Origin of the sequence: Komarekiella delphini-convector SJRDD-AB1 (assembly GCF_014831675.1) — a bacterium.
Lineage (GTDB): Bacteria > Cyanobacteriota > Cyanobacteriia > Cyanobacteriales > Nostocaceae > Komarekiella.
This window is the reverse complement of record NZ_VJXY01000008.1, coordinates 115,344-173,014: the sequence shown is the minus strand read 5'-3', so window position 1 is coordinate 173,014 and position 57,671 is coordinate 115,344. Positions and strand designations below refer to the sequence as shown.

The window sequence follows — 57,671 nt, the reverse complement described above, 5'->3', positions numbered from 1 at the left end:
CAAATCCACCATGTTGGCGGCTTCTTTTGCGGCTTGAGTCCCCGTATTCATTGCTACGCCGACATTAGCTTGGGCTAACGCTGGAGCATCGTTAGTCCCGTCTCCTGTCATGGCAACTAATTTACCTGCTGTTTGTTCTCTTTGAATGACGCTGATTTTGTCTTCTGGTGTTGCTTCGGCAATGAAGTCATCTACCCCAGCTTCTTTGGCAATGACAGAAGCAGTAATCCAGTTGTCCCCAGTCAGCATGATGGTATGTACTCCCATCCGTCGCAGTTGTTCAAAGCGATCGCGGATACCAGGTTTAACAATATCTTTAAGATAGATCACCCCGTAGATTTCGTTATTTAGGCACACTGCTAGAGGTGTACCTCCCAGTTGTGAAACTCGTTCATAAGTGGCATCCAGTTCTGGGGTGTCGTGTCCATTGTGGGAACGTACAAATCCTTTAATGGCTCCGACTGCTCCTTTACGTGCCTCATGTCCACCTGGTAAGTTAGTGCCACTCATGCGGGTTTTGGCAGAAAAATTAACTCCTTCTGCTTGATTGGGGTCGAAATCAAACTTAGCACCTAACTTTTCTGCCAATCGAACAATTGATTTCCCTTCTGGTGTATCGTCAAACACACTAGCGGCCCAAGCTACATTAGCAATTTCTTCCATTGAGTGACCGTTGATCGGGATAAATTCCTCAGCCAAACGGTTGCCAAGAGTAATCGTACCTGTCTTGTCGAGAACTAGAGTATTAACATCGCCACAGGCTTCAACTGCTCGTCCAGAAGTGGCAATGACGTTAAATTGGGCAACTCTATCCATACCAGCAATCCCAATAGAACTTAGTAATCCGCCAATAGTTGTCGGAATCAGCGCCACCAACAAGGCAATTAAAATTGGTACACTGACTGGACTGTTGACGTAATAAGCAAGTGCGGGCAAGGTTACTATAACAAACAGAAACACTAAACTGAGAACTGCCAATAACACCGTTAGAGCGATTTCATTGGGTGTTTTGCTACGTTCTGCTCCCTCCACCAAGGCAATCATTCGGTCGATAAATCCTTTGCCTGGGTCAGCTGTAACACGGATAATCAATTCATCAGAAATAATTCGCGTACCACCGGTCACTGAACTTGCCACATCTGAGCCTGATTCCTTGAGAACTGGTGCAGATTCCCCGGTAACTGCCGATTCATCCACTGAGGCGACGCCCATAATTACCTCTCCATCGGCGGGAATGATATCACCAGCAACGATGTAAATGGTATCACCCTGTTTGAGGCTGGTGGATGCGACTTCACTAATTAAGCCATCGGGGGCGAGTTTTTTGGCGATGCTTTCTAACTGAGTTGAGCGCAAAGTATCAGCTTGGGCTTTACCTCGCCCTTCAGCCACGGCTTCCGCAAAATTGGCAAACCAAACGGTAAAGAATAAAATCCCCGTTAACAAGCCGTTGAAAAGTTGTGGGTTCTTCTGCGAATCTGGGCCAAAGAGGTTGGGCTCAATGGTTACTGCTAGGGTGATGATTGTCCCAACCCAAACCAAAAACATCACTGGATTTTTGATTGCATACTTGGGATTCAGCTTGATAAAAGCATCCCTAATTGCTCTGAGATAAAGTCCTTTAGTATTTATCTTCGCCTTTTTGCGTGCTTGGCGGCGATCGCCAGGCCGAGAACTAGGGCGTCTAGCTTTGGAGGTAGTTGCCACCGTATTTATATAGTGAGTGGGGGAGATGGAGAGCAGGGGGAGCAGAGGAGCAGAGGGGCAGGGGGGCAGGGGAGGCAGTGCGTTGCGGGGGTTCCCAAGGCAGCTTTTGGGGGGAAGCTTCCCCCCAAAACGTGCCGCCCCGTTGTAGCAACTGCCGTGGAGCAGGGGGAGAAAATTCTACCTTGTCACCTTTGTCCCCCTTGTATGCTTCATTCCTCCTCTTCTAATTGCCAGATGCTAATTTAAAACCCTCGGCTATGGGGCCTAAAGCCAGAACTGGAAAGAAAGTTAGCACTCCCAAAATCAGGGTTACTCCAGCTGTGACACCAGTAAATACCAGAGAATCGGTTTTTAGAGTACCAGGGGTTTCGGGTACTGCTTGTTTACGAGACATGCTGTCAGCTAACAGCAGAATGGCAATAATCGGAATGTAGCGCCCTCCTAACAAGCCAACTAGAGTACTTAAGTTCCACCATAGAGTGTTATCTCTTAATCCTTCTAAGCCAGAGCCATTATTTGCTCCCGCCGAGGCATACTCATAAACTACTTGGGAAATGCCATGATAACCAGCGTTGCTAATTCCAGATAGGGAAATCGGATAAGCTAAGGCGATCGCACTGGGAATTAAAACTACAATTGGGTGAATTAGCAACACTACACTAGCAAGAACAATTTCCCGTTTTTCTATTTTCCGCCCTAAAAACTCTGGGGTACGTCCCACCATTAGCCCAGTTAAAAACACGGTAAGAATTAGATAAATAAATAGGTAAGCTGTCCCAGTCCCCTGACCACCCCAAATAACCTGGATAAACAGGTTGAATAAAGTTGAGAATAGTCCTTGTGGCATCAAGGAATCATGCATTCCGTTGACAGCACCACACATGGTGGCGGTTGTCATAACCGCCCACAATGCTGTTTGTGCCCAGCCAAATCGGACTTCTTTGCCCTCTAAATTAGGCTGATCTGATCCGAAGGTGGCATTAATGAGGGGATTACCTTGTAGTTCTCCGACAGCTGTCACTCCAATCAAAATTACAAAAATCACAAACACCATCCAGAACAGCAACCAAGCTTGTTTGATGTTGTTAGCAAACAAACCGTAGGTGTAAATCAAAGCGGCTGGAATCGAAATCATGGCAATGGTTTCTATTAAATTAGAAGCGCCATTCGGATTTTCAAAGGGGTGTGCAGAGTTAACATCAAAAAAACCACCGCCATTCTCGCCCAACATTTTGATCATCTCAAATGATGCCACTGGGCCTCTGGCAAGATACTGTGTTCCGCCATCCAAGGTTCTCACAACCAGAGTTCCAGCTAATGTTTGCGGTACACCTACTATAAGTAAGGCGATCGCCCCGATAATTGAAATTGGCAGCAATATCCGCGTGATTGCACGGGTGATATCTACGTAGAAGTTTCCTAGCCCTCTACCTGTCAACCCACGAATAAAGGCAATTCCTACCGCTAACCCGGTAGCTGCTGAAGTAAACATCAAAAAACCCAAAGCCGCTACCTGGCTAAAATAGCTTAAGGTTGTCTCCCCAGAGTAATGTTGCTGGTCGGTGTTCGTCAGAAATGAAATAGTGGTGTGTAACAAAATATTCCAGGTGGGCGCACCGAAACTATTGTGATTCCAGGGTAGGATTCTCTGAAAATATATCAGTAAATAGACTGATATACCCATAATTAGGTTAGTGTATAATACTGCCCGGATATACTGCCAACCCGTCATATCATCTTTCCTGCGTACACCCGCTACTACGTAGAGGCTGCGCTCTATCGGGTTCATTAACAGATCAAGCAGTGTTCTTTCTCCTAAGAAGACACGCGCCATGTATCTTCCCAATATTGGAGTGATTGCTATAACGATACACAACGTTAAGCCAATTTGTAAAAAACCTTGTCCCATGTATTTCGTTCTCAATTAAACTTAAGTGTTAGCAAGTCAATTCTTAGAAATAACAGAATATCAAGATATTTTTTTAAATTTCTGTGAAGAATATTTAAATTTTACTCTTATTCATTTATTTGACCAGTTATCATTATTTGTTTATACAATATATTCTTAATGTTTGCTACTTTCAAAGATAGAAATATTAGAAAAAATTTTAATGCGTCTGATAATTATTTTTGTATAAAGTTACACTATTTTTTATACTTGCTTATAACTGAAACTCAGATTGGCAAAGAATTCTATTTATTTAATATTTTGTTTAAAAAGAATTTGGCAAATTTGGATTTTTTAGAAAAAATCTAAATACTTTTATACTAAATTTTTAGAAAAATTAATTACACATAAGAGATAGTTTAACGAAAAAAATATATATTACAATGACGATATTTTAAGTCTTAAAAAAAATATATAAAGACATAATTAGATATCAGAATTATGTCTGAATTAAATATAAATAGTTTTGTCTATTGCCTGATTTTAGTTTTTTAGAAAAAATAATGATATTAAATCGATTGTTGACTATTAAAGAGGCTCTAGATGGGCGTGAGAAAATATATTGGCTGATAGCGATCGCCTTTACTATAGTGATAGTGCTGAAATACTTGACACCGCCTGGGTATGTATTCGGCTACCTTTATACGGGGACAATTTTGTTAGCAGACTCCCGATTGAATCGCAGAGCAGTTTTGGGAGTAACTTTCGCAGCCACGGGACTAACATTGTTGAATTTGTTTGTCTCTGGAGCAGAAGTGATTGATCCGCCAACAGTGGCAAATAGATTGATTGCAGTGCTGGCGCTGTTAGTAACTGGTTGGTTAAGCAATGCCTGCGGCGGGCTTCGCCAACGTAACCGCCGCAATGAAGAAGCGATCGCTTACACGCAAGCACAATTACGCTCCCAAGAACAACTAGCGATGATGCGTGAAGATTTTGTTTCCACATTGCTCATGGTACAGTGCGGGTTCATGTCCATGCTATTTTGCAGAAGTTAGAGGTACGCGATGTCTACGACGGGCTACGCCTACGCACCCAAGCCGCAGTTTTAGCGATCCAAAAAGGATTAGTAGCACCAGAATTGTTAATCAGTTAGTAAAGACGCGAAACTTCCTTTTTCAGTATAAATACTATTATAAGTCCAAAAAACACTGTATAAAATTTTATAAAAATTGGGTATTAAAAATATTGCCGTTTTCTCTCGATAAAGAAACAATTTAGTTGCCAGTTTGACTTATGGATGGAAGTGAATGTTGAGTCATTCGCTTCCTATTTATTGCTGTGTGATAAAGGCTACTGAAACTAATAATTAGAATCAACAAGTATTTTTTTAATCAAGAGTTTTATTCAAGGGACAAGAATTATGACGCAACAATCAGAAAATAATCACTCTAAAAACAATAATAATTCTGCCGTAAACGTACTAGAAGCAAGCACAAATATTGTTTTTATAGATACAGCAGTTAGCGATTACCAAAGCTTGGTAGCTGGTATCATGCTAGGTAGTGAAGTTGTTATCCTTGACCATACTCAAGATGCTTTAGCACAAATCACCGAGTTTTTAGCGGCACGTAAATCGAAATCGGTTCAATCAGTTCACATAGTCTCTCACGGCAGTGAGGGAAGTTTGCAACTAGGCTCAACCAACGTCAACCTCACTAATCTGGATACTTACACAAATCAGTTACAAAAGTGGAGAGGTGCTTTAACTGATGATGCTGATATCCTATTTTATGGCTGTGATGTGGCAAGTGGGGAAGGCACGAAATTTGTGCAGCAGATTAGCCAAATCACTGGGGCTGATGTCACCGCTTCTACTAACAAAACAGGAAGTACAACTTTAGGTGGCGATTGGGATTTAGAGGCGAAGACAGGGCAAATTGAGACTAATTTGGTATTTGAGCCTCAAGTTATACAGGCTTATAAATCCGTTTTAGCTAACGCTGGTGACGTAATTATCAATGAATTTTCTCAAGGTAGTGGTGGCGCGAAAGAATGGGTTGAACTTCTTGTTGTTACCGATAACCTCGATTTGCAAAATCACAGATTAGTTGATGGGAATAGCTCCCTGGATATCACTTTATCTGGCTCCGGCTTTAGTTCTTTGAAAGCTGGGACTTTAATAGTGCTGTATAACGGTGGTGATGTGGATGGCACTATTACTCCAGATACAACTTACGATCCCTTAACTGGAGACTATGTACTACAGATATCATCTTTGAATAGTACTGGAGCATTTGCCGTTACTCGTACTAATGGCTGGAACAACACAACTGGTGCTTTTGGAAATACCAGTAATACAGATGCACCCAAGTTACTGAATACAAGTGGTACTTCAATACATGATTTTCCTAGAACTCCAACTCCAGCTAGTCAGAGATTTAGTGCCTACACTAGTAGCTCTGCGATAGATGCCACAAATTCTAGTAACTGGTCAGCTGATGATGTATCTACAAACGCTACTCCTGGTGTAGGTAATAATCTAAGCAACACAACCTGGATTAACAGCTTGCGTAGTGCAGTAGACTACACTTCATTTCTAGTCACCAATATAAATGACAGTGGTTTTGGTTCATTAAGACAAGCCATTCTCAATGCCAATAATGATCCAGGAATTGAAACCATCCTCTTTGATACGAGTGCTACTGGGGTTTTTGGCGATACTACCCCTGACACTATTATCCTCACTTCTGGGCAATTGAATATTACTCAAGGAGTCACTATTCAAGGAACTGGGGCTAATCTACTAACCATTAGTGGCAACAATGCTTCCCGAATCTTTAGAGCCACAGCACCCCTAACAATTAATGATTTGAAGATCACTGGGGGAAATGCAAACAGAGGCGGTGCGATCTACAGCAGTAGCAGTGTCACTGTGAATAATAGTACTATTGCCAATAACACAGCAAACAGTGGTAGAGGCGGCGGTATCAACAGCGATGATACTGTCACTGTAAACAATAGCACCATTTCCGGCAACACGTCGAATTCTGGCGGTGGTGGTATCTACAGCGACAACAGTGTCATCCTAACTAATAGCACCATTTCCGGCAATACAGCGAACGATAATAGAGGCGGTGGCATTAACAGTAGTGGTACTGTCACTGTGAGCAATAGCACTATTTACAATAACACGGCAAACAATGGCAGAGGTGGCGGTATCTACAGTGATAACGGCGGCACTGTTAGCAATAGCATCATTGCTGGCAACACTAGTAGTATTCAAGGCCCTGATGTCTTTGGTGATAACTTTAATGGTAATGCTTACAACTTAATTGGCAATACCAATGGTGTATCGTTTAGTACACTAGGCACTGGCACAGATATTGTCAACCCCAACCCTAGACTCAAACCACTGGGAAATTATGGTGGTTCCACCCAAACTCACGCCTTAAACTTTAACAGTCCTGCCTTTAATGCTGGTGAACCCAATTACAATGGTGGCTTAACTACTGACCAACGTGGCACTGGTTATAGTCGTATTCAAGATGGCAGAATTGATATTGGGGCATTTGAAAACGATTCAATTTATTACGTAATTTCTACTAATACGCCAACTCTATCTGAAGGTAATAGAAGCATTCAATCTGTTACATTTACCGTCACCCGCAGCGGTAAAACTGGCGTGGCGAGTATGGTAGATTATGCCTTTAGTGACACAGCAACTTTTGAAAGTGATTATAATAACATTCTAATTAAGAGTGGAGAAGTTAGTCCCATTGGTGAGTTTATAAATGGCGATACATCTGGGACTTTAAAGTTCGCAGTTGGAGAAAAAACAAAGACAATTACAGTTGATGTTTTAGGTGATAAAGCATTTGAATTTAATGAAAATATTACTGTCACCTTGAGTAACCCCAACCTCACAACTGCGCCGGAAAATTCTACAATTATTACCAGTTTAGCTACAGTAAATATTATCAACGATGATAATCAACCAAATATTAGTATTTCAAATGCCTTCGTAACTGAAGGTAATATCAGCGCAACAACTAACGCTGAATTCGTTATAAGTCTCTCCAATCCTAGCGATCAGCAAATTACTATAAATTACAACACTACTGATGGTACTGCTCAAGTTTCTGACTCTGATTACAACTCTGGGATAGGAACAATTATTTTCAATCCTGGTGAAACTCTTAAAAATATTAGTGTAGGCGTCAAAGGCGATAACATAGTTGAAACTAACGAGACATTTTCTGTTAACCTTTATGGTGCAACAAACGCCGCAATTACTGATAGTTTGGGAGTTGCTACTATCATTAATGATGACACTAGTCAAATTCCTACTATCAGCATTTCAGATATCTGGCTTTTTGAAGGCAACGTAGGTCTAACTAATTTTTCCTTTGACGTTACTCTCTCCAATGCTAGTTCTCAGCAGATTATTGTGAATTACAGCAAGAATGATGACACTACCGATTCTAATGACTTCTATTATTACTCACCTGGGATAGGCACAGTCATTTTCGAGCCTGGTGAAACTAGCAAATCTATTAGCTTCGGAGTTAAAGGTGATAATAAAGTTGAATCCAATGAGAAATTTTTTGTTGATCTTTTTGGTTCTACAAATGCCGCGATCGCTAAAAGTAAAGGTGTCGCCACCATAATGAATGATGACAATCAAGGCTTCGGCTTTTTCTTTGGCTTTTAATTAACATTGAATGAATGCCAAAGTGACAGTAAATACTCTGCACTTGATATTTTTTTTGCGAAGTTTCTTACATGATATTTAATGGGTCTACATCTATTGTCAAGCTAACAGACGGAGGACAGAGATCTCGCACTTCTTCCCAATCTGGCAATTGTGGCAATGCATCGGGGGCAAATTTAATCAATATTTGCCAACGATAACGATTTGCTACCCGTAAAATACTCGCTGGTGCTGGGCCTAATATCTCGAATCCATCTTCTGCACTCAAGGCAGTAGCGATGATTTGGGCTGCATTCTGCACTTGAATGGGATCAAGACTGCTCAAGCGCAATAAAATTAACCTTCCATAGGGCGGATAATTTAACGCTTGGCGTTGTTCTAATTCAACTTGAGAGAAAGACTGATAATCGTGCGATCGCACCGCCTCAATTACTTGATGCTCTGGCGTATAAGTTTGCACAATTACTCTCCCGGGATCTTCACCTCTACCAGCCCGTCCAGCTACCTGAGTCAGGGTTTGAAATGCCCGTTCGCTGGCACGATAGTCTGATAAATGCAACAATCCATCAGCGGCGACAACGCCCACAAGTGTCACTTGCGGCAGATCTAAACCTTTGGTGAGCATTTGCGTACCTACTAATAAATCTGCTTCACCGTTGGCAAACTGGGTGAGTAGGGTACGGTGTGCGCCTTTGTTGCGGGTGGTATCGCTATCAAAACGAATCAAACGCAACTGCGGGAACTGTCGCGCTAATTCCTGGGCTACTCGTTGAGTACCGCTACCAAAGAACTTCAGGTATGGAGAACTACAATCGGGGCAGAATTTGGGATGCGATCGCGTATAGTTACAGTAATGACACCGCAACAATTGCGGCGCTCCCTCTTCAGTGTGGTGATACGACAGTGAAACATCACAGTGCGGACATTCCAGCACATACCCACAACTGCGGCAAGATACAAAGGTACTGTGTCCCCGGCGATGAATAAATAAAATTCCTTGTTGCTGTCTCTCTTGTAGCTGCTCTAAAGCTTCTTGCAGCGCCCTACTAAATATAGAACGATTTCCCTGCTGCAACTCTAGCCGCATATCTACTATTTCTATCGGCGGTAGAGGACGGGAGTATATTCTCTCAGGTAATGACAGGTAATAAAGAGAATTTTGCTTCCCCTGCTCCCCTGCTCCTCTGCTCCCCTGCCCCTCTGCCCCCCCGTCCCGCGTTGGGGGTTCCTGCCGTAGACCTCTGCCCCCCTGCTCCTCCTGCCTCCTCACGCTTACCCAACTTTCCAAAGAAGGGGTGGCGGAACCCAATACCAAGGGACAATTTTCTAACTCGGCTCGCCACTGGGCGACGGTGCGGGCGTGGTAGGTAGGGATGGGGGAATCTTGCTTAAAGCTACTGTCGTGTTCTTCATCTAAAATAATTAAACCTAAGTTGGGCAAAGGGGCGAAAACGGCGCTGCGAGTCCCAATCACAACTTGGGGTTCTCCTGTGAGCATTTGTCGCCAAGTGTCGTAACGTTCACCATCTGAGAGGGCGCTGTGATAAACGCTAACTTTGTAGAGGCTGCGCCGTGCGCGGGTTCCCCCCGTTGAGGCGACTGCCATGCCAAATCGGGCGCGGAACCGATCAGTTAGCTGAGGTGTGAGTCCAATTTCTGGAACTAAGACGAGGGCGGATTTGCCTTGGTTGAGTAAAGGTGCGATCGCTTGCAAATAAACTTCTGTTTTTCCTGAGCCTGTGACTCCATGCAACAAAACTTCCGCAAATCCATCTATTGATTGTATTATCGCTAAAGCATTAGCTTGGGCAGCAGTTAAAGATTTAGCGCGATCGCCTGCTAATGCTGGCCCTTGTTCTGTTCGCAATACTTCCCGTTCTTCAATGACGATGTAACCCTTTTGTACCAACGTCTTGAGGATAGAAGAACTAGCGTTGCAAATTTGCAATAATTCACTTTGCCACAACTCACCACCACGTCGCCGTAACACTTCTACAATCTCTCTTTGGCGAGTAGTTAAGTCACTATCTGTTGCGTCTATCAATATAATTGCTTTTTGCAGCTTTGGTCGAGTTAGTCGTGGGGGTTCTAAGTAGCTTTGTACTAAACCAAATCGCACCAACTCCCGAATTCCTCGGTAGGCAGATTTGATTTTCTGTTGTATGTAAGCAAAACTGTAGTCTCCTGCTGGTTGCGCTTGCAGAAGTTCCAAAATTTGCCGCGCAGTTGGAGTTACCAAGGAAGAAACGAGCGGGGGAGTAAGAGTATTTTGGAATTTTGAATTGTTTTTCTGCTCTCCCTCTCCTCTAACAAGGCGGATGCGACGCTGCGATCGCCCTAATAAGCCTGGTGGCAAAGCAACCCGGATCACTTGAATCAGGGGTGTATAGTAATATGCGGCGACTCGATTGAGTAATTCCCAATAAGCACTTGGGAAAAACCCAACGCTGACTATATCTTCTACTTCTCGGATTTTTTCTAGTGGGAGATCGATATTTGGTTGTGCTAGGAAACGAATAGCGATCGCTCCTACTTGTTGTGCCCCAAATGGCACACTCAAAATATCACCTGGTTTTATTTCTAACTGGGCTGGCGATCGGTAAGTAAATAGTCCTGTGCTTCCCGGACAGTCTACTAGTACTTCAATCCACCTGTTTAAATTTGTCTGTGACTGATAGGATTCCCCAGGCTCAGCTACCACCAAAGGAGATAAATTTACGTCATTAATATACATAGTTTCTGACTTTATAGACAGATATTTCCCTTATCTAGCTGGTCAATATTAACCTGGCTCACTCAACTTTAAGTTTTTGCTTTCACAGACATAAACTGTATTTCGCAATACTTTTATCACTCATGATACTTGATAAGTTTCTTCTTATGTAATCTACTAGACAAATTCATCTCAACTATACGTGCAATAAATATTTTGTACCTACTAACAAATAAAATCACCTCGGCTATTTCCAGAACAGTTCTCTATCTACTAAATAGGGAATAGCCCTTTTCCGCCTATCGATAGATATTCAACCCTTGTTGTATATGAGATGCTCTTATACAAACAAGATGATCCGGAAATTAAGCTGCTACATTTGTAATTTGTTTCATTTGGGTAACTCTCATCTAGAGATATACAACTCCAGTACCAAGTGGTTAAGTTATTCAACGACCTCAAATCGCCTAAATAGTAAAAAATTTTAGAAAAACATAGGAAAATTTAACACATTGGAATTATTACCTAAAATTTTGATATTTGTTAAGGTTGAGAAAGTTTGAGGGAGTTTGACATATTTGGTAATTAAGAAAAGAATGAGGAATATATATGTATGTTTATGTATGTCATTCGTAGCCTGAGAAAAAAGTTTTGTTAGGTGAAAAATTCAGTGTTCGTTAAAGGTTCGATTTATTCGTAACCTCTAACAGATAAATAAATACTGATTTTTATTCCTAAAGAAAAATTAGCAAAAGCTTGTATTTTGCTATATGAAAGGGTGCATTTGTCCATTAAGAAACTTACCAAGTCTCAAGCGAGCATCTGTCACTAAATTATGCACCAAAAAAAGCAAAAATCCTCAAGAAAACTATGAACATTGCTGAATTGGGAAAAATGGAAATTCTGGAGAATGCTGCTGATAATGAAGAACAATCGCTCGATAGTTTAGATCTAGTGGCAGATGAAGATCCTCCAATTGTAGAGAATGTCGAATCAGAAGAACGCGATGGGGACGAGATGGCAGCGGCTCGCCCTTCGGGATACAATAAAACCGAGCATGATGATGCTGTAGGCGCGTTTTTTAAAGAAATGGCGCGTTATCCGTTGCTAAAACCTGATGAAGAGGTTGAATTAGCACGGCGAGTTAGGTTTTTAGAAGAAGTTAGGGAAATACAAGCTTCGTTGCATTTAGAACTAGGACAACAACCTAGCAAAGAACAAGTAGCTTCCCAGCTAGATATGACAGAAAAACAACTAGAAAGTCGCTTGTATCAAGGTCGGGTTGCGAAACGCAAGATGATTCGCTCTAACCTAAGATTGGTAGTTTCTATTGCCAAGCGATATCTCAATCGAGGAGTGCCTTTTCTGGATTTAATTCAGGAAGGAGCAATGGGTTTAAATCGCGCTACAGAGAAGTTCGACCCAGATAAAGGCTACAAGTTTTCTACGTATGCCTATTGGTGGATTAGACAGGCAATTACACGTGCTATAGCTAACGATGCGCGGACTATTCGTTTGCCTATTCATATTGTTGAAAAGCTAAACAAGCTGAAAAAAGCGCAACGGGAACTCAAGCAAAAACTCTGTCGCAATCCTTCCGAAGCTGAGATGGCCGAAGCTTTGGAAATTAGTGTCCAACAACTACGCCAACTACAACAACTACGGCGTCAAGCACTTTCTCTCAATCATCGCGTCGGTAAAGAAGAAGACACGGAATTGATGGATTTGCTAGAAGACGAAGACAACCTGTCTCCAGAAGCAAAAATGAATGAAAACATGATGCGTCAGGAGATTTGGGAAGTATTGGGTGATGTGCTAACTCCACGAGAGAAAGATGTGATTTCTCTACGCTACGGCTTAACAACTAGTGAACCCTGTACTCTAGAAGAGGTTGGAAATATGTTCAATCTTTCCCGTGAGCGAGTGCGACAAATTCAAAGTAAAGCCATGCGAAAATTACGGCGTCCCCACATAGCCAAACGTTTAAAAGGTTGGTTGATTTAAATTGTCACTTTACACTTTATATGTTAAATCCTTTAGTTTGAGATAGAGAGAGATTTAACGCCTGACCTAATTAGCTCTACAAATGAATTTAGGGGCTTATATCTGTATATTTCTTCATCCTGACCTGTAGCAAGCCGTAAAAACTTGGTGTTTTAGACCTCCTTGATACTTTTTTTAGTCATTAGATATTAGTCAAAAAACTTTGCACAGTTGACTATAAACTATGGACTAGAGACTATGGATTATGGACTAATGACATCAGATAGCGATTTAATTTTGCGTTTTGCTGAACCCGCTGATTGCAATGTACTATTTGAATTAATTCAAGGGCTTGCAGAGTACGAAAAATTATCTCATGCTGTCACTGGAAATGCTCTAATACTTAAGGAGCATCTTTTTAGTACGCCAAAGTATGTAGAGGCAATCCTAGCAGAATATGCGGGTCAAGCTGCTGGTTTTGCCTTATTTTTTCACAATTATTCAACATTTCTGACAAAGCCAGGAATTTATTTGGAAGATTTATTTGTCTTACCAGAATATCGAAGACAAGGTATTGGGAAAGCTCTCTTGATAAAAGTAGCCCAGATAGCTGTGGAGCGGGATTGTGGGCGGTTAGAGTGGAGTGTGTTGGATTGGAACGAATCGGCCCAAGCATTCTATCGAAGCATGGGAGCATCTATTTTAGATGATTGGCGAATTTGTCGTGTAACAGAACAGGCGCTTACTGAGTTAGCAATTAAAGGATAAAGGCTGAAATGAAAAACAGCAAAATTTTATTCTTTATTCTTGATGATTTATTAATCATTAAAACTAAGTTTGACAGCTTGTCTTTTGACGAAGAGAACTGCTCAAATAAGAATTATGGAGGGTATTACACCGAATAAGCCGTTATTGCAGAGAGAACACAGAATGAAAAAAATTCTTTCAATAATACTGTTAGGCATAACAATCTTCACCTTTGCCTTCAGTAGCCCAGCTTTGGCAGCAGACAGCGTTAATGGAGCCAAACTTTTTAGTGCCAATTGTGCTTCTTGCCATGCGGGTGGCAAGAATCTAGTTCAAGCTCAGAAAACTCTGAAGAAGGACGCTTTGGAGAAGTATGATATGTACTCAGCTGAAGCGATTATTGCCCAAGTCACAAAAGGTAAAAATGCTATGCCTGCTTTCCAAGGTCGCTTAAAACCTAATCAGATTGAAGATGTAGCTGCCTATGTGCTTGAAAAAGCAGACAAGGATTGGAAGTAAACTAATGCGCGTTTAAGTTACATATTTTTTCGTTAAGAGGTCATTTGTTATTTGTGAAAACCAATTAACCAATGATAAGAGGAGTGTGGCTTAAACCAACAATTCACTTCAAAAATTAACGATTTGCGGGGCTTTTTGTCCCGCGAATTTTATTGCTGCCGAAATTGTCAAATATGATGCAATACGGTTCAGATAAGATAATTTGCACGCCGATAACCTCTGTAGAGACGTTGCACTGCAACGTCTCTACAATGCGACGTCTCTACACACATGAAATCTGTACTGAATTGTATTGAAATATAATGCTTATGACTGATTTACGGCGATTATTTTTCAGTGTGATTATTGCTTTGTTTCTAATTTCGACTCCAACCGCGCATTCATTACCTCTGGTCATCACTCAAATTACAGCAGGCAATTTATTTGAGTTGGGTGTAGATAAAATGCGGCGCGGTGATTACCTAGAAGCAGTAAAGAATTTCAACCAGGCGATTGAACTTCAAAAAGATTTTACTGTAGCTTATAGCAATCGCTGTCTTGCTTACCTTCAATTACAAGATTACCATCAGGCGATCGCAGATTGTACTCAAGCAATAAATTTTGCACCCAATAACTTTGAAGCTTATCTAAATCGGGGACTGGCACACTACAGACAAAGTGATTATCCAGCGGCTATTGCCAATTATAATCGAGCGATCGCACTTAAACCTGATGATTTCCGAGCCTACTATAACCGAGGGGTAGCCTTAGCTGGAGAGGGAAATTACTCAGAGGCGATTGTTGATTACAATCAAGCATTAACTCAAATTCCCCAAATAACCAGTTTGTTGCTTGCGGATATCTACAATGACCGAGGTTTAGCGCACTTGGTGTTGCAAAACCAACAAGCAGCTATGCTCGACTTTAATCTGGCAATTCGTCTCAATGCTAACGATGATAGAGCTTACTTTAACCGGGGTTGTGCTTGCGGTAGAAATGGAGATGACTTTGGCGCAGTAGATAATTTTTCTGAAGTCATTAGACTTAACCCCAGTAATGCTCTAGCCTACGTCAATCGGGGAATTGCTCGCTATCGCTTAGGATATCATCAAGGAGCGATCGCTGACTTAAAAAAGGCATCTGAGTATTTTCAGCACCAAGGAAAGAGGGTCGCCTACCAAAAAACTTTAGATTTACTGAAGAGTCTACGGCAAGAAATACAATTGGCAACTGAAATTGCTCTTTTTTAACATTTTGTGTTATCTGTGCCGCTAGTAATAAGTAATAGGTTCTAATAATTATTAGAACCTATTTTTATCCTGGATTTAATCTTTTTTGCTTTTCTATTATGGATTAATAATTGCCAAATAATTAGACAACTATGAAATTGACGGCTAAATTTGAAAAGTCAACTTCAAAAAGCTTATTGCCAGATGTATTAGGCAAACCATCATAAGATGCTAGCTTAATTACACCATCAAATATTGTAGATAATAGTAGAGTTGTAGAACTATCAAGACTACTACCTAATACAGTATCCATTTTAACTGACGTTAGGTCATGCAAAAAGTTCTTTGCATCAATAGGATGCAAGTCGGAAATTACTATTTTAGCCATTGTCTTAATTTTTGGGTCAGGTTATGAAAAGTTGTACAACTTTAGTGGGGCACGATTGCCAATAAGTGGACTCCCAAAATTATGCGAGTCGCTTTATTCAGTAAAGAGCGAATTTGACTCTTAAATTCTACATTATCAGTCATAATCAAACAGATGTTTATGTGAAGTTATCATATAAACATCTATTTTTTTTGGACATAAATAAATGAGTTATATCTCAACAACAAGATTCCCGACTTCTCAAAGAAGTCAGGAATCTGAGCCAGTGGAAATATGACAGCATGTCTTTTGACACAGTGTTACTATTACAGCAAAAATACTACCTGGTGACTGTTTTGACCGGGTGTGAGATAATAACGTGAATAAGTATTTTTTTTCGCTACAAGTTACTTTAGCGATACTGATAACATTACCTACTTTCGCTGCTGAGACTTTAGATATTCCTAGTTTGAGTGAAACTGAGCGACCCGCCACTAATGCAGAGTTACTAACTCAACAACAAGTCACTCCAGAAAATCAGCCAGTCGAACAACCAGAAGCAGAGTCAATCCCCAGCGATGATGCAGACATTTCTATAGAAGCGATTGGCGAAAAAGACAATCTACCTGAGTCTACTCCAACTTACATAATTGAGAAAGAAGAGATTCAAAAACAGGGTGCTACAAGCTTAGCTGATATTTTGAAAAGAATGCCTGGTTTCGCCATCAATGATGTCGGCCCTGGTGCAGATATTCACACAGGTACATACTACCGGGGAGCCTCAATTAATCAGTCTGTATTTCTGATTAATGGTAGACCAATTAACAATAATGTCAACACTTATCATGGTGGAACTGACTTAAATAGTATTCCCGTAGAGGCTATTGAACGAGTTGAATTATATAGCGGTACAGCTTCCGCTTTATATGGTTCATCAGCCTTTGGAGGAGTTGTTAATATCATTACTAAGGAAGGCTATGAACAACCTCAATTAACTGGTAGTTTAGAATTCGGCTCATTGAGTTTAAATAATCAACAAGTTAGTTATAGTGGTTCATCTGGTGCTGTCAAATATAACTTTAGTTTTGAAAGATTCTTTTCAGATAACCGTTACCGCGTTCCTGTGGGTGCAGCAAATCGTGATGCTCAGGGGTTTTTATCGAATGCAGACACAGCCACAAGTACTTACTTTGGTAGCATTGCTCTAGATTTAGATCAGAAAAACTCTTTGAATTTAGATATTACTAAACTTAGCAGTCGTCGCGGCTTAATTTATTTTGGATTTCCTTTACAAAGAGATAGATTAGACCACGATGGCTTGAATGTTGGCTTATCTTGGAAAACGCGACTAGGTAATGGAGACAACTCTAATCTGACAACTTCAATTGGTTATAACCAAGATTATTTTAGCACCTATGGCCCTACAGGGGCATTTTATCGCACAGGGGTTTTAGATACACAACAACTCACAGCTAGAGTAGATCATGAGTGGAAACTTACCCAAAATAATAAATTGCGCTGGGGATTAGATTTAAAAAATACTGACTTAAATGGCGATGTTTTGAGTACGAATCCTAGTCGAATTGTTAATAACGAAACTGAAAATAGGAGTTTGTTGAATACAGCTTTATTTGCTGTCAATACTTGGAATATTAGCGAGAATTTTTTGGTGGATTTAGGACTAAGACAAAGCTTTGATGGTCAGTTTGGCAATTATTTTAATCCTAGTGTTGGGTTACGTTATGCGGTAACTCCAAAAGTTGCTGTGCGTGGAAGTTGGGCTGGGGGACAGCGAAATCCCGGCTTAGATCAGTTATATGTTTATGATACAGTTCATGGTTGGGAACCAAACCCTGACTTAGAACCGGAAAATGGTTCTTCTTGGACTGCGGGAATAGATGTCAATTTTTCTGATAGTTTGATCGGACAGTTCACTTACTTTGGTAGTAGTATAGGCGATCGCCTGGGAGTTATAGCAGGAAGATGGGAGAATATTGGACTAGTAGATACTAATGGTTTAGAGGCAGCATTGCAATTTAAAATTGCTTCTAACTGGTCAACTTTCCTCAACTACACTTATACAGATGCTCAAATAAAATCAGGATTGGAGAAAGGTTTACAGTTAGGTTTGATTCCTTACTCTGTACTCCAAACTGGTATTGGTTATCAAAATGCAGGATGGCAAGCTAACTTATATGTTACTTACAACAGTGGTGCTCGCAGAGCCTTCTTTACGAATCCTGGTGACAGGAGTACAGATTTTGCGCCATCCTTCCTAAATTTAGATTTCAGCGGTCGTATCCCTATAACTAATACTTTGGGACTAACAGTTTACTTAGAAAATTTACTAGGTGAACAATACGAGCGAGTGAATCGCATCTATAGTCCTGGATTTACTTTTCGTTTGGGTTTAAACGCGACTTTGTAGTAGAGACGTTGCAGTGCAACGTCTCTAATATATCTATGCCCGAATCGATTAAAATGGCTAATATGAGAGCCAGAATTGAAAATCAAGTGCTTTTTCTCCACCACGAAGATTTGCCAGAATTTAAGAAAGGTGGTTCTGTGGTCAGGAATTCTTATTTCTGGGCGCTACGCTCAATTGCTGGTCGTGCTTCGCGTTATCGGGATTGGGAATATGAATCGGAGATTTGGCTAGCTCTTTCGCGAATGCTTTTATCGTTTGCTGAATCTGGATATTTGGGTTACAAAGAAACATTGCTGGAGTTTCCTCTATCTCAAGGAGAAATTCCTGATGTGCTACGAGATATTTCAACTTGGGAATAAAATTAACTCCAGTGTTTTATTATTTAACCTCTTCATACCAAATACCTACTGTCTCAAAAGTAACATAAGCAAGTTTGAGATAATTCACAACTCGCTGTTTACCAAGAACCCCAAATTCTTTATACTCGCGTGCTTGAGCAAAGGTCAGGCGATTTTGGTCAATTATATTTCTTTCTTTGTATGACAGCTTCGGGAAATCTACAACCTGAATTTTATATTTACTCACTAAATTTTGAATGGTAGTATCAGAGTCAACATGCTCCCAATCGTCGCACAGCCCTAAATTTCTGACCAAAACATGAGGGATATTGTCGCCGTAGGTATTCACTGACTGTATAAACAGATTCAGGCTGTCATATCCTCCTGTAGACACAAACCACTTGCAAAACCTCACTCCCTCAGAATTCCCCAATTCAATTAAGTGATTTCTCTCAATCCAGCCTTTTACTGCTCTATGTGATTGAGCTGCTAAATTCACAATCACTGGCTTAGACATCGCTATTTCAAAGATTCTATCTGCTTTATCAGCCAGCCGTTCATCTTCAGTAAATACGGCATACTGACATATTTCCTTATAGACACCAGCTACATCAGGATTAGACCTATCAGTTTCTACAGGTACAAACGGTATTCTCTTATCCAGACAATACTGAATCATTGTCCTGGTTAGCAGAGACTTCCCTACACCACCCTTCTCACCATCCACCAAATGAATCGTCGGCATAACAACTACCCTTAATACTGATTGAAGTTATCTAAAATATCTGCATTGAGCTTGGAAGTTTTTGGAGTTTGACACTTAGTAGCTTTGATAACTTCCTGAGATGATTTTGATCGTGATTGTCTATATTTTGTGTGCAGCTTGTAGTTGAGCTATTGGAATCTCAATCACAAACTCTGTGCCTTGTCCAAGTGTCGAGTTACAATATAGCCTCCCAGCATGTTTGTTTACTACAATCTGGTAACTAATCGATAGTCCAAGTCCTTTACCTTTACCTACAGGTTTAGTGGTAAAAAAAGGGTCAAATAGCTTGGAAAGAATCTTATCAGGAATACCAGAACCATTGTCGATAATGTGAATTTCTACCCATGACTCAGCAATAACCACAGTATAAATGCGGATAAAGCTGGGGTTGCTGTTGATTGTATCAGGTGTGGGCTGCAAGTAGCGATCGCCTAAAGCATCGATCGCATTGCTAAGAATATTCATAAAAACTTGATTGAGTTGCCCAGGGTAACACTCCACTGGTGGCAGCAAACCATATTCTTTAATTACAGATATTTCTGGATGCTCATGTGTTGCTCTCAAGCGGTGCTGCAAAATCATCAATGTACTATCAATGCCTTGATGGATATCAACTTTCTTGACTTCTGCCTCATCTAAGCGAGAAAAGGTGCGAAGAGACTGCACGATTTCCTGAATCCTCTGCATTCCTATGCTCATAGATTTGAGCAGTTGAGCGAAATCTTGACTCAAGAAATCCAAATCCGTAGCTTCGATTTCAGCTTGGATTGATTGAGGGGGATTCGGATAGTTCTGCTGATAAAGTTCTACCAGTTTTAGTAAGTCATAGGTATATTTTTGAGTATGAACAAGGTTTCCATACACAAAGCTAACTGGGTTGTTCATTTCATGGGCAATACCAGCTATCATTTGACCTAATGAGGACATTTTTTCTGTTTGAATCAGTTGTACCTGAGTTTTTTGCAGTTCTTGCAGAGTTTGTTGCAACTGCATATTTTTCTTGCTTAATTCCTGTGTTCGCTTCTCAACTATGGTTTCCAATTCCTGATTGGTTTTTTCTAAGGCAGCTTGAGCAATTTTTCTTGCTCTCAAGTAGCTTTGTAGCAAGTGCAGCACCGAAAGCCATGCGGGGATTAGCATGACTAAACTTACAACAGAGGCGAAAGTTGACCACAAAAGCTGTTTATGATAATCAGCAACCTTGTGTTGAAGTTGTAGCGAGATAGAGCGATTTCTGCTGGTAACACCCGCAGCATATTTTTGTTTCTCTGTTTCATACTCGCGACTAGACAACAGTGCTTGTGCTGCTTCCTTTTCACCACTTCTGACTAAATCAAAGGATTGATACTCCATTGTCACCAAGCGCTGATTGGCAGCATCAGTATTTTTCGCATCTTCACTTGTATAAGCCTGAGGAGCTAGTTTAATAGATTCCTTGATGGCTGCATCTAACTGGGGTTCAAAAAGACGATACCGTTGCTCCCAACCGGAATCACCTGTAGCAGCATTCATCCGTGCTGACATAGTTAATACTTCGTCAAAATAGGTAATTTTATCACTCAGGTTTTGGAGCCGCAATTCATTCTTGATGATGCTGTTGAATTTTCGCGAAGCTTGCCAAGCAATCCAAGCTTGAGGAACAAATAATAATAGAGTCAAAAGTACTGTTGCAGCGACAACTTGAGATGGCCCTAATGCCAGTTTAGGAAGAAAGCATCTTAACCAGTAGTTTATGTTGATTTCATTGAGGTTTAATTTTGCCTTCATCTTACGTACAACACTGCCTTGCTCTGCAAAAATACATAGTCTTGAGTTAAGGGTAGTCAGGCTATTCTTGCAAATCAAAGGTTGAAAACACTGGATTTTCTAGATTTCTAATTACTTTTGATTAATTCTCTAAAGCTGTGGTTACGAAATTGGTTCAAACACCATTTGGGGAATCAATGTTTCGCCTTGTAATTGCCCAATACCCAAAAAGCGAGTTTCTTCGTAAACTCGCACTATCCCGGAAAGCTGATGAGTTATGGGGATTTGCTGCCCCTGACACCATTTTTGGGCAGATATTGCTGATAAATTCACAAATGGCAAATGTTGCAACGCTGCATCAGCAACAGTAGGTTGAAATGTTCCAGCTTGTAGTTGTGCTTCTAAGTCAGTCAAGCTAAGACTATCTGCTAAATTGAAGCCACTGCTTTGGTTACGTGTCAAAGCGGCGAGGGTTCCACCTGTTGTTAAAACTGCGCCTAAATCACGAGCGATCGCTCTAATATATGTACCAGCACCACAAGCAATCTCTACATCCAATTCGGGAAAATCTCCTTCTCGCCAATCCAAAATTTCTATCTGAAAAACTTCAACTATCCGCGCTGGAACTTCTATAGTTTCACCTCTGCGTGCCAAATCATAGAGACGTTTCCCATCTACCTGAATTGCACTGTAACTTGGTGGAATTTGCTCAATCTTACCTTCAAATTGTGAAAGTGCAGTTTTTATGTCTGCGAAGCTCAATCCAGTACAAGGTTGAGAAGTGATGATTTCGCCTTGTAAATCATCGGTTGTGGTACGCACTCCCAACCTAATAGTGGCTTTGTAAGCTTTATTTTCTGATAAATACTGTAATAATCTTGTGGCTTTACCAAGTGCGATCGGTAATACCCCGGTAGCTGCTGGATCTAATGTTCCTGCGTGTCCCACACGTTTGAGGCGTAGCAGTTTCCGCACCCGCGCTACACAGTCGTGGGAAGTCCAGTCAAATGGTTTGTTTAAGTTGAGAAAACCTTGCACTGTAAATTTCTATAGTTTGCAGATTCAGCTATATTCTCATATTGCTTGACAAAAAGTACTTAGCTCAGCCGCCCTGGTTTAAAGCCTACCGTGTACACACATCTCTGTACAAAACCAAAATCGTTATAGATCCCCCTAAATCCCCCTTTTGAAGGGGGACTTTAAGAAGTTTTTGCCCCCCTTTTGAAGCTACCGTGTACACACATCTCTGTACAAAACCAAAATCGTTATAGATCCCCCTAAATCCCCCTTCAAAAGGGGGACTTTAAGAAGTTTGTGCCCCCCTTTTGAAGGGGGGTTGGGGGGATCAAAAGTCCGTGGGGCAACTCTAGAAGACTTGTGTGTACACCGTAGGGTTTAAAGCTGAGCACTGTTCAGACATCTGCCAATTATGAATTCTTTTGACGTTTTTGGTGCTGTGCTTGGTTAAACTGCTTCTGTTGCAATGTTAATTGGTCGGAATCAATTGCAGGTCGCATATCCCACTGCCATTCTGCTAGTAAGAGTAAACTAATGCTCATTATTAGCCCGGTTGCAAGAAACTGCATAACACCACAATAGGGTAAAACCAATGTACCCAGCAGATGAACCAACCCTATAAGAAAAAATGTGCGCGATCGCATTCCCAATCCTGTACAGACATAGCCAATGGCACTTAATCCCAGCCACAGCGGACACAGGTTCATCAAAACCTCCCCCCAGCCAAGAAAAATGCTCAAATCAGTCAGAATCAAACCCGTTAACATCAAAATCACCCAGCCATATACAATCCAGCGCAGCTGCTCCACACTTACCCAAAACCACGTCAAGCAAACCATGCCGACTGTACCAATTAGAGTTAGTACTGACCATAAAATTGCTTGCGAACTCCAGCTGATGGGGAGAAATTGAGCTGTCACGAAAATGCCAGATGAAATCAAACCCCAAAGAATAAATGCTTGATCAATGCGGGTATAAAATCCTGAAAAAAGGCTAAGATTTCCTATTTGGTAGTTAAGACGTACTAGCCCTTGAAGATCCTGAAAATCAAGCTCATGCTGTTTTTCCCGCAGGAGTGGCTCAGAGTCATTAAAAAAAGTCATTTAAAATCTATTGCTATGGGTAGTAAAAACTGAATGATTTTTATATCTTAAGATAGATGAATTTATTAATAATAACAAATAATAAAAACTTTTAATCAATTAAATGCGTTGTCGGGTTTTGACGTTGCAATAAAAGTTTAGGAACTACGGACAAAATGCCTAACTCCATAAATCATCATTGTGAGATTTTGCAACACCTAAGAACCAGTCATAAATCGCTTCGGTAAGTTTACTGTAACTTTAGTGCCTTGCCCGACTTGGCTAAACAAAGCAATTTCACCACCATGTAACTCTACACAAGCTTTAGCGATCGCTAACCCTAAACCTGTCCCAGGAATTGTATCAACGTTACTTGCACGGCTGAAGGATTGAAACAAGTTTTCTTGATCTGCGATCGGTATCCCAATTCCCTGATCTTTGATGTAAAATATCACCTCTGATTCTTTGCCAATCAGGTGGAATTCTACACTACTCCCAGCCGGGGAGTACTTAATTGCATTGGACATTAAGTTAACAAAGATTTGCTGTAAAAGTCCGCGATCGCCCCAGAAGCCTTTGTTATTCCCAGTAATTTGAAAAATCACTTTGTGACGCTCACCTACTGTTTCTCGCTCTTGTTCTATGAGTTCAGAGAAAAATTGTAGTAAATCGAGCGGCATGGGCTTAAACTTTGTCTTGTCCATCTCAAATTGATTAACTAAAAGCATGTTATCCACGAGTTTGGACATATACCTTGCTTTCTGCTCAATAATTTGCTGGAATCGCTGTTGTTTAGACTCATCAAGCCGCTCGCCATGTTTTACTAAAGTTGATGCAGCAGCCAGTATTGAAGTTAACGGCGTTCGACACTCGTGGGAAACTGTCGCCACGATTTGGGTTCTAAATGCATTGAGTTGCTTTTCTTTGGCAAGAGCCGCTTGAGTTTGAGCAAGTAATTCAGCCTGTTGGATAGCGATCGCTAATTGCACCGACACTTCATAAAGCATCTCCGCATCATCTGTTTGCCACTGCGGCTCTCCTAAATTGTGGTGGGCAATTAACAAGCCCCAAAGCTTGGGGATTGGGTTCCCGTTATTGCTCAAATTAATGGGAACTACCAAATTCGCTTTAGTATTAAATTCTTCTCTTAGGGTACGGCAATTACTTAAACCTATCTCGTAGACATAAGGAATTGGTAACTGAGGATTAGAGATTGGGAAAACTTTTCCCCAGTCTTCGGTTCGCGTAGCGTCCCGTAGGGAAGTTCCATTCGCCGGACGTCGGCGCTCGGACTTCTCTACTTGTCCCCAATCCTCAACCCCATTGCCATCGCTCAGTGCTAAAGTACGCCATGATTTAACAGAGGAAGCAACTATCTTACCGCCTGCATCTGGGTTAAATTTATACACCATCACGCGATCGCACTTCAGAAGTTGCTGTACCTCAACTACAGCCGTATTTAAAATTTGCTCCAAGTTAAGAGACTGGCGAATTCGTAGAGCAGTCGTGGCAATTAGGCGCTGTCGTTCCTGAGTTTTGCTTAGTTGGGCTTGCAAGCACGATTGCTTGATCGCATTGCGGACTGCTAATTGCAGTACATCCTGTTTTAGCTGTTGCTTGACCAAATAATCTAAAGCACCCCGTTTCATTGCTTGCACAGCTAGTTCTTCATCACCACGCCCTGTCAACATAATCACGGCTATAGAATTCTCAAATATCTCCTGCTTGAGCTTATCGAAGAGTTCTAACCCACTCATATCAGGTAGGCAAAAATCGAGCAGAATGATATCACAGCGAGTTTCCTGGCATAAGGCAAGTCCGTCTTCTGCACAGTCTGCCTCCAAAATCTGGTAGGAATGGTGCGGATCTTTTGAAAGATATCGACGATAGATTTTTCGATCCGCTGCACAATCATCGATGATCAGTAGCGTCCGTGTGTCCAACATAAAAGTATGAGGATCAGGGGGCAATATAAATCCTTTAACCCAGATTGTGTTTATTGCATAATTCTAAAAATAATATAAAATAAGTGTAAATAAAATCTAAATTCTTTAGTTATCCTAAAGAAATAAACTGGCGTTACTCAACAAACACGTCAAATTTAGGCAGTAGGAACAAAAAGAACTAAATCTACCAAAGACAAATAGACGCAGCAATTTGGAGAGAAAAATATCTCCCTGTCTTCCCACTTATCTCTTTTATTTTCCTTGTGTCCCTACTGCCTCATCCACAGAAAGTAAGCAAATTAATCCAAGACTGGCGGAGTATTAGCTTCAAGCCAATAATCTACAAATGCTTGAATCGTCTTTTTTAGTTCCTGGGCATCCATCGGCTTTACCAGATACCCATTTGCGCCCTTTTGGTAGCACAATTCAATATCCTTGGGGTTAGACGATGTGGTAAAAACAACGATGGGAATTTCTTTAAAACTCCTATCTTGCTTTAGCCGCTCTAGGATATCACGACCATCAATCCCTGGTAAATTCAGGTCGAGCAAGATCACAGAAGGTCGCAGTACAGCTTTAGGTTGGCATAAGACTTCACCCTTGCCGTAAACATCGCTCTCCTCTTGATAGTCTCGATAGAGAAACTCTAAAACCTCATCCCCATTAGTACAGCGATGTATGGGGTTCTGGACAGCCATCCGCCGCATCAGTCGTTGCAGCATTCGAAAATCTTCATTGCTGTCCTCAACAACGAGCAGCGGTTCATGAAGTTTTTTTGTCATTCGCGGTCTTAAAAGAACTTAACAAAAATACATATTTGGTGAATATCTTAAACTATTCCAGCGTAAAATAGAAGGCCGAACCAACGCCCACGGTAGACTCAACCCAAATCTGACCGTCATGAAGTTCGACAATCTTCTTAACAATAGCTAGCCCTGCACCTGCTCCTCCCCCATATTTTTCCTGAGAATGAAGCCGTTTGAAGAGTCGGAAAATGGTTTCTAAATGATGCTCTGGAATGCCAATACCGTTATCACGTACATAAAAGACGGGGAATTGGGTATAGGGTCTTATTTTAACTTCATCTCCCCTGCCCCCCTGCCCCTCTGCTCCTCTGCCCCTCTGCTCCCCTGTTCCTTCATCCAGGTAGCCAATCTCAACCCATTGCTCTGGCTTATCGTTGTATTTAAACGCATTGCCAATTAGGTTACTGAAGACCTCATTAACAAGAACTTTGTCACACTGAATTGTTGGTAAAGGTCGAGGAATACGAACATCAACAAGCTCAGAGTCTTGGCGACTAGCACGAAAGACATCAATTACCTGGTCGAGTAATTCGTTAAGGTCAGTAGACTGCTTTCGTAGTTGTGCTTGTCCTAACTGGGATAGTCGCAGCAGCGCATTAATCAGAGTTTCCATCCGCACGGATAGATTTACCACTGTCTGCAAACATTCAATTCCGTCATCATCCAGTACTTGGGTGTAGTCTTCTAGCAGTACTGTCGAGAAGTTATAAATACCCCGCAGAGGTTCCTTAAGGTCGTGGGAAGCAGCGTATGCAAAAGAAGCGAGTTCTCGATTGCTGCGCTCCAACTCTTGGTTAATTTTGGCTAACTCATCCGCTTTAGAGAGTACAATACCAACGATCGCATTTTTGAGAGCGATCGCACTGTCAAGTTCGCACGGTATCCAAGGTAGAGAAGTTAATCGTACCGTTTCTTGCCATTGTTCAAAGGATTTTCGTGGAGAAAGGGTAATATTACCATCTACCTCAATCATGGCTGCGTTTGGATTACCTGCCCAGTGTACCGTTTGGATAACTTCGGGGCGAAACCAGAGGATACAATAGCGGCGAACTTTAGAAATTCGCAATAGTAGCAATCCACTAGCAGTATTTTTAAATGTAGTTGCTTTTGGGTAAAGCTTCGGCAAAGAATTGGTAGCAAACAGGTTATCGCTAACTTGGTTATCTACCCATTCAATTAGGGCATGAACTTGGTTAATATCCGGTGTTGTCCCCACAAGTGTGATTTCATTATCCAGACAAACTGCTGCTCCAGAAGCACTGACTAGATCCAGCAACCGAATTTCAGGTTTAATCAAGGCATCTATAAAATTGTCTGCTTGGGAAATGGATTCTAGAAACTCAGACTGTAGCGACTTGAGCTTTACTTTATAGTCCCATTCCGAATGACTAATTTTGTGCGTTAACTCCGAAGAAACAATCTGTCCCAACAACTCGCACATTTTCTGCACTTCGTAAGGAATGTATTTTGGAGTTTGATGATGGCAAGAAATTAATCCCCAAAGTTGCTGCTCTTGAATGAGTGAGAGCACCATCAGAGCTGCCACTCCCATATTTTGATGATATTCAGCACAACATAAATCAAAACTTCGTAGCACAGAGTAGCTTAAATCAAGATGCTGATGTGTTGTAGGGTTTTCAGCGGGAACTAGCTTGATAGCTTGAGTAGTCACATCGGGAATGAATCTCAGAAAGCAGCGCGTGTATAATTCCCTAGCTGGTGAAGGAATATCTGTTGCAGGATAGTGAAGTCCTAAATAAGGTGATAAATCTTCTCGTTTAACTTCAGCAATCACAGAACCCGCTCCCTGCGAGTCGAATTGATAAATCATCACCCGATCAAAACCTGTGATTTTTTGAACTTCTTGCGCTGCCAGATGCAAAAATTCTATCAGGTTGGATGTGCTTTGCATTTTGGTGATCGCCTCACTCGCTAAAGCATGGAAGCTCAAGAAACTCAACTCAGATTTCGAGTCAGTTGGTTCTAACTCCAGAATCACAGCTTCTTCTGTATGATGAGCAATAGCATCAAAGTATCGTTCACTATTCAAAGTTGTAATTGATACTTTAAAAGCAATAGCACTGCCAATTTTTTTTACCAAGCATTGCTTAACTGCTTCAATTTGCTGAGTATCAAACAAGCAGTTCAAGGGTTGACCGAGCAAATCTTTTACCTGTTTACCCAAGTATTCATGAGTGTTATTACTAACTTGCAGTATCTCTAATTCGGTACTGAGTGCCAGTAGTACCCCATGAGGTTGAATAGAGCCAGGTAGATGAATAGGTTTGCGATCGTGGTTAGTTAAAGAAGTCGCTTGGGCAGTAATATCTTCAAACTGGCTCATGCTTATAAATCAATTGATAGCAACTGATGGGAAGCTGATTTTTACAATAACGCAATTAAATGTCACATTTCTTTAAAGTATATACCGAGCAGTATGAATCGGATACCAGAGCAATCGTGCTTGTTCCCACAACCGCCTCAGAGGATGTTTGAAAAGTCCTCTTGTCGGTATCAAAAGTTCTAGATCCCTCTAAATCCCCCTTAAAAAGGGGGACTTTGATTCCGGTTCCCCCCTTTTTAAGGGGGGTTAGGGGGGATCTAAAAGTGCCTAAAGTCACAGCGAAACACTTTTCAAACACCCTCTCAGAATGAATTCTGATTAAAATCTTCTAAAGAAGACTGAGTAAAGCTTTTAGTCCACGCAAGCGTGGACTTTAGCCATTAGCCAAGAAATAAATTTTTTGGCAAGAGATGGGGATGTAAATAAATTGTACAGACTTGATTATGCAGTTTAAGAAATAAATTGGGTGATGTGTGCTATTACTTAAATCCCATAATCACGTTTGTATCTGGTCAAATAAAAATCGTTACACGTAGCAATGCAACACCAACATCCAACATCCAAAAGCCAAAGTTGAGTATAGAGTTAGAGGCTTTTGTTTGAATTTGAAAAAGTAAAATTTTGTTGCGATCGCTACTAAGTACTTGTGCTAATTCGGTTGGGCTGAGAGACTGGACAAGACTTAAACCAAGAGACTTACTAGAAATACTTTGAGTGTAGGCGGCGTTGAGGTAGGGGATGTATTTTGATTTTCCGGCGACATAAGTTTGGAAGAAAGGTACACTCAAAACATTCATGTAACGACGCGCTTGGGAAGCATCACCAATCATCTTTGCAGGTAATGCTACTTGCTGATTTGCAGGATTTCCATTGCCAATTGTGGAAAAGTGAGTACCACCCACAAGCATCACAAGATACTTTTGTGAATTAGCAAACCAGGAGAAAGGTAAAATTTGTTCGTATAAAGCTGGTGCTACAGTATCATCACTACTACCAACAATCATCACTGGAGTTTTAATTTGGCTTAAGCCAGCTTTGCCGAAAATAGAGCTAGTAATTGGATTAACTGCGATCGCAGCCTTAACTCTCTCATCGCGCAGATTATACTCCTTGCCGGTCTTAGTGATGCTCAATTCCAAAGCGCGACACTGGAGCAGCAAAGACATATTCCAGCTGTCTTGAAGTGCTTCTGGTTGACAATCTTGTTCTAACTGCTCAAAGTTTATCTTAGCGCCTGCTAAGGCTAAAGCTGTGTAACCACCAAGGGATTGACCAAATACGCCAACTTGTTGCAGATTTAACCGACCTTTAAACCGTAAATCAGAGTGGTTACTCTTTTCTAGTTTATCTAGTATATATTTCACATCTAAAGGTCGGTCTTTAAATTCACTTGCTTCTGCTACTTCACTAGCGCTTCCATTCAGTAAGGAACGCAATTGTTTAGCATCGCTACCCGGATGATTGGGAACGACGACAGCAAATCCGTGGGAAGCTAGGTGAGTAGCTAAATATTGAAAGTTGCTGCTATCTAAACCCAAACCGTGAGAAATCACAATTACGGATGTAGAACTTTTGATATTGGGAACGTAAACATCAGTTAATAAAAGCCGATTGCGTGTCAAGTCGAAAAACTTTAGTGTATATTTTTGCGACTTAAACTGTCCCTGATTTCGGAAATCTGGCAATTGCAATAAATTTGGTTGGGGGATGGTAGCAGCTTCTATCTTTGACTTTTGAGAAACAGTTGCGATCGCTCGGTTGGTTTCATTAACAAGTTTCTCAAGTTCCGCAGCTATTTCTAGGCTTTGGACTAAATCCAGGTGAATACTGCTGGTGGGATATTTACGCAACACATTCAAAAGCGTTAAGCCTCCTGATTCGGCTGAAGCTAAAATTAGCGCTGCTCGTAAAGCATAAAAACTGGGTTTTGATTGACGAGATTTGGTTTTAATTACTTGCGTCAATCGACGCAGTAAAAATTCTCCTTGAGGTGTGTAGAGAAATTGCGAAACTACTACCGGACTAACTTTTACAGGACTGAGTAAAATTCGCCGCAATTCCTGATTTTTTTGAAGTGGTAAATACTGCTGATAAGCTGCCAAATCGTCGTCAATTACACCTGTTTTCGCGTAGTTCTCTAAAGCATTGACTGAAATGGAAAGCTCTAGAGCTGAATAATATCCATAAATCCGCTCTGCTGCCATCACAGAATTACTGTTTCCAAACGTTGGCAGCAACATTGAAAGAACCAGTAACAGAGAATTTTTTCTCAGAATACTGGCCCAATTACCAAACAAACTATTCATCGCTCAACTATTTCAGTGATATTGTTTCGCGAGGCGTTGGTGGTAGTTATTCTGACACCCTGCTTAGTTTACTTAATATTATTTGCCTCAGACTTAAGGATTTATTTTGAGGTTTTTTTCTCTTAGCTACAAGGTCAAAACTTCAATGCAACATGGGAACACAGATAGGCAAAGTATGCATTTGGTAAGAAATTGACTTTAATAGCTTACTTTCACTATGAAATCATAACAAATAAAAAAATACCCTGCCTCAGTATTTATAATGTAGCTTTGAATATGAAAAAAAATCACTGAGTTAAAACTAGTGATTTTTCTCAGATCATTACAATCGTTCAGCTTTTCCCAAGGCGATCGCCACTGAACCTGCTACTACTAAAACCGCTCCCAATATTCCTATTAATGTTAAATGTTCTGGCGGAATTAAATAAGGTGTAATTACTGATACAGCTTCAATAGATATTAAAGTAACAATGGGAGCTAAGGCTAACACTGCACTCACCCGCGACGCTTCCCAATGTTCTAATGATTCTGCAAAAGCACCATAAGCTATTAGAGTATTTAAAGCGCAGAAAAGCAGCATTCCTAAATGCAAATTACCAAGTGTAAAAATTGATTTTACGCTGGCAAGAGGAGTGAATAATAAAGCACATCCACCGTAAATAATTAGCATGACGCTCGCAGAAGATAAAGATTGTAATAACTGCTTTTGTGCCAAAGCATAAATGGCCCATGCTGCTGCTCCTAGGGCAATCAAAACACTACCTAGGATATATGTGCTATGTGCTGTAATTAAATTCGTCAGTTGTTCTCGAAAAAATAAAAGATAACCCAAAGTCAGTATACTTACGCCAATCCATTGATACAGTCGATAACGTTCTTTAAAAATTACTAAACCTCCCAAACCTAATAAAAGGGTGGATAGCTGAATGAGAACTTCAGCATTAGCAGGAGATGTGAGTGCTAAACCTTGCATAAAAAGCAAGTAATTGCTTGCTAAAAAGATTGTGGCGATCGCCAACAACTTCCAAGAGTTAGAACGCAATTGTTTTAGCTTGGGTAATTGACCGCGTACTCCTAAGTACACAGCAAGTAGCACAAACGATACCAAAAAGCGAAACCAGATGATCGTATAGACATCAAGCACTTGCAGCATTACCGTCAAGGCGATCGGTAGAATTCCCCACAAGAAGACCGTCAACAGCGATAACGCTAGCCCTAAACGCCAGCGACCAGAACTTTGATGTAGTGACATTCAAATATCGTAGCCAAAATAGGGTTGGTCATGCCCACGTTAGCACCTTCATTAAAAGGGGCGGGAAACGTCTTCTTTACTTTAACGTTGTCGGAAAGCCGCCCCTTTTCGTCATTTTGCAGCATTCTCAATTAGCACCTTCACCCGCCTGGAACTTGAAGTTCAAGGCTAATAGCTAAAGTCTTCTAAAGAAGACTGATAAAAAACCACGCTTACAAACGGCATGGTTTTTAGGCATGGGGAAGATTAAAGTCAATATTGGAGGTTAGCTAGCTTATACCTAAACCGTTATCTCTATTTGAGTCTTTTTTATCCTTTTTTTTCTGAGAATCTTTTTTTAGTGTTTTGACTTCTTTATTGCCTTTTTTTTTCCTTCGACATCATTACTCTCCAATATGGTGATGAATTAAATAGCTACAACGCCAGCAAAGTGTTTCCCATATCAAAATAAATAACTTTATTTTGATATAATAAAGTGCATGTATTTATGTTTTTACTGTCAGGTATTGCTAGATAAAATTTATTTTCTAAAGGTTTGAATATTTTTCGTATAAACCAAACAGCTTATATGCTATTCAAATGCTTAGTCAAACATGCATTTTAAGTGCGATCGCAGATCATACCTTCACATCAGCATATTCTTTGATGAAAATGCCCCCCATGCCGTCTACACACTTATCTTTATGGTGACAAACTGTAAAAACCACTTCAAATTAGCACTATTTAAAAGATAAAAATGGAATCCGAAAATATTCAAAACCAAGAGCCACTAGATTACAAAGCCTTGTTAGTCAATGCAAAGCGTGCCTTAAAAATTGAATACCAGAAGTCATCTGCTTTGGCGTCACAATTGCAAGCCATAAAAACTCAATTAGAGCAAGTTCAGGCAGAAAACAAAACCTTGAGGGAAAGTGGCTATGAAGATATAATTAAGCACTTCGAGGCACGCACCCAAGCAGCGGAAACGCGATCGCTAAAAATAGAAGTCCGCCAAAAGTTTCTTGAAGCTAATGGTTGCAAGGATGACGAGAGCTTTGACACTCTATGGGACAGCATTAAAAATCAGATTCAAATCAAAGACGGTGAGGTGAGAATTGTTGCTCAAAATGGCACTCCTAAATTCACCTTGACGGGTAACATGATGACTTTGAGGGATTTTATTCAATCCCTCAAACAGAACCCAACTTCTGGAAAATTCTTCTTGAGCTAGTAGTCTGCCAAGGAAACTTTGCATGGTGATAGGCTGAGGAAGCTGGAGAGGCTGGGGGAGAAAAAGCATTATTGAAAAAGAATTCTTTCTCCCCCTGCTCCCCCTGCTGCACCTCTCCCCCTGCTTTGCCTACACGGCAAAATTGGGTTGGTGAACTACTAGTACGTCACAGTGGAATATCAAACATCCAACGCTTGAAGTTGTTCTTTTGCTACACCAATCTCAGCTAGTACAGGGGCTTTTAGTGGGTCGTAGCCTAGCTGTTGAGTAATCCGTTCCCTGGCTAAAGCGCGATACTCCCAAAAATGTTCTCCAGCAGCGCATAGACCTAAATACATATTGAGAACTTGAGGCTTTTGACGCAGAATTATCCATAGTTGTCGCCAGAATTGCCCCCGGATTTCCGGTCTTCGCAAGCCCTGATGCCAGATTAACTGAGTAACCAGCTGCAACCCCTTACCTGGAGAAAATTGCATGGTTTGCTTTCGCTCGGAGGGCGAGTTAATACTGAGACAGTGCTGAAAACATCGTCTGAGATAGTTCTTGGGTTCATACAACGTCCAGAAGCCTTCTACATACTCCCTAGCGATTTCATCAATGGAGCGGGTAGGAATAAAATTCATTAAGGTATTCTGGTCTCCTACTTCAGTACCGCCGATACCCTCTACTAAATGTAAACGCTGCTCTCTTTCAAGACGGTTCCATAGAGCAGTATTTGGCAGAGCTTGGAGGATGCCCAGCATTGGCTGAGGAATACTGGTTTGTTCAACAAAAGCTTGAATCCGTTCTCCTGCGCCTGGGCGTTCTCCATCAAAACCGAGGATAAACCCTGCATAAATTAGCATACCTGCCTCATTAATCTTGCGACAGGCTTCAATTAGCGGATTGCGAGTGTTTTGGAGTTTTTGTGTTACTTGCAGACTGTCTTGGTCTGGGGTTTCAATGCCGAGAAAGACTGCATAAAAGCCTGCTTCATTCATCAAATGTAGTAGTTCATCGTCTTCTGCCAAATTTACAGAAGCTTCAGTAATGAAGGTAAACGGGTAGTCGTGTTGCTTCATCCAAGGAATCAATTCTCGAAGGAAGCGTTTGACGTTACGCTGATTGCCAATAAAGTTGTCGTCAACAATAAAAAGTGACCCTCGCCAGCCTAAGTCATAAAGAGTTTGTAACTCAGCGATGATTTGGTGAGGCTCTTTAGTGCGTGGTTTACGACCGTAAAGAACAATGATGTCGCAAAATTCGCAGTTAAAAGGGCAACCGCGAGAAAACTGGACAGCCATCATCAAGTAGGCATCTCGTTGCAGCAGGTCAAAACGCGGCATCGGGCTTTGGGTGACATCAGGTTTTTCAGCTGAGCGAAAGATACCTTGTGTTTTGCCTTGTTTTAACGCTTCTAGAAACAATGGAACCGTCAATTCCCCCTCATCCAAAATTAGATAATGCGCTCCAGAGTCAAGGGCATCTTGGGGGATTGAGGTGGGGTAAGGGCCCCCGACTGCTACTTTTTTGCCTAACCGCACTGCTTTTTTAATCAGAGCGTGAAAGTCTGGCTTCTGCACCAACATTGCAGAGAGGATTACTAGGTCACACCATTCCCAATCGGCTTCTGTTTCCGGGTTGACATTGCGATCGCAAAATCTAATTTCCCAGTCCTTGGGTAAAAGGGCTGCAACTGTAATAATCCCCAGTGGAGGCAAAACGGCTTTGAGTCCTGCGATTTTCATAAAGCGATCGTAAGACCAAAAAGACTGGGGAAACTGAGGATAGAGCAATAGTGCTTTCATGATATCCTTTGTGCAAATTTGGTTTACTTTCTAAAACTTATGCATTGTACATAAGTACTATCTTTAATTTGAATATTTAAACTATGTTTAGCGCTCAACACAGCAAATATGTGAGCAAATTAGGTTTGTTGTGAAGCGCCTGAAATGATTAAATTTTACTAGCTATATCATACTTAATTTATACAGGATGTAAATCCTACTTTAGTATGAGTAAATACATGAAATAAGTGAATTGTAATTGGCTGACTAGCTTATGTATTTTAGTCTCTGAAAGATACTAAATAAGTTCGATTTCTTTGAGCAGTCTTACTAAATGTTTGAAATGTATAAGATAAGGTCAGCTATTGAAATTTATTACAAAATTTTAAATACTAATCATTATTCAAAACCGTTTACTTAATATCGACAATCTAAAACTCAACATTTATCAGGTTTTTACAGAGTGAATTTTGCAAGTTGACTTAGAATTTTCAGCGTAAAAAACTTTAGATTGATTTAGAGGATATTTTAAAAACGCGGACTGCTATAATAAAGCTCACAAGGCTAATGCTGAGATTTTATAGTTAGCCCTTTCAATGTGTAATGTATTTTTCTTAGTGTCTTAGTGCCTTTGTGGTAAAAAGTCAATTTTTGAACCACTAAGGTGAAAAGCCCAAGTTTAAAAGAAATTAATCATCCAAGGGGATACACCTGCAAATATTTGCGTGGCTGCTAAGAGTGCTGTTTCTGTAGCATCAAGCTTTCCCGCTAGCTGCAAATCGTAAGGGGTAAACAAACTTGTGTACAGGGGTGCTAATCCTTTAATGTCTAGCTGCAATTCACCTTTACCACCTTTTGTGACTTCACCACATCCATTGGCGACAGAAAGGATAAATTTACCGTTGTTGCCAGCTAATAAATCATCTTTAACTTCCAAGTGCAGCTCAGCTTGGATTCCCGGTGGATAACCCCGCATCTCTAACGCCTTTACTAAATCTATCACCCGCAGCATCCAGCGATCGTGATGTAATATCTTGGCAGTTTGTTCTGGTAGGCGCAATGTCAAAGAATCAATTGCAGAACTCTTCCATCGCACCTGTTTAATTTGCGAGCGATGATTAGCGACAAAAGACCAGAAAGTTTGTGCAGCAGCATCACTAAGAACTACCCAATCTCTCACCTGCAAAATTGCGCTATCTTGTGCTGAATGTTGACTGAAGATGATGTAACCTTGCGGTTGGTCTTTGTCACCTATAAGATAGCCATAGATAATTTCCTGATTGTTTGGTTGAATTAATCCCTGCCAGATTGCTTGATTCCGGTCTAAATAACCATGAGTGAGTCTCGCCTGCTGCTGATACAGGTCATGAAAGACTTGATGATTGATTGGAATTATCGGTTGCAAAGGTAGCGGTTGCTCTCGTATCTGAATACTCTGGGTTGAAATTTCCCAAGTGCATAAGCTACCCCCCTGTTCATACCCCGCTTTCCGATACAAGCGTTGAGTAGCCGGATATAAAACAGAGATGGGAACTTCTTGAGTGTGGAGTTCCTTAAGGGTGTGCTGCATGAGTGCGATCGCTGCTCCCGATCCGCGATACTCTGGAGCAATACCCACTGCGGCAATTCCTGTCATCGGTACACGCTGACCACCCCACCACTGACCCATCGCCAGAATTGCTAGTCCACCAATAACTTGCTCAACACGGATAAAGCGGAAGTTTTCTGTACCAATGCGGTTGATGTAGATTTCGCTATCATCGGAGGACATGAGATAACACTGTTCGAGGATACTCGCAAGCTGCTGAATATCCTGGGGATGGGCGAAAGTGCTGTATTCAAATTGAGGTGTCATCGTTTCTACCATTTAGTAGTACGAAATCACAATCATACTACAAAAAGTGTTTTTTGTGTTCAAATATACTATTACATATCTTTGTTTAAATTCTTAATTTATTATTGTTAGTAGTAAGGACTTTAGTCCTGATAGTTTTTGTTTTGAGCGATGAATCGCTCAACACTACGAACTATGATTAATTTATTGTCTGTTTAGTAAGTAGCTAGGCGTAAATAAATTAAAGTTTGTAGTCAGGACTTTAGTCTTGATAATCCTTGTTTTGAGCGATGAATCGCTCACTACGAGCTAGTTTTTATGTTTTATTTTACCTATGTTACTATCAGTTGATTAATCATTTAACAATTCTAAAAATTGAGCTTCACTTAACTGGGTAATTTCTAATTTCTGTGCTTTTTCTAACTTAGAACCAGCATCTTCTCCTATCACTAAAAAATCTGTTTTTTTGCTTACTGAATCAGTTACTTTACCACCAGCTTTTTGAATCAAAGCTTTTACTTCATCTCGCTTTAAAGTTGGCAATGTACCCGTAACTACAAAAGTTTTACCTGCTAACTTTTGATTACCATCATTAATTGTTTTTGTTTCTTCTGTGGTAGCTAATTGTAAACCAGCATCTTTGAGGCGAGAAATTAAAGTTTGATTGGCACTAATTTGAAACCACTGGTATACAGACTGGGCAATTTCAGCACCAATACCGTAAATACCTTCAATATCTGACTGTTTGGCTGTTGCTAACTGTTCGACTGTGAAATACTTCTCGGTCAATAATTGAGCGTTTACACTGCCAACATGACGGATGCCTAAACCATATAATACTCTTGACCAAGATTGGTTTTTCGATTGAGCGATCGCATCTACTAATTTATCTGCTGACTTTTTCCCCATCCTTTCCAATTCAGATAATTTGTCTGCTGTCAAGTCGTATAAATCGGCAACAGAATGCACCAAACTTTTATCAACGAGTTGATGCACCAATTTTTCCCCCATACCTTTAATATCCAAGGCATCACGGCTCACCCAATGCTCAATCGAGCCTTTGAGAATCGCCGCACAGGAAGCATTGACGCACCTGGTAACTGCTTCACCCGATTCGCGCACCACTAGTTGAGCACAAACTGGGCAATGGGTAGGCATAACAAAGGGTTGGGCGTCAGCGGGACGGAGTTCTTTGAGTACCCTGACTACTTCCGGGATGATTTCTCCAGCTTTGCGGACAATGACAGTATCACCGATGCGGAGATCTAATTGAGTAATGCGATCGCTATTATGTAAAGTAGCGCGAGAAACTGTCGTCCCTGCTAATTGTACTGGGCGCATCTCTGCTAACGGCGTTAACGCTCCTGTCCTACCCACATTCACCGCAATATTTTCGACGCGAGTGGGTGCTTCTTCTGCTGGGTACTTTAACGCTACTGCCCATCGGGGAAATCTTTGCGTAAAACCTAGCTGTTCTTGAAGCTTGAAAGAATTCAGCTTCACTACTACCCCATCGGTCATGTAGGGTAAATTCAGCCGTTCCGTATCCCAGTATTTATAATATTCTGCTACTTCGGCCAAGGAACTACACAACTTATGGTTAGGGTTGACTCGAAAACCCATCTTTTCTAACAGTTCCAACGCTTCCCATTGGGTATTGGCAATACTGGCGTCATCTCTACCAGGAATGTGCAACGTATAAGCAAAAAAATCTAACCGCCGCTTAGCGACTATTCGAGAGTCTAATTGCCTAAGTGTACCAGCAGCGGCATTACGAGGATTGGCAAATAATTGCTCACCAGCTTTTTGCCTTTCCTCATTAATTTGTTTAAATACTTCCAAAGGTAAAAACGCTTCACCCCGCACTTCCACCCTTTCCAAGATTTCTAACCCTTCAAAATTCAGGCGCAAAGGAATTGAGCGAATTGTCCGCACATTTTGAGTGATATCTTCACCCGTTACCCCGTCACCCCTAGTTGCACCCCTAACTAGAATGCCATTGTGGTAAGTCAAGGCCAAGGCGGAACCATCTATTTTGAGTTCAGAGACATATTCCACCGAGTCAATTTTCGGTACTTGTCGCCGCCAACGCTGATCCCAAGTTAGCAATTCATTAATATTAAATGCATTCTCCAGACTATACAGGGGGATATTGTGCCGTACCGAAGTGAATTGCGTTGCCGGTTTCTCACCCACGCGCTGAGTGGGACTGTCAGGTGTCATCAATTCTGGATACTGAATTTCTAATTGTTGCAATTCTCGATAAAGCTGGTCATAAACTGTATCCTCCATAATTGGTGTATCTAGAACATAATATGCATAGCTGGCTTGTTGCAATAACTGGCGCAGTTCTTCTATGCGCTTGACTTCCGGCTTAATCTGTATCATTAGACTTGTTAAAAAATACCTAGTAAATAAAATTCAAAGATGATGAAGCCTGCAAAAGCAGGCTTTGGTGAGGGCATTAAAAGATTTTAGCAAGAGGTTGATTAGCGATCCCAGTCTTCGACTTCATATAAAAATCTAGTTTTGCCAATCAGTTTGCGATTAGCAGAGGTACTTTGAACAAACACAACATACTTTTCTAGGTTACTCGGTTTGATGCGGATTGTTGCATCCATCGGCAGACCTAACATTTCTCGTGCTGCACCTCCTTCAAATAAATCACCAGTTGCCCTATCCATCAAGATAATTTCTTTTTGAGCTTGGATAGTTTCTGTTTTCGTAAATTCGTAAAAACCACGCCCAACTTTGAAAGTCAAACCATTTTCTAAAACGAAAGCTTTAATTGAAATATCTTGCTCAACTTCTAAAATCTGGAAACGTCCTGGAGTAACAGCGCGTAAATCAGCAGATTCATAATATGATGTTGCTTCTCGCTTCATCATAGTGTTAAACATTTTATTTAATCCACGACTCATGCGCCCTTGGTCAATTACTTCTTGTTCATAAGCTTGTAGCTGTTCATTTGATGATTGCTGATAGCATACTGCTAAAAACAAATCAGTAATATATGCAAACTGGTCTAGGTTGATATGAAATCCACCGGATTTCTCTGCAAGTTCTTGATAGAAAGGATTGGCATGTGGACGATTGAGTGCCTGAATACCGTAAACTGTAATTTCTGCATCAGTTAATTTATCTAACTCTTTGCGCCAGTTCAACTTTTTGGGATTGTGTGCTGGAGCGTGGGGAATATCATCACCAATCAAAACTAGCGATTTGGATGCTGACTTTGACCAAGATAGAGATTGAGCTTCATGTAATACTAATTCATAGCATTCTGGTGCATCTCCGCCACCAGTGGGTTCTACATTTTGGACAAAATCACAAATAGCATCAACATCACCGGATAGATTAAAGTTTTTAGTGACATAAGTTGAGCCTTCATCACAGTAGTCACCATGAGCAATAATTCCAATGCGAATCAGGGGAATTTCGTCTATTAATCTGGTAACAGTATTTTTAATTTTGCGCCGTACTTGAGTTAGGCATGGATACATACTCCCAGTAGTATCAAAACTGAAAACAATCTCTATATTATTGCTTGGCATTTGCTTCACCAAATTTAGTACATTTATTTTATACTTCTATTTTAACCTTTGGGTGATTTATGTCAAAATTGTACTTTAAAGATTTGATTAATTTTGTATTTCTATTAATTTATAGTTTAGAAAAAAATAGTCTGGCAAATTTTAATTTTGCAAAAGACATTTAATGAAGTGTGTAAGATTTAAGTTTATATAAAAATAAAATTTAAATATCAAAAATAAGTTCTACAATAGCATGAGTTTATGACTAAAAATTTCACAAACACAACTCTAATTATCATTGGACATCGAGGCGCTAGTGGTTATCGTCCAGAACATACTTTGGCTGCTTATGAATTAGCGATCGCACTCGGTTCTGACTACATTGAACCAGACTTAGTTTGCACAAAAGATGGTGTTTTAATTGCTCGACACGAAAACGAAATTTCTGCAACCACCGATGTTGCTAGTAATGCAAAATTTGCAAACCGAAAAACCACCAAAATAATTGATGGAGAATCAAAGACTGGCTGGTTTACCGAAGATTTTACCCTTACAGAACTGAAAACTCTAAGAGCTAAAGAGCGAATTCCCGAACTGCGCCCCCAAAACACCGCTTATGATGGACTATTTGAAATTCCTACGCTGCAAGAAATCATTGATTTAGCTCAGCAAAAAAGTGCTGAAATTGGTCGTACTATCGGCATTTATCCAGAAACTAAACACCCGACTTACTTTAAGTCTATTGAGCTATCCCTAGAAGAACCACTATTATCAACTTTGGTAGCAAACGGTTATCAGGGAGCTAACGCACCTGTTTTTATTCAGTCTTTTGAAGTGAGTAATTTGCAAGATTTGTCTACAAAAACTGATCTACCTTTAGTGCAATTGCTTAATTCTAGTGGCAAACCTTATGATTTTGTAGTTAGCGGTGACGCTCGCACCTATGCAGATTTAGCAACTGCATCAGGGTTAAAGCAAATTGCTAAATATGCTCAAGCGGTGGGTATTCATAAAAATCTGCTGGTTCCTAGAGATAGCAAGGGTAAATTACTTGCGCCCACATCTTTAGTTAGTGATGCTCATGCAAATTCTTTGCTAGTTCATGTCTGGACTTTTCGCAATGAAAACTTCTTTTTACCGCTAGACTTTCAAGGAAACCCTCAAGGAGAATATCAACTATTTTTTAGCTTAGGTATTGACGGCGTATTTAGCGATTACCCAGATACAGCAGCTTTTTAAACAGTAAAATACCTAACTTATTTAATAAGTTGGGCATTTGAGCATTTTGACCGCTATGCCTTATTTTTTAGTGAGGTATTTTATCCAAATCACCTACATATATATCATGTTCTCTGTTAATAAATACCTCAGATAATGCCTGATAAGCTTCAGTCCAAGCTGACATCACTTCTTCTGTAGCGGCTTTCCCCAATACATCTTTCATTGCTTGCAATAAGCTCTCTCCGACAATAGGATATTGCTCTGGTAAAACATGGGTCTGCACATGGCGATGAGCAATCTTTTCAACCATTGATTTTAAAGCAGGTAGATTATCAATTTGGGTAGCATAACCATAAACTGCTGTAGCCAACCTTGTAGGCTGAGAACCATCTGCTTGAGCAGACATATCAAACTGTTCTTTGATTTCGGGATGGTTCCGAAACATGATTTCATACATGCGAGTTGTGATTTGCTGACCGTGCTTTTTTAAGCTAGGTGCTGTAGATTTAACGATATCTATTGTTTGTTGGCTAATCATAGTCTCTCCAACCACTTTGAATGTTGATTTCAATTTAGTGGTTGTTTCTATTCGTTACTATGAGCTAGCTCAGTTAAGCAGGACTTACGCAAAATATCTCTCAAACTCTCATTTCTCCGTGCTCTCTGCGCCTCTGCGGTTCGTTATTCTCTAATTTCTGCGTAAGTCCTATTAAGGAGTGAAATCCTTGTTAAGGCCAAATGTAGGAAAGGATTTTCTGCCTTTCGTGTTCGGAACTCGGAACCTCGTGCTCAGAACTCGAAACTTCATGCTCAGAACTCGGAACTTCGTGCTCAGAACTCGGAACTTCGTGCTCAGAACTCGAAACTTCGTGCTCAGAACTCGAAACTTCGTGCTCAGAACTCGAAACTTCGTGCTCAGAACTCGGAACTTCGTGCTCAGAACTCGGAACTTCGTGCTCAGAACTCGGAACTTGGAGAATTTTCAGATAAGTACAAAAAGATTCTGTGACTGTAGCGAGACACTTACTCTAAAAATAAGGCTCTACCTATAGTCAGAGGCATTGTTAACTAATCGCAACAAATATAACAATAGTAGAATGCAGTTATACATGTGCCCCATATTTATAAGAATACACTTTATATGCAGACAATTAGCAAAAAGTCAACAACAAGAACTTGGGCAGGTGCGATCGCCAAACCTGCAACAGAATTTTCCCCGACTCAGCTACCAATTATCTCCGGCAAAATCCCAGATGGCTTACGTGGTTCACTTTACCGCAATGGCCCCGCACGACTAGAACGCGGTGGACTGAGAGTAGGACACTGGTTTGATGGAGATGGGGCAATTCTTGGCGTCCATTTTACCGATGCAGGAGCAACGGGGGTTTATCGGTACGTAAAAACAGCAGAATACGAAGCTGAAACTCAAGCCGATAAGTTACTCTACACTGTCTATGGTACACATACTCCAGGGCCAATCTGGAAACGCTGGAATCAGCAGATAAAAAATGCAGCTAATACCTCAGTGTTGGCTTTACCTGATAAACTTTTGGCTTTGTGGGAAGCAACTAAGCCTTATGCCTTAGATTTACAAACTCTAGAAACCAAAGGATTAGATGACTTAGGTGCTTTGGACAAGGGATTACCCTATTCGGCTCATTACAAGCGCGATTTACGCACAGGCGAGATTTTTAATTTTGGGGTCAGTATAGGAGCTTCTGTACAGTTGAATCTTTACAAGAGCGATGCCAGTGGTAAAATTGTCCAAAAATCTGCCTTTAAGCTAGATCGCTACTCAGTAGTACATGATTTTATCCTGACTCAAAAGTATATGGTGTTTTTCGTACCACCAATGGGGATGAAAACACTTTCAACTTTGCTAGGTCTAACTACTTTAAGTGAAGCTTTATTGTGGGAACCTCAGTTAGGAACTCAAGTGTTAATCTTTGACCGCGAAAATCTATCCCTCGTTAGTCGCGGCGAAACCGATCCTTGGTTCCATTGGCATTTTGGCAATGGTTATGAAGACAAAGATGGCTCAATAATTCTGGACGTGGTGCGATATTCCGACTTTTACCAAACTAATGAGTTTCTCAGAGAAGTGGCTACTGGTGAAACACACACAGTTGCAAAGGGGACACTGTGGCAAGTGCATCTTAATCCGCAAACTGGTAAGGTGACAACAACACAGGAAATTGTTAACCGTAAATGTGAGTTTCCAGTTGTGCAGCGATCGCAAGTTGGACAGCCTTGGCGTTATACTTATATCTCATTGCTGTCACAAAGAGCAGATATAGACAAAGAATTGTTTGAGGCGATCGCTCGTTTTGACTACAAAACCGGAACCCTCACCGAAGCAGACTTAGGAGAAAATCGTTACCCTTCCGAACCAATCCACGCTCAAGATCGCCAAAATCCTGAACAAGGTTGGGTGCTCACCGTTGTCTACGATGGTAATACTCATAGTAGTGAAATTTGGGTATTTGATAGCGATCGCTTGGACGAAGAACCCGTTTGCAAACTCGGATTACCCAGTGTTATCCCCCACAGCTTCCACGGTACATGGAACCCAGCCTCTAAACAGTAAACAGTTATCAGTAAACAGTAAACAATGACCCAAAGCCAATAAGTGGCAGGCGCTATCTGGCAAATTTAAATCCCCCACCTGTTTACTGTTTACTGTTGACTGTTCACTGATTCAAGCCGATAAGTGGCAGGCGCTATCTGGCAAATTTAAATCCCCCACCTGTTTACTGTTTACTGTTGATTGATTCAAGCCAATAAGTGGCAGGCGCTATCTAGCAAATTTAAATCCCCCACCTGTTTACTGTTTACTGTTTACTGTTGACTGTTGACTGATTCAAGCCGATAAGTGGCAGGCGCTATCTGGCAAATTTAAATCCCCCACCTGTTTACTGTTTACTGTTGACTGTTCACTGATTAAGCATAATTGCCCATGACTACTTTTAAACGCCACTACCATATCATTACTTTCGGTTGCCAGATGAATAAAGCTGACTCAGAGCGCATGGCTGGCGTTTTAGAAGACATGGGCTTTGAGTGGTCAGAAGACCCGAATGATGCAGATTTAATTCTCTACAATACCTGCACGATTCGGGATAATGCCGAGCAAAAGGTTTATTCTTACCTTGGCAGACAGGCAAAGCGCAAGCACGAGCAAACAGATTTAACTCTGATTGTCGCTGGTTGCGTTGCCCAGCAAGAAGGTGAAACCCTGTTGCGCCGAGTCCCAGAATTAGACTTAGTAATGGGGCCACAACACGCCAACCGTCTTAAAGATTTGCTGGAGTCAGTGTTTGCCGGGAATCAAGTTGTAGCAACCGAGTCAGTTCACATCATCGAAGATATCACCAAACCGCGACGGGATAGTAAAGTGACGGCTTGGGTAAATGTGATTTATGGCTGTAATGAGCGCTGCACTTACTGCGTAGTTCCGAATGTACGGGGAGTGGAACAATCTCGCACACCGGAAGCCATTCGCGCCGAAATGGTAGAACTAGGACGACAAGGTTACAAAGAAGTAACTTTACTTGGTCAAAATATTGACGCTTACGGTAGAGATTTACCCGGTGCGACATCGGCAGGTAGACATCTGCACAATTTTACAGATTTGCTTTATTACGTGCATGATGTGCCAGGAATTGAGCGGCTAAGATTTGCTACTAGTCATCCTCGTTATTTCACTGAGAGACTCATTCGAGCTTGTGCCGAGTTGCCCAAGGTGTGCGAACACTTTCACATTCCCTTTCAATCTGGGGATAACGAACTTTTGAAGGCGATGGCAAGGGGTTATACCCATGAGAAATATCGCCGGATTATCGATACAATTCGGCAGTATATGCCAGATGCGTCAATTAGTGCCGATGCGATTGTGGGTTTCCCTGGAGAAACAGAAGCACAGTTTGTAAATACTTTGAAACTGGTGGAAGATATTGGCTTTGACATGCTGAATACGGCAGCATATTCGCCTCGTCCAGGAACACCCGCCGCTTTGTGGACAAATCAGTTAAGTGAAGAGGTAAAAAGCGATCGCCTACAAAGATTAAATCATCTAGTTAACGTGAAAGTCGCCGAGCGATCGCAACGTTACTTCGGTCGCATAGAAGAAGTATTAGTAGAAGACCAAAACCCCAAAGACAAAACTCAGGTAATGGGACGTACAGGCGGTAATCGTCTGACCTTCTTCACTGGCGATATCAATGAACTCAAAGGGGAGTTGGTAAAAGTAAAAATTACCGAAGTTCGTCCTTTTAGCTTAACTGGTGAACCAGTTGAAGTGCGGCAAGCGATACCAGTCTAACTGTTTAACACTTTTGTCTGGTCGAGGCTGTTTCAAACCGGACATGATGTTACAGTTATCAGGCAGCACTTTGCATGCCAACTGGTATTCGGTCATCTCCTTGATGTCTCAGTATCTAATATCAATTGAAAAAAACAATGTGACAGATAGACCATGTAGAGACGTTGCATTGCAACGTCTCTACCAAAGGATTTGTTACAATCATTAATTGAATCGGTATGACCCCTTTCCTTCCTCAGCGTCCGATTTCGACATCTTCGAGGATGCCGAGTGCATCAGGAACAAGGACAGCTGCACAATAGTAGGCGGTAACGAGGTAAGAAATGATCGCCTTTTCGCTGATGCCCATGAATCGGACAGACAAGCTGGGTTGGTATTCGTCGGGAATACCAGTTTGATGTAAGCCGATCACGCCCTGGTCTTCTTCGCCGGTACGGAGCACAAGGATAGAGCTGGTCTGGGCATCGGTGATGGGAATCTTGTTACAGGGAAGGATGGGTACACCACGCCAGGCGGACACCATGCTGCCGTCCAGATCGATGCTTTCTGGGTAGATGCCAAGGCGGTTGCACTCCCGACCGAAGGCGGCGATTGTACGAGGGTGGGCCAGGAAGAATTTTGACTTCCTCCTACGGGTGAGCAGTTCGTCGAGGTCGTCGGGGGTTGGTGGGCCGTTGCGGGTGTAGATGCGCTGTTTGAGATCGGCATTGTGCAGCAACCCGAAGCTGCGGTTGTTGATTAACTCGTGTTCTTGGCGTTCCCGCAATGCTTCGATAGTCAGCCTTAGTTGTTGTTCGGTCTGGTTCATCGGTTCGTTGTACAGATCCGCTACGCGAGAATGCACCCGCAACACTGTTTGAGCCACGCTCAACTCATATTCACGCGGTGAGAGTTCGTAATCGACAAAAGTCCCCGGTAACTCAGTTTCTCCGACATGCCCCGAAGTAACTTCAATTGAAGCTTCACCATACTTGTTCTGTGGAGCTGGCGGGCGGTTTCTGAAGCGATCAACGTGAGTCTGCAACGCCTCGGACTGGTTAAGCAGCTCCCGAAATGCCTGTTGTGGTAGTGTCAATATTGTGCATCGGGTAAGAGCCTGAACCGTGAAATCCCAATTGCTCTGGGACTCTTCCAACACCTGACCACCAAAATAGTCGCCGTCAGCCAACACACCCAACACGGTTTGCTCATCATATTTGCCAACACCAATCTTATTCACCTTGCCATGAGCAATCAAAAAAAGCTGATTGGCTGGCTGACCTGACTCTACAATCACCTGACCAGGTGCGAACTCCTGTTGGACAAAGCGACTTGCCAACGCGCTCAATACCTCAGTGTCGTCAAACCCCCGCAGCAACGGCAACTCACCAAGTTCTTGGGGAATCACCTGCACCTCGGTTGCGGTGTTAGAAAAACTCAACCGCCCATCACCCACGGTATAGGTCAACCGACGGTTCACCCGATAAGTGCCACCTTTTGTTTGCACCCACGGCAACATCTTCAACAACCACCGCGAGGTAATGCCCTGCATCTGCGGTGCAGATTTAGTGGTCGTGGACAAATTCCGCGCAGCAGCCGTACTCAAACTCAGTTGAGGTTGTTCAATCTCAACATCCAAATTCAACTCTATAGATTCTGTCATCGCCTAATTGTCTAGTTACTAACAAAAGTGCCCAACGCAATAGATGAGAGGTTAAGGTTATAACGCTTCTGTCAAGAAGTTACGCGTAGCTTGCTTCATGTACCATCTTTGTACCTATCATTCACTTTTGGCTTTAAAACTCAGTACAAAGCTGATTTTTATGCTGGATTTAATGCTCGATTTTCAACGTAATTTCTCATTGACAAAAGTCATTTTGCCTTACCTCTCACGAATGTTTAACGCCCGATTTCGACATCTTCGAGGATGCCGAGTGCATCAGGAACGAGGACGGCTGCGGAGTAGTAGGCGGTGACGAGGTAAGAGATGATCGCCTTTTCGCTGATGCCCATGAATCGGACAGACAAGCTGGGTTGGTATTCGTCGGGAATACCAGTTTGATGTAAGCCGATTACACCTTGCTTTTCCACACCGGTACGGAGCAAGAGGATGGAACTGGTGCGGGTATTGGTAATGGGGATCTTATTGCAGGGAAAGATAGGTACACCCCGCCAAGCAGGAACCCGATGCCCACCCAGATCGATGCTTTGTGGGTAGACACCAAGGCGGTTGCACTCCCGACCGAAAGCGGCGATTGTACGAGGGTGGGCCAAGAAAAATCCCGGCTCCTTCCATACAGTGGCCAGCAGTTCGTCGAGGTCGTCGGGGGTTGGTGGGCCGTTGCGGGTGTAGATGCGCTGTTTGAGATCGGCATTGTGCAGCAACCCGAAGCTGCGGTTGTTGATTAACTCGTGTTCTTGGCGTTCCCGCAATGCTTCGATAGTCAGCCTTAGTTGTTGTTCGGTCTGGTTCATCGGTTCGTTGTACAGATCCGCTACGCGAGAATGCACCCGCAACACTGTTTGAGCCACGCTCAACTCATATTCACGCGGTGAGAGTTCGTAATCGACGAAAGTCCCCGGTAACTCAAGTTCTCCGACATATCCTGAAGTCACCTCAATGGCAGCTTCCCCGTACTCGTTTTGTGCTCCTTCTGGGCGGTTTCTGAAGCGATCAACATGAGCCTGCAACGCCTCGGACTGGTTAAGCAGCTCCCGAAATGCCTGTTGTGGTAGTGTCAATATTGTGCATCGGGTAAGAGCCTGAATCGTGAAATCCCAATTGCTCTGGGACTCTTCCAACACCTGACCACCAAAATAGTCGCCGTCGGCCAACACACCCAACACGGTTTGCTCGTCATACTTGCCAACACCAATCTTATTCACCTTGCCATGAGCAATCAAAAAAAGCTGATTGGCTGGTTGACCTGACTCTACAATCACCTGACCAGGTGCGAACTCCTGTTGGACAAAGCGACTTGCCAACGCGCTCAATACCTCAGTGTCGTCAAACCCCCGCAGCAACGGCAACTCACCAAGTTCTTGGGGAATCACCTGCACCTCGGTTGCGGTGTTAGAAAAACTCAACCGCCCATCACCCACGGTATAGGTCAACCGACGGTTCACCCGATAAGTGCCACCTTTTGTTTGCACCCACGGCAACATCTTCAACAACCACCGCGAGGTAATGCCCTGCATCTGCGGTGCAGATTTGGTAGTCGTGGACAAATTCCGCGCAGCAGCCGTACTCAAACTCAGTTGAGGTTGTTCAATCTCAATATCCAAATTCAACTCTATAGATTCTGTCATTGCCTAATTCTCTACTTTCTAGTTACTAAAAAAACCGATCTCACTTGCTCGAATACTGACCTTGAACCCACACCACCAAACTCTATTCACCGACAAAAGAACCCGACCCTACTTGATTAAGTACTGAACTTATACCCCCTGCACTGACCAACGATCTGATACGCGCAGCCGAAGTGCCCAGCCCTGTGGGGCCGCTGAGCAGCCGCCCTTCTGCCGAACTATTACGCAATTCAAATTCCTTATAGCGGTCTACTGTTATATGCCACTTGAGCACGCCGCACATCCACTGCTGTAGTTTCTCGACGTATCCGTACAGTTTTTCGCGGGTATTTGCGTCCAGGTCGAAATCGTCGAAAAGGGCTGGCAGTTCGGTGGCAACAATGTGTTCAAACTGACGAGCACGAGAGGTCATCAGGTTGTTGACGACCTCGACGGCCTGCGGCAGATCGCAGTTGAGGAATTGCTGAACGACCAGCACGCCGTTATTGAGTTCGCCCTCGAATTCTATTTCTTTCTGATAAGAGAAGATGTCGTTAGTTAAACAGGCGAAGTCAGCAGCCGAATTATCCAGCTGGCGCATTGATCGCGTGCGGTAGATCTCCTGCGGGATCTCATCGCCCTGAGCTAATCGAGACAGGCTCATCGTCAGATCCGAACCAAACGTCTTACGGCGCATCTCAACATAATCTATCGGGTCTGGAATCCGATTTTGGATCTGGTTGGCGAGTTCCCATAACCAGCTTTCGGTCATGTCCGCGATCGCACGGCGGAACTGACCCCGCGCGTTTACAGACATGGGCCCAGCTGTGCGAGACCACAGGTCAGCCAAGCCGCATTCTACCGGGTTGGTCGGTAACGGGATGGGGGTGGAATCGAGAGGCATGAATGCTGACAGGCGGGCGTTGAACACTTTTGCACCTGCCATGTTGCGGCTGTGCCCGTAGAGCGCCGGGAAATAATCATCGGCGTATGTTCCCCAGACAAGCCAGCACGCTGTTAGATTCAGCTCAGGGCCAGACCCATTCGGATGGATCAACGCACCGCATAAGGCCACGTCTGCAACATCAAACTTGTGATCATCCCAGATGACGGCATCAGGAATGCCAGGTAATGAGTCCAGCATCCCCATCTGCCGCGCCCATTCCTTGGAATGCTGCCGCGCACCATCTAGATGGGGATTCAAACTTGTAGTGAACGGCATGTAAAACTTCGGCAGTGTCACCGGCCCCACAGGTTGGTATGGAACGTGAGTAAAGCTCTTGAACCTTCCCAAACCTAATGCGCTGTATAACGATCCAATACGCGCCGCCGATGTACCCAACCCAGTGGGGCCGCCCAGAAGTAGGGTGGATGTCGGTGAATTGTCCGCTCCCTTGTTCATGTAGCGGCTCGACCTCATATGCCACTCATGACCGCCCGACTGCCAGTCCTGAAGTCCTTTGATGTATAACAGAACGTTCATGCGAGCCACTGGGTCTAATCCGTATTCCTCAAATAGGGGGGGTAACTCGGTGATGGCGGTGTTGTCGAACTGCTGTAGCCGTGAGGTCAACAGTTCATTGGTCAAGTTAGCCGCCTCCTGGGTACTCACATTCAGGAATTGCTCAAAGACCAACACACAGTTGGCGTTCTCGCCTTCATCCTCTACTTCTCTCTGGTAGGAGAACAGGTCATTACGAAGATGCACCCCATCGGCAAATGTGTCCTTCAATACACGCATCGGTCGAGTTGTAGCGATTTCGGGCGGGATCTCAACAAACACGGCGTGTTCTATGAGATCCGCTGACCACGGGGCACCGCCAACCTTGCGGCGCATCTCAATATACTCAATGGGGTTGGCGACCCGATCCTGGCGGATATTGGAGAGTTCCCACAGAGACTCTTCCAGGAGGTTCTTGGTACTCTCGGAGAACCGGAGCCGCCAGGCCGCAGACTTGGTAAAGGCGGTGCGAGACCATAGATCTGCTAAGCCACGCTCTACGGGGTTTTTGGGTATTAGAGGTGTGTCGGTGGGGTACACTGGCATGAACGTCGGTAGTCTTGCGAGATACTCCTTTGCCCCAGCCATGTCTTGAGTACGCTTATAGATTTCAAGGAAGTGATCGTCGAAGAAGAATACCCAAACATACCAGTCGGTCACTAGGTCAAGCTCCGTCCCTGGAGCATCTGGATGGGTATACGAGCAAAGTAAGGCATAGTCGTGAGCATCGAATGTGCGTTCGTCCCAGATAGGGGAGCTTTCCGCTTCCTCTTGTGAGCCAAGTATCCCCATCTGGTAGGCCCACGCCTTGGAATGCACTCGCGCCGCTTCTAGGTTTGGATTCAGCCGCGCAGGCCAAGGCATGTAAAATTCTGGCAGTTCAAAGGGTTGCATGATCTGCGTGTAACCTCCTCTGGAGTCTTTTTGCTGTCTTTATTTCGTGGCTGAGCTGAGCACCGTTGCGGTTCACGATTATCCTCACCACCCCAGCTACGTCTCCACGCTTTGCTCGTGGTGGGTCGTGTCAAGGCGATAATATACGATGCTCCTAATCCAAATAACGAGCTATATACGTTTGATTTGAACTTCCTTATACAGGAAGATAAGGCTTTTGAAAAAGCTGTTTAAGTCATTACTTATTTCCGATGCTTACAGATGAATTTGTAGAAATTTCTTATGGTGTTCTCATAATTTTTCATAGTTATAGAAAAAAAGCAATATGTAGACTGAGACAGTTAAGTAAACAGTCGAATAATTAATTGAAGAATTAGAGAACAGTTAAGACAGTTAAGACAGTTAAGACAGTTAAGTAAACATTAAAATAATTAATTGAAGAATTAGAAGACAGTTAAGACAGTTAAGCAAATAGTTAGAACATTTAAGACAGTTATTAAACAATAATTACTAATTGTCAATATTTTGCAACTAATGTCGATTAACAGAAAATTTGTCATATTTAATGAATATTCTAGCGTTTGAGCAATTTTTGCACTACAATGTAATATAAGTAACCGAACTCACCTTAACCTACTTCTGGCAAGAAGGGCTACAGCACTGGCTCTCCAAAGCATTGATATGGCTTGTTTGTGGCAACTAAGGTCAGAAATGAAGTCCTGAAGTTGCTTACTTTAAGGTTTTTGAAAGTATTTTCTATCTGCTGCAAGGCGGCGATCGCTTGTTTTTGGTGAATAACTAGTTTTAAAATTGCCACTTCTTTGATTTTCGATAGGAGTGCGTAGACGCTCCACCTCCGGGCTTGTCGTGAGACATCGCTTTATCCAGTAATCTTTGTACCTTTAATATCACGGCTAATAAATATTGCTGCCTTGGATGCGCTATCACCCACTAACTGAGCTTGTTTGGTTAAGTAAACAGCATCAATCATCTACACCGTAGTGAAGCGGAAATTAATGGCTAGCGAGTAGATTGAGTAAAAAACTTTTACAAAAACCGACATTCTGCATAAAAAGGAAACGTAACTCTGAGTAATAGTTATCAGCGAAAAACTTTAAGCTCATCCCACCCCTAAAAGGGGATGGGATAACACGAAAGACAATTGACTGTTAACCGTCAATCGTCAACTGTCAACGCCCTAAAAAGGCATCTTTCATCACCTACCGAGAAGGAATGGGTTTTCCCGACGCCTTTTTATCAGTTTTGTAGTTTGCAGGCAGAGTCGAGAGAAATTCTGGATATAACCAAGTTTTATACAGAAAAATTATTGATATCCTTTAAATAAAGTAAATATACGTAATTTTTTGTATAAGAATATAGTGTATATTCCTGAATTCAGTAAAAATTAGAGTATTCAAATCGAATAGTCAAAGATTAAAAAAGAGGCAAAATGAACACAATTAAGCCGTTATCGCCACAGACAGCTCAAGAAACGCGCCAGTTTGTGCCCGATCGCGATCAGTATAAATTTGATCACGATATTCTAGCGCCGCTAGCTACCCTGCATCCAGTTATTCCACCGTTTCCAGTTCCGCCAGGCTACCCACGTGTACCTCAGTCTTCTACCTTATCACCTACCTACGTATTCACTCGGTCGTCGCTGCCTAATACCCTCGACCCTTTTGATGGACTGCAAGCCTTTGATGATTTTTTTCCCACGCAAGGTAAGCCAGAAGTCAGTAAGATTTATCAAAGCGATCGCTCTTTTGCTGAGCAGAGATTGGCTGGTGTAAATCCGATGGTGCTGCGGCGAATCATGCAGATTACACCTCATTCTTCGGTGACAAAAGAAGAACTCAAGGCGGCTTGTCCCAATTTGCGGCTAGATAACGCCCTAGCCAATGGCAATATTTACGTTGCTGATTACAGTGGACTCAGCTTTGTACAGGGTGGGACTTTTAAGGGTCAGAAAAAATACTTACCTACACCAATTGCATTTTTCTACTTTGATGAAACGAAAAAAGAATTAATCCCGATCGCAATTCAAGTGCAGCCGAAACGGGGTGGAGCGATTTTTACTCCCCAGGATAAACCCCTCGATTGGTTAGTAGCCAAGATGTGTGTTCAGGTAGCGGATGCCAACCACCACGAAATGAGTAGCCATCTGTGTTGGACACACTTTGTAATGGAGCCTTTTGCCATTTCCACCCCCCGCCAACTAGCCATTAACCATCCTGTACATTTACTACTAGCTCCTCATCTGCGTTTTCTCTTAGCAATTAACGATCAAGGCCGACAACTACTGATCAATCCTTACATCGAGGGTCAAGTGGGTGGTCACGTTGATCGAATTATGGCAGGCACATTAGAGGAATCTTATGGAATTGTCAAGAAAGCTTATTCTGAGTGGAGCTTAGATAAGTTTGCTTTCCCACAAGAAATCAAGAGTCGTGGACTGGAGGATGTGAAAAAACTGCCGAACTTCCCCTATCGGGATGATGGAATGTTGCTGTGGAATGCTATTAATAAGTTTGTGTCTGATTATCTCAAGTATTGCTATCCTACAGCCGCAGATATTCAGGGGGATAAGGAACTACAGGCTTGGGCAAAAGAACTAACCTCACCAGATGGCGGACGAGTTAAAGGAATGCCGAGTGCGATCGCCACAGTAGAGCAACTAATTGAGATTGTTACCAACGTTATTTTCACCTGTGGCCCACAGCACGCAGCAGTCAACTATTCACAATTCGACTACATGGCATATATTCCCAATATGCCCCAGGCTGCCTATGTCAGTATTACTGGTAAAGGCATGATTACAGATGAGAAAGCACTGATGAAGTTCCTCCCACCAAAGGATCAGGCAGAAGCTCAAATCAAAATTGTTAGTTACTTGTCTTTCTATCGACACGATCGCCTAGGCTATTATGACGAAGTGTTTAACCTCACCTTCCGCGGAACTCCAGTCAAAATGATGGTTCAGGAGTTCCAGCAGGAGTTGAATGAGATTGAGCAGCGGATTGATGCAATGAACCGACAACGGTTCGTACCTTATCCTTACCTCAAGCCTTCCTTAGTTCCAAATAGCTTTAGTGCTTGATGTCTGTGACTGGGCACTTAGCTTGACTAAGTTGTCTAACTCCTGCTGCATCTGGCTTCTGACTAGTTCGTAGCAGGCGTTAACATACTGGCGATCGCTAGCAGCTTCCCGCCCGTAGCGTTCAAATCTAATTGGGGGACAAACTCGCGTATATATAGGCACAGGCAATGGAATGTTAGGCAGTGGCCCAAGTGCTAATCCCCAAGGCAGCCCCAGATAAATAGGAAAGACTTCCGGGTCAATCCCCAATAGCCAAGGCATTCCCCATTCGTGGAGTTGCTGCACAATTTTGTAACAGTCAGCTAGTATAATCAGCGTATCGTGAGCACCCACGGAAATCACAGGCATAATTGGCACATTTTCCCGTAGTGCCAGCTTGATAAACCCCTGTCGTCCCGCAAAATAGATTTTGTGACGTAAATAATGCGGTCGGAAGACATCTTCGGCTCCACCAGGATAGACCAACAAACTAGCTCCAGAGCGCAAGGCCGCGTAAGCCATTTTAGGATGAGCTACAATTGCTCCAGTTTTAGCAACCAGTTGCGCTAGTGGCGGGCTAACCTGCCAAGCCTTGGGATGCATCAGACCGTAAATGGGTCGTTCTACACCAAATCGGCGGAACCAGTCATACATCATCATCACCATATCGGGAGCTGCGAGTCCCCCATTATGCGAACCAACAAATAGGACTTTTTCTTGAAGTGGAATATTCTCCCAGCCGCTAGTTTGAACTCGAAAATAGTAACGATATAAAAAGCCTAATAAGGGCATCAGAGATTTGATGAATTTTGGATCTCGCTTATCCAAAGACCAACCGGCTTTTTGGTTTAGGGGATGTTGTGTTTTTGACATCGAAGCATCTTAACAGGATTGCTAAAGGTCAAACAATCCTTTTTGTTCTAACTACAAGACAGTATATAAATTCTGCTACGTATAATTTAAATTATTTAACTTTTAGGTTGCCCATAACCAATCTTCAGCATCAAGTTTAATCTCTAGCTCCTTCAATGTGATTAAAAATACTAGAAAACCCAGCCCGGGTTTTCGGCTTTTAATCTCTGTGTCTTGGTATCTTTGTGGTTAGAAAGTGAATTTTGTAATTACAACGAAGGAATTTGAGTAAATTTTAAGTTGTCAATAAAGTAAATTTTGCTACATAGCAAATGCTGTATTAATAGATAAAACAATCTATACTTTTTCTCTGTAATGATTTGGCATTTTGGCAGATGATTATTATAGTATTTTGATATATTGCAGAAATTACCAAGATGTTTTTACTTGTTATACTAAGGGCGGGTTTAATCCCGTCTTTTTTGTTGTTGACTATTTGGCATATTGGCACAAAATTAAAATTTTTATGTGATATATTAATCGAAATTGTCGTGATGGACTTATGATTAAAACATTTAGCACGAGCTAAATCACTGTTCTTCTTGTTTATATCATTAGCCAGCCTTTCAATTTATTGAACTTTATTTTTGCGATTTTTTCCAGAGTCCAAGGTGTATTACTACTTTCAAGCTATCTAGACGGGATAAAATCCGTCTTTTATTTTGTCTACTAGCTAGAAAAATGGTTGGATGCGAGTTCTGGATGTAAAAATACTTGGAGTTGTGTGACTATTCTTAAAGGGTTTTATAAAGTAAAAAACTGCTGTGAGGTAGAATGAGCCGTGGAAGCTAATGCTCAGAACTACCGTTAAACCGAGGTAATATAACGCAACCCACAGATTTACAAGCATATTATAAATCAAAATTCTTAGCATCTAAATTATTGAGCCATAGCCTCTTTCTAGGTTATGGCTCAATAATTCTTTATGCTTTCAAATATCCAAAAATACTGGAGTAATGTCCTATCAGGTTTCAGAATATTTGCACACATCCTATAGGAAGATGACCTAGGAAAATAATCATGAGTAAATTAATTCGGGATGTTGTTATGCACTGGATTTATATATGAGGTTTGGTTCATCGCCAAACCTTTTTTATTTCTATTACTATTTCAAGACAGACATCGCTGCCATAAGACAAGCACATTTAATACGTACAGTTGTTAACAAAACTTATTTAAAATCATACTTTTGTTGTAATGTCAATGTAAAAACAAAATTAAAAACTAAAACTACTCCGCAGAATGCCAATAGTCACTGGGTCATTGTTTGGTGTATGACCAGGCTCTAGGATATGAATTATACCTGGTGTAATGCTAATGTTATCTGTTAGCTGGAAGCGATAAAATGCTTCAATTTGAGTAGTTGTTCCTGGTTGTCCTCCTGCTCGTCCCAAACCTGTATTCACAAAGTCAGGGACATTGTTCCCTACAGGTAAATCGCTACTGGTAATTTTAGGAGGTTGTCCGATATAAATTCCGCCCAAATTTCCCCTAGCAAACAAATCAGGAAAATTCAGAAATACCATATAATTTGTCGTCTCTACATTTCCCGATCGCCCTGGAATGTAAGACTTAGTATAACCACCCCATGCGCCTAAAGTAATGCGCGGTGAAATTTGCCAATTTACAGTAGCGCCAACAGCATTAGTTTGAAGAGGTGCTGACTTTCCAATATTAGAATTAACAGTAGTTAAGCATTCATCACCAACAAAAGTTAGTAAACAACCATCTGAAGAGTAATTGTTAACGTAATACAAACTCAGATCGATTGCATCCGTTGGTGTCAGTAGCAACTGTACGCCTGTAGTGGTGTTTCCGTCAAATAAACCGTTACGTATACCGGGATTACCGGGACTATAACTCGAATAAATTGCTTGTAAACTGGCGCGTTTAGCAAATTGCCAATCAATAGCTATACCACCGTGACCGTACCCCATATTTAAAATCGGGTTTCTTTGGGCAAAATAAGATAGTGGCCCTGTTGCAGCACTTTCTACCCGGTTTGGCCCTCGGAAGGCAGCCGGCATACTCACGCCTTCTGTTCCCACCATTACCGCTAAGTTGTCTGTCACCAGCCAGTGATAATTAAGGTCACTGATGATTAAGTTATCTGTAGGAAATTCGTAGCCAAGTAAAACATCATTTCGGGAAACACTATTGTTAAATCTAGGTGCACTAGTACCGTTACCCGATAAAAGACCTGTAAATAAGTAACTGCGGGGAGTAATTTGACTAGTTAAATACAGCTGCGCCAAG

Annotated in this window: 37 protein-coding genes (2 of these 37 cut by a window edge); 13 read left to right on the top strand and 24 right to left on the bottom strand. The window is 42.0% G+C overall.

From position 1 onward, the window contains the following. Together kdpB and kdpA are read right to left on the bottom strand one after the other, a co-directional pair. Window positions 1-1,716: the 5' portion of a potassium-transporting ATPase subunit KdpB gene (kdpB, locus tag FNW02_RS10115; RefSeq protein WP_191757453.1), read on the bottom strand. 390 nt of this gene lie to the left of the window's left edge; only the first 1,716 of its 2,106 coding nucleotides appear in the window; its start codon is at window positions 1,714-1,716; the stop codon falls past the left edge of the window. Between the two features lie 214 nt (window positions 1,717-1,930). After that, window positions 1,931-3,616, bottom strand: a complete 1,686-nt coding sequence (gene kdpA, locus FNW02_RS10110; RefSeq protein WP_191757410.1) for a potassium-transporting ATPase subunit KdpA — start codon at window positions 3,614-3,616, stop codon at window positions 1,931-1,933. A gap of 542 nt (window positions 3,617-4,158) precedes the next feature. On the opposite strand from kdpA, the gene FNW02_RS10105 reads away from it, so the two are divergent. Together FNW02_RS10105 and FNW02_RS10095 are read left to right on the top strand one after the other, a co-directional pair. Then, window positions 4,159-4,653, top strand: coding sequence for a hypothetical protein (locus tag FNW02_RS10105; protein ID WP_225225556.1), 495 nt, complete (start codon window positions 4,159-4,161; stop codon window positions 4,651-4,653). Between the two features lie 365 nt (window positions 4,654-5,018). Next, entirely contained in the window at window positions 5,019-8,309 is a 3,291-nt protein-coding gene (locus FNW02_RS10095) for a DUF4347 domain-containing protein (protein WP_191757409.1), read from the top strand. A gap of 67 nt (window positions 8,310-8,376) precedes the next feature. On the opposite strand, the gene priA is transcribed toward FNW02_RS10095, so the two are convergent. Continuing rightward, complete coding sequence (gene priA / locus FNW02_RS10090) at window positions 8,377-11,043, bottom strand: primosomal protein N' (protein WP_191757408.1); 2,667 nt, start codon at window positions 11,041-11,043, stop codon at window positions 8,377-8,379. 849 nt (window positions 11,044-11,892) lie between these two features. Between priA and FNW02_RS10085 the strand changes: the two genes are divergently transcribed. The 4 genes from FNW02_RS10085 to FNW02_RS10070 all read left to right on the top strand — a co-directional run bounded on the left by FNW02_RS10085 (window position 11,893) and on the right by FNW02_RS10070 (window position 15,500). After that, window positions 11,893-13,026: an RpoD/SigA family RNA polymerase sigma factor gene (locus FNW02_RS10085; protein WP_191757407.1), complete on the top strand. Its 1,134-nt coding sequence runs from the start codon at window positions 11,893-11,895 to the stop codon at window positions 13,024-13,026. A gap of 252 nt (window positions 13,027-13,278) precedes the next feature. Next, window positions 13,279-13,773: a GNAT family N-acetyltransferase gene (locus FNW02_RS10080; RefSeq protein WP_191757452.1), complete on the top strand. Its 495-nt coding sequence runs from the start codon at window positions 13,279-13,281 to the stop codon at window positions 13,771-13,773. Between the two features lie 162 nt (window positions 13,774-13,935). Further along, the gene (gene petJ, locus FNW02_RS10075) at window positions 13,936-14,271 is read left to right on the top strand and encodes a cytochrome c6 PetJ (RefSeq protein WP_191757406.1); all 336 of its coding nucleotides are present in this window, start codon (window positions 13,936-13,938) and stop codon (window positions 14,269-14,271) included. Window positions 14,272-14,579: 308 nt separating this feature from the next. Next, entirely contained in the window at window positions 14,580-15,500 is a 921-nt protein-coding gene (locus tag FNW02_RS10070; RefSeq protein ID WP_191757405.1) for a tetratricopeptide repeat protein, read from the top strand. A gap of 121 nt (window positions 15,501-15,621) precedes the next feature. On the opposite strand, the gene FNW02_RS10065 is transcribed toward FNW02_RS10070, so the two are convergent. Beyond that, the gene (locus FNW02_RS10065) at window positions 15,622-15,867 is read right to left on the bottom strand and encodes a hypothetical protein (protein WP_191757404.1); all 246 of its coding nucleotides are present in this window, start codon (window positions 15,865-15,867) and stop codon (window positions 15,622-15,624) included. 358 nt (window positions 15,868-16,225) lie between these two features. On the opposite strand from FNW02_RS10065, the gene FNW02_RS10060 reads away from it, so the two are divergent. Together FNW02_RS10060 and FNW02_RS10055 are read left to right on the top strand one after the other, a co-directional pair. Continuing rightward, window positions 16,226-18,274 carry a TonB-dependent receptor domain-containing protein gene (locus FNW02_RS10060; protein WP_191757403.1) on the top strand — a complete coding sequence of 683 codons (2,049 nt, stop codon included), beginning with the start codon at window positions 16,226-16,228 and terminating at the stop codon, window positions 18,272-18,274. 62 nt (window positions 18,275-18,336) lie between these two features. After that, window positions 18,337-18,633: a hypothetical protein gene (locus tag FNW02_RS10055; RefSeq protein WP_191757451.1), complete on the top strand. Its 297-nt coding sequence runs from the start codon at window positions 18,337-18,339 to the stop codon at window positions 18,631-18,633. Between the two features lie 19 nt (window positions 18,634-18,652). On the opposite strand, the gene FNW02_RS10050 is transcribed toward FNW02_RS10055, so the two are convergent. From FNW02_RS10050 to FNW02_RS10010, 9 genes are all read right to left on the bottom strand, one after another. Beyond that, window positions 18,653-19,357, bottom strand: a complete 705-nt coding sequence (locus FNW02_RS10050) for a P-loop NTPase family protein (protein WP_191757402.1) — start codon at window positions 19,355-19,357, stop codon at window positions 18,653-18,655. Window positions 19,358-19,477: 120 nt separating this feature from the next. After that, on the bottom strand, window positions 19,478-21,145 hold the full coding sequence (locus FNW02_RS10045; protein ID WP_191757401.1) for a sensor histidine kinase: 1,668 nt from the start codon (window positions 21,143-21,145) through the stop codon (window positions 19,478-19,480). Window positions 21,146-21,286: 141 nt separating this feature from the next. Beyond that, a complete protein-coding gene (truB, locus tag FNW02_RS10040) occupies window positions 21,287-22,162 on the bottom strand; it encodes a tRNA pseudouridine(55) synthase TruB (RefSeq protein ID WP_191757400.1) in 876 nt (291 codons plus the stop codon). A gap of 389 nt (window positions 22,163-22,551) precedes the next feature. Beyond that, window positions 22,552-23,244: a hypothetical protein gene (locus tag FNW02_RS10035; protein WP_191757399.1), complete on the bottom strand. Its 693-nt coding sequence runs from the start codon at window positions 23,242-23,244 to the stop codon at window positions 22,552-22,554. A gap of 197 nt (window positions 23,245-23,441) precedes the next feature. After that, a complete protein-coding gene (locus FNW02_RS10030) occupies window positions 23,442-25,169 on the bottom strand; it encodes a hybrid sensor histidine kinase/response regulator (RefSeq protein ID WP_191757398.1) in 1,728 nt (575 codons plus the stop codon). 299 nt (window positions 25,170-25,468) lie between these two features. Beyond that, on the bottom strand, window positions 25,469-25,951 hold the full coding sequence (locus FNW02_RS10025; protein WP_191757397.1) for a response regulator: 483 nt from the start codon (window positions 25,949-25,951) through the stop codon (window positions 25,469-25,471). 52 nt (window positions 25,952-26,003) lie between these two features. Beyond that, window positions 26,004-28,319 carry an ATP-binding protein gene (locus tag FNW02_RS10020; protein WP_191757396.1) on the bottom strand — a complete coding sequence of 772 codons (2,316 nt, stop codon included), beginning with the start codon at window positions 28,317-28,319 and terminating at the stop codon, window positions 26,004-26,006. Window positions 28,320-28,831: 512 nt separating this feature from the next. Continuing rightward, window positions 28,832-30,625 (bottom strand): alpha/beta hydrolase, encoded by a 1,794-nt coding sequence (locus tag FNW02_RS10015; protein WP_191757395.1) that lies wholly within the window; start codon window positions 30,623-30,625, stop codon window positions 28,832-28,834. A 322-nt stretch (window positions 30,626-30,947) separates the two neighbouring features. After that, on the bottom strand, window positions 30,948-31,877 hold the full coding sequence (locus FNW02_RS10010) for a DMT family transporter (RefSeq protein ID WP_191757394.1): 930 nt from the start codon (window positions 31,875-31,877) through the stop codon (window positions 30,948-30,950). Between the two features lie 736 nt (window positions 31,878-32,613). Between FNW02_RS10010 and FNW02_RS10005 the strand changes: the two genes are divergently transcribed. Beyond that, window positions 32,614-33,087, top strand: a complete 474-nt coding sequence (locus FNW02_RS10005) for a hypothetical protein (protein WP_191757393.1) — start codon at window positions 32,614-32,616, stop codon at window positions 33,085-33,087. A gap of 179 nt (window positions 33,088-33,266) precedes the next feature. On the opposite strand, the gene FNW02_RS10000 is transcribed toward FNW02_RS10005, so the two are convergent. The 4 genes from FNW02_RS10000 to FNW02_RS09985 all read right to left on the bottom strand — a co-directional run bounded on the left by FNW02_RS10000 (window position 33,267) and on the right by FNW02_RS09985 (window position 40,241). Then, on the bottom strand, window positions 33,267-34,874 hold the full coding sequence (locus tag FNW02_RS10000) for a B12-binding domain-containing radical SAM protein (protein ID WP_191757392.1): 1,608 nt from the start codon (window positions 34,872-34,874) through the stop codon (window positions 33,267-33,269). 658 nt (window positions 34,875-35,532) lie between these two features. Next, window positions 35,533-36,708, bottom strand: coding sequence for a GNAT family N-acetyltransferase (locus tag FNW02_RS09995; RefSeq protein ID WP_191757391.1), 1,176 nt, complete (start codon window positions 36,706-36,708; stop codon window positions 35,533-35,535). Window positions 36,709-37,038: 330 nt separating this feature from the next. Further along, window positions 37,039-39,075 (bottom strand): NAD-dependent DNA ligase LigA, encoded by a 2,037-nt coding sequence (gene ligA / locus FNW02_RS09990; RefSeq protein WP_191757390.1) that lies wholly within the window; start codon window positions 39,073-39,075, stop codon window positions 37,039-37,041. A gap of 101 nt (window positions 39,076-39,176) precedes the next feature. Continuing rightward, complete coding sequence (locus FNW02_RS09985) at window positions 39,177-40,241, bottom strand: vWA domain-containing protein (protein ID WP_191757389.1); 1,065 nt, start codon at window positions 40,239-40,241, stop codon at window positions 39,177-39,179. A gap of 240 nt (window positions 40,242-40,481) precedes the next feature. On the opposite strand from FNW02_RS09985, the gene FNW02_RS09980 reads away from it, so the two are divergent. Beyond that, the gene (locus FNW02_RS09980) at window positions 40,482-41,459 is read left to right on the top strand and encodes a glycerophosphodiester phosphodiesterase (RefSeq protein ID WP_191757388.1); all 978 of its coding nucleotides are present in this window, start codon (window positions 40,482-40,484) and stop codon (window positions 41,457-41,459) included. Window positions 41,460-41,526: 67 nt separating this feature from the next. On the opposite strand, the gene FNW02_RS09975 is transcribed toward FNW02_RS09980, so the two are convergent. After that, window positions 41,527-41,979: a globin domain-containing protein gene (locus tag FNW02_RS09975; protein WP_191757387.1), complete on the bottom strand. Its 453-nt coding sequence runs from the start codon at window positions 41,977-41,979 to the stop codon at window positions 41,527-41,529. 603 nt (window positions 41,980-42,582) lie between these two features. Here FNW02_RS09975 and FNW02_RS09970 point away from each other — a divergent pair. Continuing rightward, the gene (locus tag FNW02_RS09970; RefSeq protein ID WP_191757386.1) at window positions 42,583-44,028 is read left to right on the top strand and encodes a carotenoid oxygenase family protein; all 1,446 of its coding nucleotides are present in this window, start codon (window positions 42,583-42,585) and stop codon (window positions 44,026-44,028) included. Window positions 44,029-44,397: 369 nt separating this feature from the next. After that, entirely contained in the window at window positions 44,398-45,762 is a 1,365-nt protein-coding gene (gene miaB, locus FNW02_RS09965; RefSeq protein WP_191757385.1) for a tRNA (N6-isopentenyl adenosine(37)-C2)-methylthiotransferase MiaB, read from the top strand. A 235-nt stretch (window positions 45,763-45,997) separates the two neighbouring features. Here miaB and FNW02_RS09960 read toward each other — a convergent pair whose 3' ends face one another. The 4 genes from FNW02_RS09960 to FNW02_RS09945 form a co-directional block, all read right to left on the bottom strand. Further along, complete coding sequence (locus tag FNW02_RS09960) at window positions 45,998-47,404, bottom strand: family 2B encapsulin nanocompartment shell protein (RefSeq protein ID WP_191757384.1); 1,407 nt, start codon at window positions 47,402-47,404, stop codon at window positions 45,998-46,000. 236 nt (window positions 47,405-47,640) lie between these two features. Then, window positions 47,641-49,050, bottom strand: a complete 1,410-nt coding sequence (locus FNW02_RS09955) for a family 2B encapsulin nanocompartment shell protein (RefSeq protein WP_191757383.1) — start codon at window positions 49,048-49,050, stop codon at window positions 47,641-47,643. Between the two features lie 82 nt (window positions 49,051-49,132). Beyond that, window positions 49,133-51,424: a family 2 encapsulin nanocompartment cargo protein terpene cyclase gene (locus FNW02_RS09950; RefSeq protein ID WP_191757382.1), complete on the bottom strand. Its 2,292-nt coding sequence runs from the start codon at window positions 51,422-51,424 to the stop codon at window positions 49,133-49,135. 652 nt (window positions 51,425-52,076) lie between these two features. After that, complete coding sequence (locus FNW02_RS09945; RefSeq protein ID WP_191757381.1) at window positions 52,077-52,241, bottom strand: hypothetical protein; 165 nt, start codon at window positions 52,239-52,241, stop codon at window positions 52,077-52,079. 633 nt (window positions 52,242-52,874) lie between these two features. Between FNW02_RS09945 and FNW02_RS09940 the strand changes: the two genes are divergently transcribed. Further along, window positions 52,875-54,524 carry a lipoxygenase family protein gene (locus FNW02_RS09940; RefSeq protein ID WP_191757380.1) on the top strand — a complete coding sequence of 550 codons (1,650 nt, stop codon included), beginning with the start codon at window positions 52,875-52,877 and terminating at the stop codon, window positions 54,522-54,524. Here the strand turns inward: FNW02_RS09940 and FNW02_RS09935 are convergent. Both FNW02_RS09935 and FNW02_RS09930 read right to left on the bottom strand, forming a co-directional pair. Next, a complete protein-coding gene (locus tag FNW02_RS09935; RefSeq protein WP_191757379.1) occupies window positions 54,498-55,376 on the bottom strand; it encodes a lysophospholipid acyltransferase family protein in 879 nt (292 codons plus the stop codon). The genes FNW02_RS09940 and FNW02_RS09935 overlap by 27 nt on opposite strands. Before the next feature lie 1,256 nt (window positions 55,377-56,632). Then, on the bottom strand, window positions 56,633-57,671 hold the 3' portion of the coding sequence (locus FNW02_RS09930; RefSeq protein WP_225225555.1) for an iron uptake porin. Its footprint extends 668 nt past the window's final position; only the last 1,039 of its 1,707 coding nucleotides appear in the window; its start codon lies beyond the right edge, outside the window; the stop codon is at window positions 56,633-56,635.

What these genes read in the sequence shown, in the direction of transcription:
- kdpA (WP_191757410.1), bottom strand. Translation starts at nt 3,616, where the DNA reads ATGGGACAAGGTTTTTTACAAATTGGCTTAACGTTGTGTATCGTTATA.
- FNW02_RS10105 (WP_225225556.1), top strand. Translation starts at nt 4,159, where the DNA reads ATGATATTAAATCGATTGTTGACTATTAAAGAGGCTCTAGATGGGCGT.
- FNW02_RS10095 (WP_191757409.1), top strand. Translation starts at nt 5,019, where the DNA reads ATGACGCAACAATCAGAAAATAATCACTCTAAAAACAATAATAATTCT.
- priA (WP_191757408.1), bottom strand. Translation starts at nt 11,043, where the DNA reads ATGTATATTAATGACGTAAATTTATCTCCTTTGGTGGTAGCTGAGCCT.
- FNW02_RS10085 (WP_191757407.1), top strand. Translation starts at nt 11,893, where the DNA reads ATGAACATTGCTGAATTGGGAAAAATGGAAATTCTGGAGAATGCTGCT.
- FNW02_RS10080 (WP_191757452.1), top strand. Translation starts at nt 13,279, where the DNA reads ATGACATCAGATAGCGATTTAATTTTGCGTTTTGCTGAACCCGCTGAT.
- petJ (WP_191757406.1), top strand. Translation starts at nt 13,936, where the DNA reads ATGAAAAAAATTCTTTCAATAATACTGTTAGGCATAACAATCTTCACC.
- FNW02_RS10070 (WP_191757405.1), top strand. Translation starts at nt 14,580, where the DNA reads ATGACTGATTTACGGCGATTATTTTTCAGTGTGATTATTGCTTTGTTT.
- FNW02_RS10065 (WP_191757404.1), bottom strand. Translation starts at nt 15,867, where the DNA reads ATGGCTAAAATAGTAATTTCCGACTTGCATCCTATTGATGCAAAGAAC.
- FNW02_RS10055 (WP_191757451.1), top strand. Translation starts at nt 18,337, where the DNA reads ATGAGAGCCAGAATTGAAAATCAAGTGCTTTTTCTCCACCACGAAGAT.
- FNW02_RS10050 (WP_191757402.1), bottom strand. Translation starts at nt 19,357, where the DNA reads ATGCCGACGATTCATTTGGTGGATGGTGAGAAGGGTGGTGTAGGGAAG.
- FNW02_RS10045 (WP_191757401.1), bottom strand. Translation starts at nt 21,145, where the DNA reads ATGAAGGCAAAATTAAACCTCAATGAAATCAACATAAACTACTGGTTA.
- FNW02_RS10035 (WP_191757399.1), bottom strand. Translation starts at nt 23,244, where the DNA reads ATGACTTTTTTTAATGACTCTGAGCCACTCCTGCGGGAAAAACAGCAT.
- FNW02_RS10030 (WP_191757398.1), bottom strand. Translation starts at nt 25,169, where the DNA reads ATGTTGGACACACGGACGCTACTGATCATCGATGATTGTGCAGCGGAT.
- FNW02_RS10025 (WP_191757397.1), bottom strand. Translation starts at nt 25,951, where the DNA reads ATGACAAAAAAACTTCATGAACCGCTGCTCGTTGTTGAGGACAGCAAT.
- FNW02_RS10020 (WP_191757396.1), bottom strand. Translation starts at nt 28,319, where the DNA reads ATGAGCCAGTTTGAAGATATTACTGCCCAAGCGACTTCTTTAACTAAC.
- FNW02_RS10015 (WP_191757395.1), bottom strand. Translation starts at nt 30,625, where the DNA reads ATGAATAGTTTGTTTGGTAATTGGGCCAGTATTCTGAGAAAAAATTCT.
- FNW02_RS10010 (WP_191757394.1), bottom strand. Translation starts at nt 31,877, where the DNA reads ATGTCACTACATCAAAGTTCTGGTCGCTGGCGTTTAGGGCTAGCGTTA.
- FNW02_RS10005 (WP_191757393.1), top strand. Translation starts at nt 32,614, where the DNA reads ATGGAATCCGAAAATATTCAAAACCAAGAGCCACTAGATTACAAAGCC.
- FNW02_RS10000 (WP_191757392.1), bottom strand. Translation starts at nt 34,874, where the DNA reads ATGAAAGCACTATTGCTCTATCCTCAGTTTCCCCAGTCTTTTTGGTCT.
- FNW02_RS09995 (WP_191757391.1), bottom strand. Translation starts at nt 36,708, where the DNA reads ATGACACCTCAATTTGAATACAGCACTTTCGCCCATCCCCAGGATATT.
- ligA (WP_191757390.1), bottom strand. Translation starts at nt 39,075, where the DNA reads ATGATACAGATTAAGCCGGAAGTCAAGCGCATAGAAGAACTGCGCCAG.
- FNW02_RS09985 (WP_191757389.1), bottom strand. Translation starts at nt 40,241, where the DNA reads ATGCCAAGCAATAATATAGAGATTGTTTTCAGTTTTGATACTACTGGG.
- FNW02_RS09980 (WP_191757388.1), top strand. Translation starts at nt 40,482, where the DNA reads ATGACTAAAAATTTCACAAACACAACTCTAATTATCATTGGACATCGA.
- FNW02_RS09975 (WP_191757387.1), bottom strand. Translation starts at nt 41,979, where the DNA reads ATGATTAGCCAACAAACAATAGATATCGTTAAATCTACAGCACCTAGC.
- FNW02_RS09970 (WP_191757386.1), top strand. Translation starts at nt 42,583, where the DNA reads ATGCAGACAATTAGCAAAAAGTCAACAACAAGAACTTGGGCAGGTGCG.
- miaB (WP_191757385.1), top strand. Translation starts at nt 44,398, where the DNA reads ATGACTACTTTTAAACGCCACTACCATATCATTACTTTCGGTTGCCAG.
- FNW02_RS09960 (WP_191757384.1), bottom strand. Translation starts at nt 47,404, where the DNA reads ATGACAGAATCTATAGAGTTGAATTTGGATGTTGAGATTGAACAACCT.
- FNW02_RS09955 (WP_191757383.1), bottom strand. Translation starts at nt 49,050, where the DNA reads ATGACAGAATCTATAGAGTTGAATTTGGATATTGAGATTGAACAACCT.
- FNW02_RS09950 (WP_191757382.1), bottom strand. Translation starts at nt 51,424, where the DNA reads ATGCAACCCTTTGAACTGCCAGAATTTTACATGCCTTGGCCTGCGCGG.
- FNW02_RS09940 (WP_191757380.1), top strand. Translation starts at nt 52,875, where the DNA reads ATGAACACAATTAAGCCGTTATCGCCACAGACAGCTCAAGAAACGCGC.
- FNW02_RS09935 (WP_191757379.1), bottom strand. Translation starts at nt 55,376, where the DNA reads ATGTCAAAAACACAACATCCCCTAAACCAAAAAGCCGGTTGGTCTTTG.